At 74.8% G+C, this 57671-nt stretch carries 8 protein-coding genes (2 of these 8 only partly in view); 1 reads left to right on the forward strand and 7 read right to left on the reverse strand.

The annotated features are described in order from the left end of the window. The 5 genes from GA0070610_RS16035 to GA0070610_RS16055 all read right to left on the reverse strand — a co-directional run. A protein-coding gene (locus GA0070610_RS16035) for a type I polyketide synthase (protein WP_089003540.1) crosses the window boundary here: on the reverse strand, positions 1 to 5141 show its beginning. Its footprint begins 24694 nt before the window's first position; only the first 5141 of its 29835 coding nucleotides appear in the window; the start codon lies at positions 5139 to 5141; the stop codon falls past the left edge of the window. Between the two features lie 26 nt (positions 5142 to 5167). Further along, positions 5168 to 27772, reverse strand: coding sequence for a type I polyketide synthase (locus tag GA0070610_RS16040; protein WP_089000788.1), 22605 nt, complete (start codon positions 27770 to 27772; stop codon positions 5168 to 5170). A 324-nt stretch (positions 27773 to 28096) separates the two neighbouring features. After that, the gene (locus GA0070610_RS16045; RefSeq protein ID WP_089000789.1) at positions 28097 to 28957 is read right to left on the reverse strand and encodes a metallophosphoesterase family protein; all 861 of its coding nucleotides are present in this window, start codon (positions 28955 to 28957) and stop codon (positions 28097 to 28099) included. A 237-nt stretch (positions 28958 to 29194) separates the two neighbouring features. After that, on the reverse strand, positions 29195 to 48679 hold the full coding sequence (locus tag GA0070610_RS16050; RefSeq protein ID WP_089003541.1) for a type I polyketide synthase: 19485 nt from the start codon (positions 48677 to 48679) through the stop codon (positions 29195 to 29197). A gap of 44 nt (positions 48680 to 48723) precedes the next feature. Then, the gene (locus GA0070610_RS16055) at positions 48724 to 54339 is read right to left on the reverse strand and encodes a type I polyketide synthase (RefSeq protein WP_089000790.1); all 5616 of its coding nucleotides are present in this window, start codon (positions 54337 to 54339) and stop codon (positions 48724 to 48726) included. A gap of 284 nt (positions 54340 to 54623) precedes the next feature. Here GA0070610_RS16055 and GA0070610_RS16060 point away from each other — a divergent pair, with 284 nt between their 5' ends. Continuing rightward, the gene (locus GA0070610_RS16060; protein WP_089000791.1) at positions 54624 to 55385 is read left to right on the forward strand and encodes a thioesterase II family protein; all 762 of its coding nucleotides are present in this window, start codon (positions 54624 to 54626) and stop codon (positions 55383 to 55385) included. A gap of 71 nt (positions 55386 to 55456) precedes the next feature. Here GA0070610_RS16060 and GA0070610_RS16065 read toward each other — a convergent pair whose 3' ends face one another. After that, positions 55457 to 56344: a class I SAM-dependent methyltransferase gene (locus GA0070610_RS16065; protein ID WP_089000792.1), complete on the reverse strand. Its 888-nt coding sequence runs from the start codon at positions 56342 to 56344 to the stop codon at positions 55457 to 55459. 29 nt (positions 56345 to 56373) lie between these two features. After that, positions 56374 to 57671: the 3' portion of a bifunctional 3-(3-hydroxy-phenyl)propionate/3-hydroxycinnamic acid hydroxylase MhpA gene (gene mhpA / locus GA0070610_RS16070; protein WP_089000793.1), read on the reverse strand. The gene runs 274 nt beyond the window's last position; only the last 1298 of its 1572 coding nucleotides appear in the window; the start codon falls outside the window, past its right edge; its stop codon occupies positions 56374 to 56376.

The following is a 57671-nucleotide window of genomic DNA, read 5'->3' on the forward strand; positions in this document are numbered from 1 at the left end:
GAGGCGCCCACGAAGACGCCGGTACGGCTGCCGCGCAGCTCGTCCGGGTCGATGCCGGCCTGCTCCATGGCCTCCCAGGACGCCTCCAGCAGCAGGCGCTGCTGCGGGTCCATGGCGACCGCCTCGCGCGGCGAGATGCCGAAGAAGCCCGGGTCGAACGTGGTGGCGCCGTCGACGAAGCCGCCCTCGCGGGTGTGCGAGACGGGTTGCCCGTCGGCGTCGACGGCCAGCAGCCGGCCCATGTCCCAGTGCCGGTCCTCGGGGAAGCCGCTGATCCCGTCACGCCCGGTGGCGACCAGGTCCCACAGGTCGTCCGGGTTGGCCACGCCACCCGGGTAGCGGCAACTCATGCCGACGATGACGATCGGGTCGTCGTCCACCGGCCCGGCGGGACCCCAGGCGGTGACGGTCTCGACCTCGTGCAGGCGCAGCGTCGCCGCCAGGTGGTCGGCGAGGGCGGCCGGGTTCGGGTAGTCGAAGACCAGGGTGGTGGGCAGGGTGAGGCCGGTGGCGGCGCCGAGCCGGTTGCGCAGCTCGACGGCGGTCAGCGAGTCGAAGCCCAGCTCCTTGAACGCCCGGTTGGCCTTGACCAGTTCGGTGCCGGAGTGGCCGAGCACGGCGGCGGTGTGCGTGCGGACGAGGTCGGTCAGGTGGCGGTCCTGCTCGGCGCGGGGCAGCGTCAGCAGGTGCTGGCGCAGCCCGCCGCCGGCGGTGTCCTCCGATTCGGCGTCGACCACCCGCAGGGCGTCGCGGGCCTCGGCGATGTCGTCGAGCAGGGGGCGGGCGCGGGCGGCGGCGAACGCCGGGGTGAACAGGGACCAGTCGACGTCCGCCACGGTCACCGACGGCACGGCCCGGCCGACGGCGCTGCGCAGCGCGTACACGGCCTGGGCCGGCGACATCGGGCTGAGGCCTCGGCGGGCCAGCAGCTCCTGGCCCTCACCGCTGGCCATGCCGCCGTCGGCCCAGGGTCCCCACGCCACGGCGGTGGCGGCCAGGCCGCGGGCGCGGCGCCGCTCGGCGAGGGCGTCGAGGAAGGCGTTGCCGGCGGCGTACGCGGCCTGTCCACCGCTGCCCCAGATGCCGGCGATGGAGGAGAAGAGCACGAACGCGTCGAGCGGCCGGTCGCCCAGCAACTCGTCCAGGTGCACGGCACCGGCGATCTTGCCGTCCAGCACCTCGGCCAGCCCGGCGAGGTCGGTGTCGGCCAGCATGGTCAGCTGGCCCACCCCGGCGGCGTGCACCACCGCGGTCAGCGGCGCCGGGTCGGCGTCGACGTCGCGCAGCAGCGCCTCGACGCGGGCGCGGTCGGCCATGTCGGCGGCGACCAGGGTCACCCGGGCGCCGAGCCCGGTCAGTTCGTCGCGCAGTTCCGCCGCCCCGGGGGCCTGCTCGCCCCGGCGGCTGGTCAGCACGACGTGCTCCGCGCCGTTGCCGGCCGCCCAGCGGGCCACGTGGGCGCCGAGCGCCCCGGTGCCGCCGGTGATGAGGACGGTGCCCGACGGCTGCCAGCGCTCGACGGTGCCCACGGCCGCCGGCGTGGCGCGCACCAGGCGGCGCACGAACACGCCCGAGGGCCGTACGGCGACCTGGTCCTCGTGGCCGCCGCCGGTCAGGACGCCCACCAGGTGGTCCCAGTCGCCGCGCCCGGGGCCGTCCGGCAGGTCGACCAGGCCGCCCCAGAGCTGCGGGTGTTCCAGCCCGGCGACCCGGGCCAGGCCCCACAGGCCGCCCTGGGCGACGCTGCGCACCGGGTCGGCGTCCCCGGTGCCGACCGCGCCCCGGGTGACCGTCCACAGGGGCGCCGCGACGTCGGCGGCGTGCAGGGCCTGCACCAGCGTCATCGTGGCGGCCGTGCCGAGCGGCACCGCCGGCTGGCCGGGGTGCGGCTGGTCCAGCAGGCCCAGCAGGGAGACGATCCCGGTGCACGGGGTGTCCCCCACGGCCCCGGCCACCCGCGACGTCACCTCGTCGCGCTCGGCGAGCGGGTCCACCGCCAGCCGGGACACCTCGCCGCCGGCGGCGGTCAGTGCCCCCGCGAGCGCCTCGGCCCAGTCGGCCGTGGCGGCGTCGTCGGCCGGTTCCACGAGCAGCCAGCGGCCCGACGGGGTGACCGGTGCGGGGGCGGCGGTCCGCTTCCACACCACCCGGTACGACCAGCCGTCGACGACCGCGTCCCGCAGCCGCGCCTTGCGCCAGGACGACAGGACCGGCAGGGCCGGAGCCAGGACGTCCAGGGCCGCACCGTCGGCGCCGAGCTGCGCGGCGAGGGCCGCCACGTCGGAGCGCTCCACGGCGGACCAGAACTCGACGTCCACCACGTCCGGGCTGACCGGGCCGGTGACCGAGACCGGCATCTGCTCGGGCCAATAGCGCTGCCGCTGGAACGCGTACGTGGGCAGGGCGACCGGGGTCACTCCCGCGCCGGAGTAGAGGGCCGGCCAGTCGACGGGCACCCCGTCGACGTGCAGCTCGGAGAGGGCGGCGAGCAGGGCCCGCGCCTCAGGACGGTCGGCGCGCAGCACGGGCACGGCGATCACCGGGGTGTCGTCGTCGGCCGCCTCCTGCCGGCTCAGCGCGTCCCGGGTCATGGCGGTCAGTACGCTGCGCGGACCGATCTCCAGGAACGCGTCGACGCCCGCCGCCCGCAGCGCGGTGATGCCGTCGGCGTACCGGACGGCCTCGCGGACGTGACGCACCCAGTAGTCGGCCGTACGGATCTCGTCGGCGTCGGCCAGCGCCCCGGTCACGTTCGACACGAGCGGCAGCGACGGCGCGGAGAACGCCAACCCGTCCAGCACGGTGCGGAACTCGGCGAGCATCGGCTCCATCAGCGGGCTGTGGAACGCGTGACTCACCGTCAACCGACGCGTGCGTACGCCCCGCTCCCGCCAGACCCGCTCCACCTCGTCGAGCGCGTCGACGGCACCGGAGACCACGACCGAGGTCGGCCCGTTGACCGCGGCGATCCCCACGTCGGCCAGCCCGTCCAGGGTGGCCAGCACGTCGGCCTCGGCAGCCGCGACGGCCAGCATCCCGCCATCCGAGGGCAGCGCCTGCATCAGCCGCCCCCGCGCCGCCACCAGCGCACACGCGTCGGCCAGCGACAGCACCCCGGCCACGTACGCGGCCGTCACCTCACCGATCGAGTGACCACCCACGAACTCCGGCGCGACCCCGAACGACTCCACCAGGCGGAACAGCGCCACCTCGACCGCGAACAACCCGGCCTGCGTGAACACCGTCCGGTCCAGCAGCGCCGCCTCGGCGGAGCCCTCCGGCGCGAACAGCACCTCCCGCAGCGCACGCGGCAGCAGCGGGTCGAGCCGCGCGCACACCTCGTCGAGCGCGGCGGCGAAGACCGGGAATTCCGCGTACAGCTCACGGCCCATGCCGGCGCGCTGCGCGCCCTGACCGGAGAAGAGCACGGCGAGCGGGCCCCGGTCGGCCGACTGACCGGCGACGACCGCGCCGGACGGCTGGCCGGCGGCGAGGGCGCGCAGCCCGGCCAGCAGGTCCTCGCGGTCGGTGGCGGTGAGCACCGCGCGGTGTTCCAGCGCGGAACGCGACACCACCGACGACCAGCCGACGTCCACCGTGCGGAGCGTCTCGTCGGCGTCCAGCCACCGGGCCCAGCGGCCCGCCTGCGCGCTGAGGGCGGCCTCGGAGCGGGCCGACAGCAGCACGGGCACCGCCGGCAGGGCGGGGGCCGGGCCGGAGTCGACGTCGGCGGGCTCGTCGGCGTCGGGGGCGGGCGGCTCCTCCAGGATGGTGTGCGCGTTCGTGCCGGAGATGCCGAACGACGACACCGCCGCCCGGCGGGGACGGTCGGTGACCGGCCACGGCCGGGCCTCGGTCACCAGCGACACCTCGCCGGCCGACCAGTCCACCTTCGGCGTCGGCTCGTCGACGTGCAGGGTGGACGGCACGATCCCGTGCCGCATCGCCATCACCATCTTGATCACGCCGGCCACGCCCGCGGCGGACTGGCTGTGACCGATGTTCGACTTGATCGAGCCGAGCAGCAGCGGCCGGTCGGCGGGGCGGTCCCGCCCGTACGTGGCCAGCAGGGCCTGCGCCTCGATCGGGTCGCCGAGGACGGTGCCGGTGCCGTGCGCCTCGACGGCGTCCACGTCGGCCGTGGTCAGCCGGGCGTTCGCCAGGGCCTGGCGGATCACCCGCTGCTGGGCCGGCCCGTTGGGGGCGGTGAGGCCGTTGGACGCGCCGTCCTGGTTGACGGCGCTGCCGGCGATCACGGCGAGGACGGGGTGGCCCTTGCGCTGGGCGTCCGACAGCCGCTCCACCAGCAGGATGCCGACGCCCTCGGACCAGCCGGTGCCGTCGGCGGCGGCGGCGAACGACTTGCACCGGCCGTCGGGGGCGAGCCCCCGCTGCCGGGAGAAGCCCACGAACGGGGCGGGGGTGGCCATCACGCAGACGCCGCCGGCCAGGGCCAGGTCGAAGTCGCCCTGCCGCAGCGCCTGGCAGGCCAGGTGCAGGGCGACCAGCGACGACGAGCAGGCGGTGTCGACCGTGACGGCGGGGCCCTCCAGGCCGAGGGCGTACGCGATCCGCCCCGAGACGATGCTGGTGGCCGTGCCGGTCAGCAGGTAGCCCTCGTCGGTGCCCTCGACCTCGCTCTGCGGGCCCACGCCGTAGCCGTTGGCGGCGGTCCCGACGAAGACGCCGACCTTCTGCCCGCGCATGGACGCGGGTGCGATGCGGGCCTGCTCGAACGCCTCCCACGACGTCTCCAGTAGCAGCCGCTGCTGGGGGTCCATCGCCACGGCCTCGCGCGGCGAGATGCCGAAGAACTCGGCGTCGAAGTCGGCCGCGTCGTAGAGGAAGCCGCCCTCGCGGGTGGTGGAGTGCCCGGCCCGGTCGGCGTCCGGGTCGTACAGGTTGTCCAGGTCCCAGCCCCGGTCGGTCGGGAAGCCGCCGATGGCGTCGCCGCCGGAGGCCACCAGGTCCCAGAGCTGCTCGGGGCTGGCGACGCCGCCCGGGTAGCGGCAGGACATCGCGACGATCGCGATGGGCTCCCGGGCGGCAGCGGTCAGCTGCTGGTTGAGCTGACGGAGGCGGCCCGTCTCCTTGAGCGAGGCGCGAAGCGCCTCGACGACCTTGTCTGCGGACGTAGACATCATGAGCTCCGTACTGGGGACAACGGTCAGGAATCGGTTCCGTCAAGCGCCAGCCTGACGAGGGCGTCGGTGTCGAGATCGTCGAGGTCCAGGGCCTCGTCGGTGGACTCGTCACCATCGCCGCCGTCGGCGTCGGCGAGGTTGAGCAGCAGGTCCAGCAGCCCGGCCTCCCGCAGGCGGGTCAGCGGGATCGCCGCGAGCGCCTGCCGGACGGCCACCTCCGCCGGGTCGCCGTCGTCCGCCTGTGCCCCCTCGGGCAGCAGGCCGTCGAGCAGGTTCTCGGCGAGCACGGCCGGGTTCGGGTAGTCGAAGACGAGGGTCGCGGGCAGCGACAGGCCGGTGGCCCCGGTCAGTCGGTTGCGCAGCTCGACCGCCGTCAGCGAGTCGAACCCGAGTTCCTTGAAGGCGCGCTGCGGCTTGACCCGGTCCGTGCCCGAGTGGCCGAGCACGGCGGAGGCGTGGGTACGGACGAGGTCGACCAGGTGCCGGACCCGCTCGGGCCGGGGCAGGGTGAGCAGGTGCTCCCGCAGGGCGTCGACGGCCCCACCGGGCTGCTGCTCCCCGGCCTGGGCGTGCAGCGCCTCGCGGGCCTCGGCGATGTCGTCGAGCAGCGGCCGGGGGCGGGTCGAGGCGTACGCCGGGGCGAAGACCGCCCAGTCCACGTCCACCACGGTCAGCGCCGCCCGGGGCAGGCCGACGGCGTACCGCATGGCGTGCACGGCGTCGGCCGGTGCCATGGCGGTCAGGCCGCGCCGGGCCAGCAACTGCTGGGCCTCGCCGGTGGCCATGCCGCCGTCGGCCCACGGCCCCCAGGCCACGGACGTCGCCGGCAGGCCCCGTCCGCGACGCTGCTCCGCCAGCGCGTCCAGGAATGCGTTGCCGGCGGCGTACGCGGACTGCCCGCCGCTGCCCCACACCCCGGCGATGGAGGCGAACAGCACGAAGGCGTCCAGCGGCCGGTCGCCGAGCAGCGCGTCCAGGTGCACCGCGCCGGCCACCTTGCCGTCGAGCACACCGGCGAACGCGGCCAGGTCGGTGTCGGCGATCAGGCCGGGCTCACCGGCACCCGCCGCGTGGACCACGGCCGTCAACGGCGCGGGGTCCTCGTCCAGCCGGGCCAGCAGTGCCGCCACCTGGTCGCGGTCGGCCACGTCGCAGGCCACGACCGACGCCCGTACGCCCTGCGCGGTCAGCTCCTCGCGCAGCTCCGCCGCCCCGGGGGCGCGCTCGCCCCGACGGCTGGTCAGCACGACGTGCGCGGCCCCGTTGGCCGCCGCCCACCGGGCGACGTGGGCGCCCAGGGCGCCGGTACCGCCGGTGACCAGCACCGTGCCGGACGGCCGCCACCGCTCCGCCGTGTCGGGGGCGGCGGGTGCCGCACGGACCAGGCGGCGGACGAACACCCCGGAGGGACGTACGGCCAGCTGGTCCTCGTCGTCGGCGCCGGTCACCACCCGCGCCACCCGGTCCCAGGCCGTCGCGTCCACCTGCTCGGGCAGGTCCACCAGGCCGCCCCACAGCTGGGGGTGTTCCAGGCCCGCCACGAGCCCCAGGCCCCACAGCCCGCTCTGGGCGACGCCGTGCACCGCGTCCCCGTCGCCGGTGCTGACCGCGCCCTGGGTCAGGCACCACAGCCGGGTCGTCGTCCCGGTGTCGTGCAGGGCCTGGAGCAGCAGCAGCGTGGCGGCCGTCCCGACCGGTACGGCCGGGTGGGCGGGGTGCGGCTGGTCGCGGAGGCCGAGCAGGGACAGCACGCCGGTGACGGGTCCGTCGGCCAGCGCGTCGGCCAGCCGGCGGGCGAGTTCCGCCCGGTCGGTGCCGACCGGGTCGACGGTCAGCCGGACCACGTCGGCGCCGACCTCGGCGAGGGCCTTGGTGACCGCCTCCGCGCGGGTGCCGTCCGTCAGGTCGTCCTCCGCCGTCACGAGCAGCCACGCGCCCGGGCGCGCCGGATCGGCGGTGATGTCGGTCCGCTTCCACCCGACCCGGTACGACCACGCGTCCACGACCGCCCGCCGCGTACGCGCCCGGTGCCAGGTCGACAGGACCGGCAGGGCCGGGGTGAGGGCGTCCAGGGCGGCGCCGTCGTCGCCGAACTGCGTGGCGAGGGCGCTCAGGTCGCCCTGCTCGACGGCGGCCCAGAAGTCGGCGTCGCCGCTGTCGGCCACCCTCGTACGCGGCCTGCTCGCCGGCTCCGGCCAGTAGCGCTGGTGCTGGAAGGTGTACGTCGGCAGGTCCACCCGCCGCGACCCGCTGTCGGTGAACCACTCCTGCCAGGTCACCGGCACGCCGTGCACGTGCAGTTCCGCCAGCGCGCCGAGCAGCGCCTGGGCCTGCGACCGGTCCCGACGCTGGACGGCGACGGCCAGCACGGCGGCGTCGTCGGGCAGGATGTCCGCCGCCATCGCGGTCAGGACGCTCTGCGGCCCGATCTCCAGGAACGTGTCCACCCCGGCGGCCTTCAGGGCGGTCACCCCGTCGGCGTAGCGGACGGCCTCCCGGACGTGGCGCACCCAGTAGTCGGCCGTGCGGATCTCGTCGGGGTCGGCGAGCGCCCCGGTCACGTTCGACACCACCGGCAGCGCCGGTGCGGCGAACGTCAACCCGTCCAGGACCGTCCGGAACTCGTCGAGCATCGGCTCCATCAGCGGGCTGTGGAACGCGTGGCTGACGGCGAGCCGACGGGTACGTGCGCCCCGGTCCCGCCAAGTGCGCTCGATCTCGTCGAGGGCCTCCACCGCGCCGGACACGACGATCGACGTCGGCCCGTTCACCGCCGCGACACCGACCCGGTCGGCCAGGCCGGCGATCGACTCCGTCACCGCCTCCTCGGAGGCGGCCACGGCCAGCATCCCGCCGCCGGCCGGCAGCGCCTGCATCAACTGGCCCCGCGCGGCGACGAGGGCGCACGCGTCGGCCAGGGACAGCACCCCGGCCACGTACGCCGCCGTCACCTCGCCGATCGAGTGGCCGGCGACCATGTCGGGCACGATGCCGAACGACTCCACCAGCCGGAACAGCGCCACCTCGACGGCGAAGAGCCCGGCCTGGGTGAACACCGTGTGGTCCAGCAGTTCCGCCTCGGCCGTACCCGCCTCGGCGAACAGCACCTCCCGCAGCGCGCGCGGCAGCAACGGGTCGAGATGTCCACACACCTCGTCCAGGGCAGCCGCGAACACCGGGAACGCCTCGGACAGCTCCCGGCCCATGCCGGCGCGCTGCGCGCCCTGGCCCGAGAACACCAGCGCCAGTTGGTCCCGCTGCCCGCCCGGGCCCACGAAGACCCCGCCGGACGGCTCACCGGCCGCCAACGCCGCCAGGCCCGCCAGCAGCTCGTCGCGACCGGTTCCGGCCACGACCGCACGATGTTCGAGCATCGACCGCGACACCACGCTCGACCACGCCACGTCCAGCGGACGTACGCTGCCGTCGGCGGCCAGCCAGCTCGCCCAGCGGCCCGCCTGCGCGGCCAGCGAGGCACCGTCGCGGGCCGACAGCAGCACCGGCACCACCGGCGGTACGTTCCCGGCGACGATCTCACCCTCGACCAGCTCGACCGGCGGCTGCTCGATGATCACGTGCGCGTTCGTCCCGGAGATGCCGAACGACGACACCGCCGCCCGACGCGGCCGATCCACCGCCGGCCACGGCGTCGCCTCCGTCGCCAGGGCCACCGCCCCCGCCGACCAGTCCACGTGCGGCGACGGCTCGTCCACGTGCAACGTCGACGGGACGAGGCCGTGCCGCATCGCCAGCACCATCTTGATCACACCAGCCACACCGGCAGCCGCCTGCGTGTGCCCGATGTTCGACTTGATCGACCCCAACAACAACGGCCGGTCCTGCGGACGCTCCTGCCCGTACGTGGCCAGCAGAGCCTGCGCCTCGATCGGGTCACCCAGCGTCGTGCCCGTGCCGTGCGCCTCGACCGCGTCCACGTCAGCGGCGGTGAGACGCGCGTTCGCCAGGGCCTGGCGGATCACCCGCTGCTGCGACGGCCCGTTCGGCGCCGTCAAACCGTTCGACGCGCCGTCCTGGTTCACCGCCGTGCCCCGCACCACCGCGTAGATCCGCCGACCCTCGCGCTGCGCGTCCGACAACCGCTGCACCAACAGCACACCGACGCCCTCGGACCAGCCCGTGCCGTCCGCCGACGCCGCGAACGACTTGCACCGACCGTCCTGCGACAGACCACGCTGCCGCGAGAACTCGATGAACGTCCCCGGCGTCGCCATCACCGTCACACCACCGGCCAGGGCGAGATCGCACTCACCCGACCGCAGCGCCTGCACCGCCAGGTGCAGCGCCACGAGGCTGGACGAGCACGCCGTGTCGACGCTGACCGCCGGGCCCTCCAGCCCGAACGTGTACGCCACCCGACCCGACAGGACGCTGCCCGAGTTGCCGGTGCCGACGTAACCCTCGACCTCGCCGGCCAGCTCCATCAGCTGCGTCGCGTAGTCGTGGTACATGACGCCGGCGAAGACACCCGTCCGGCTGCCCCGCAGTCGCGACGGGTCCATCCCGGCCGACTCGAACGTCTCCCACGACGCCTCCAGCAGCAACCGCTGCTGCGGGTCCATCGCGAGGGCCTCGCGGGGCGAGATCCCGAAGAACGCGGGGTCGAACGCGCCGGCGTCGTACAGGAAACCGCCGTGCCGGGTGTACGACGTCCCGGCGTGGTCCGGATCGGGGTGGAAGAGCTCGTCGAGGTTCCAGCCCCGGTCGGCGGGGAACTCGCCGACGCCCTCCCCGCCGGTGCTGACCAGCTTCCACAGCTGGTCGGGAGACTGGACGCCGCCGGGGTAGCGGCAGGCCATGCCCACGATCGCGATCGGCTCGTCGGCGTCGCCGGCGGCCGGCTCGTCGGAGACGACGGCGGCGAGCCGTTCGCCGACCAGTTCCGCGTACACGTGGGCGGTCAGGGCCTGCGGGGTCGGATAGTCGAAGACCAGGGTCGAGGCCAGCCGCAGGCCGGTCGCGCCGTTGACCCGGTTGCGCAGCTCGACGGCGGTCAGCGAGTCGAAGCCCAGCTCGCGGAACGCCCGGTCCGCCGGCACCGCCTCGGCGCTGCCGTGCCCCAGCACCTGCGCGACGAGACCCCGCACCAGCTGGTCCACCTGGGTGAGGCCGTTCTCCTCGCTGAGCCTGGCGAGCCGGTCGGCCCAGCCGTCACCGCCCTTGCCCGCCTGGCGGCGGGTGCTCGCCGTGCCGATGAGGACCCGCAGCATTGGCGGCACGACCCCGCCGGAGGCTGCCGAGCGCAGCGCGGGCACGTCGATCACGGCCGGCACCAGGGCCGGCCGGCCGGCGCCCAGGGCCGCGTCGAACAGCTCCAGACCGGTCCGGGCGTTCATGCCCCGGAGGCCGGCGCGCGCCGAGCGGGCCCGCTCGACTCCACCGATCGACGCCGCCATGCCGGCGGTGTCCCACATGCCCCACGCCAGGCTGACCGCAGGCAGGCCCGACCGCCGCCGCCACACCGCCAGCCCGTCCAGGAAAGCGTTGGCCGCCGCGTACGCCGACTGACCCGGCGAACCCAGCACACCCGCCACCGACGAGAACACCACGAACAGGTCCAGATCCGGCGCGAGGGACGCCGTCGCCTCGTGCAGGAACCAACCCGCCGACACCTTCGGCGCCAACACCCCCGCCAGACGCTCGGCCGTCAGCCCCTCCACGACACCGTCGTCCAGGACACCGGCCGTGTGCACCACACCCGCCAGGCGGCCCTCGGCACCGATCTCAGCCACCAGACCGAACACCTGGTCCCGGTCCGTCACGTCACAGGCCACCACCCGTACGTCCGCGCCCAGCGCGGTCAACCGTCCGGTCAGCTCGCCGGCACCATCAGCCTCCGGGCCACGCCGCGACACCAGCACCAGCGACCGCACGCCGTGCACCGACACCAGGTGCTCCGCGACCAGCGCCCCGAGCGCGCCCGTACCGCCGGTCACCAGCACCACGCCGTCACCCACGACCGGCGTCTGCGCCGACGACGGAACCACCGCACGCACCAGACGCGGCACGAAGACCTCGCCGCCACGGACGGCCACCTGGCCGCCGGTCGGGTCTGCGGCGTAGCGGGTCAGGGTGCCCAGCACGCTCGGGTTCACGCCACGGTCCACGTCGGCCAGGACGATGCGGCCCGGATGCTCGGACTGCGCCGAGCGCAGCAGACCCCACACCGCCGCGGCGGCCGGATCCGTCACCTGGTCCTCGTCGCCGACGGACACGGCACGTCGGGTGACCACCACCAGTTTCGAGTCCGCCAGGACGTCGGCGGCCAGCCACGCCTGCACGAGGCCCAGCACGTCCGACGTCATGGCCCGGGCCCGCTGCGCCGTATCGACGCCGTCGGCGTCCGGCCCGGTCGGCGTGAACAGCAGTCGGCGCGGCGGCGCCGTGCCGGTGTCGATCGCGGCCAGCAACTGCCTGATCGTCTCGGCGGAGGGACCGCCGGGAACGCCTGGCAGGGCCGGACCGCCCAGCACCGCCCAGCCCGACACGTCGTCGACCGGCTCGGTCTCCTCCGCCTGCCAGACCACCTCGAACATCGACCGGGACGCCACACCCGCCGTGGCCGTGCCAGCCAGTTCGCGCAGAACGAGGGAGTCCACCGACACCACCGGCGCACCCACCTCGTCGCACGCCACCAGGCGCACCCCGGCACCGCTGCGGGACAACCGGACCCGCAGCACCCTGGCACCCGAGGCGTGCACCTGCACGCCCTCGAACGCGAACGGAACCCGTGGCCCGCCCGGCTCCTCGCCCAGCAGCAGAGCGACCGGGTGCAGGGCCGCGTCCAGCAGCGCCGGGTGCACCCCGAACCGGTCGATGCCCGCCACCGCGTCGTCCGGCAGGACCACCTCGGCGAACACCTCGCCGTCGCCCACCCACGCACGCCGCAGACCCTGGAACACCGGCCCGTACGCCAGGCCACGCGCGACGAGCGCCGGGTACCAGCCCGCCAGGTCGACCTCGGTCGCGCCGGCCGGGGGCCAGGTGCCCGTCCTCGGCTCGTCCGCCGTCGCCGGCTCCAGCACACCCTCGGCGTGCTGGAGCCAGCCCGCCTCGGGGTCGTCGTCGGGGCGCGAGTAGACGGCGACGGGACGCTGCGACGAGTCGGCCGCCGACACCCGGACCTGGATCCGCACGGCGCCCGCGTCGGGGAGCACCAGCGGCGTCAGCACCGCCAGGTCACGCAGCCGGGACGCGCCCGCCTCGTCGCCCGCGCGCACGGCCAGTTCCACCAGCGCCGTGCCGGGGACCAGCGGCACGCCGGAGATCACGTGGTCGGCCAGCCAGGGGTGGGTGGCCAGCGACAGCCGGCCGGTCAGCACCACCTCGTCGTCGCCGGCGAGGTCCACCGCCGCGCCGAGCAGGCCGTGCCCCGCCACACCGAGGCCCGCGCCGCTGACGTCACCGGCCCGCAGCCGCCCCACCGCCGGCCAGAACCGCTGCCGCTGGAACGGGTACGTCGGCAGGTCCACCGGGCGGGTCGCGGTGCCCGGCAGGAGGTCGGTCCAGGTGACCGGCACGCCGTGCACGTGCAGCTCCGCCAGCGCGTTCATCAGCGACACAGGTTCCGGGCGGCCCGGGCGCAGGCTCGCCACGACGGCCGCCGGGAGCGTGTCGCCGTCGTCGGGCAGGCATCCACGCACCATGCCGGCGAGCACCGCGTCGGGGCCCAGCTCGAGGAAGACCCGGACGTTGCGCGTACGCAGGCTGGCGACCCCGTCGGCGAACCGGACGGTCTCGCGGACGTGCCGGACCCAGTAGTCGGGGGTGCCGATCTCGTCGGGGTCGGCGATCTCCCCCGTCAGGTTCGACACGATCGGCAGGGTCGGCCAGCGGAACGTCAGTCTGTCGAGCACCTGCCGGAACTCGCGCAGCATCGGTTCCATCAGCGGGCTGTGGAAGGCGTGGCTGACGTTCAGCCGGCGGGTGCGTACGCCCCGGTCCTGCCAGGTCCGCTCCACCTCGTCGAGGGCCCCGACCTCGCCGGAGACCACCACGGCGGTCGGGGTGTTCACCGCCGCGACGCCGAGCCGGTCGGTGAGCCCGGCCAACGACTCCACGACGGCCTGCTCGTCGGTGCCGACCGCGAGCATCCCGCCGCCCTGCGGCAGGGCCTGCATGAGCCGGCCACGGGCCCCGACCAGCGCGCAGGCGTCGGCGAGGCTGAACAGCCCGGCGACGTGGGCGGCGGCCACCTCGCCGATCGAGTGCCCAGCCACCAGGTCCGCCCGGACGCCGAACGACTCGACCAGCCGGAACAGGGCCACCTCGACGGCGAACAGCCCGGCCTGGGTGAAGACGGTCTGGTCCAGCAGCTCCGCCTCCGGCGTGCCCGCCTCGGCGAACAGCACCTCGCGCAGCGGACGGGGCAGGTGCTGGTCCAAGTGCCCGCACACCTCGTCGAGGGCGGCGGCGAAGACCGGGTGGGCGTCGTACAGCTCGCGCCCCATGCCAGGTCGCTGGGCGCCCTGGCCGGAGAAGAGGATCGCGGTGCGTCCGCCGCGGGCCACCCCGTGGACGACGGCGGCCGAGGGCTGACCCTCAGCCACCGCGTCGAGGGCGGTGAGCAGGTCGTCGCGCTCCCGGGCCAGCAGCACCACGCGGTGCTCGAAGGCGGTGCGGCGGGTGGCGAGCGCGTGGGCGACGTCGGCGACCGTCAGGTCCGGTTCGTCGTCCAGCAGGCCCCGCAGCCGGCGTGCCTGCTCGCGCAGGGCGGCGTCGTCGCGGGCCGAGAGGACGCAGGCGACGAGGTCGACCGGGGACGTCGCGGGCGGCCCGGCGGGCGGCGGGACGAACTCCGGCGCCTGTTCGATGATGGTGTGCGCGTTGGTGCCGCTGATGCCGAACGACGACACCGCGGCCCGGCGCGGCCGGTCGACGGCCGGCCACGACCGGGCGCCGGTGAGCAGGGCCACCGATCCGGTGGTCCAGTCGATGTGCGGCGACGGCTCGTCCGCGTGCAGGGTCGGCGGCAGCACACCGTGCCGCATCGCCAACACCATCTTGATCACCCCGGCGACGCCCGCCGCCGCCTGGGCGTGACCGATGTTCGACTTGATCGAACCGAGCCACAGCGGCCGGTCCTGCGGCCGGTCCTGCCCGTACGTGGCCAGGAGGGCCTGCGCCTCGATCGGGTCTCCCAGCGCGGTGCCCGTGCCGTGCGCCTCGACGGCGTCGACGTCGCCCGGGGTCAGCCGGGCGTTCGCCAGCGCCTGCCGGATGACCCGCTGCTGCGCGGGACCGTTCGGCGCGGTCAGGCCGCTGCTGGCCCCGTCCTGGTTCACCGCGCTGCCCCGCACGACGGCGAGGACGCGGTGGCCGTTGCGCTGCGCGTCGGAGAGGCGCTCCAGCAGGAGCATGCCGACGCCCTCGGCGAAGCCGGTGCCGTCGGCGCCCGCGCCGAAGGCCTTGCACCGACCGTCGGGCGACAGGCCGCGCTGCCGGGAGAACTCGGTCAGCATGCCGGGGGTGGACATGACGCTCACCCCGCCGGCGAGCGCGAGCCGGCACTCGTCCTGTCGCAGCGCCTGGGTGGCCAGGTGCAGCGCGACCAGCGACGACGAGCAGGCGGTGTCGACGGTGACCGCCGGACCTTCGAGGCCGAACAGGTACGAGATGCGTCCCGAGGCGACGCTTCCCGCGCTGCCGTTGCCGACGTAGCCGTCCACCTCGTCGGTGGTTCCGGCGGCCTGGGAGGCGTAGTCGTGGTAGATGAGCCCGACGTAGACGCCGGTGCTGCTGCCCCGCGCCGAGTGCGGGTCGATCCCCGCCCGTTCGAAGGCCTCCCAGGACGTCTCCAGCAGCAACCGCTGCTGCGGGTCCATGGCCAGCGCCTCCCGGGGCGAGATGCCGAAGAAGGCGGCATCGAACTGGGCGGCGTCGTGCAGGAAGCCGCCCTGGCGGGGGACGGACGTGTCGTCCCCGCCGCTGGCCCTCAGGTCGTCCAGGTCCCAACCCCGGTCGGTGGGGAACGGCGAGATGACGTCGGCGCCGGCGGTGACCACCTGCCAGAGCTGCTCGGGGGTCTGCACGTCTCCGGGGAAGCGGCAGGCCATGCCGATGATGGCGATCGGCTCGTCGAGCGCGGCGGTCGTGCCGACCGCGGCCGGCCGGGCGGCGTCCGAGCCACCGCCCAGTTCCCGGTCGAGGAAGTCGGCGAGCACCGCCGGGGCCGGGTGGTCGAACGCCACGGTCGCGGGCAGCCGCAGCCCGGTCGCGGCGGAGAGCCGGTTGCGCAGTTCGACCGAGGTGAGCGAGTCGAAGCCCAGCTCCTTGAAGGCGCGGTGGGGGTCGACGTTCTCCGCGGAGCGGTGCCCGAGCACGGTGGCGACGTTCGTGGCCACCAGATCGAGCAGGTGGTTGCGCCGCTCCGCCGGGCTGAGCATGGCCAGGCGGTCCCGCACGGACGCGGTGTCGGCCGGGCCCCGGCCCACCGCACGGCGGGCCGGAGCGGAGGCGCGGACCAGGTCACGCAGCAGGCTGGGCACGGTGCCGCCGGCCGGCCGCGCCGTCGCCGGCGGCAGGTTCATGAGTACGAGGTGGGCGCTGCCGCGCTGCCGGGCCGCCTCGAAGAGCGCGACGCCCTGCTGGTCGGTCAGCGGGGCACTGGTGGCGCGGATCGCCTTGCGGTGGTCGTTGCCGTGCAGGTGTGCGGTCATCGCGCTGCTGGTGGCCCACAGTCCCCAGGCGAGGCTGGTGGCGGGCAGCCCCTGCTGCCGGCGGTGCTGCGCGAGGGCGTCGAGGAACGCGTTCGCGGCCGCGTAGTTGCCCTGCCCCGGCGAGCCGAGGGTGGCCGCCACCGAGGAGAACAGCACGAACGCCGACAGGTCCAGGTGCGCGGTCGCCTCGTGCAACGCCCACCCGGCGTCCACCTTCGGCGCCAACACCGTACGCAGGGCGGACTCGTCCAACGAACCGATGGTCGCGTCGGCGATCACCCCGGCGGTGTGCACCACCGCCGTCAGCGGGTGCGCCGGGTCCACCAGTTCCAGCAGCCGGTTCACCTGCCGGGGGTCGGTGACGTCGGCGGTGCCGACGGTGATCCGGGCACCGGCCTCGGTGAGCTCCTCGACCAGGTCCTGGTACTGCTCGGGGCCACGGCGCGAGGCCAGCAGCAGGTGCCGCGCCTGACCGGTGGCGACCAGGTGCCGGGCGAACACCCGGGCGAGGGCGCCTCCCGCGCCGGTGAGCAGCACGGTGCCGTCGGGGTCGGCGGGTGCGGGCACCCGCAGGACGACCTTGCCGATGTGACGGGCCTGGCTGATGTGCCGCAGTGCCTGCCGGGCCTGGCGCACGTCCCACGCCCGTACGGGCAGCGGCCGCAGCGCGCCCTGCTGGAACAGGGCGAGGATCTCGGTCAGCATCTCGCCGATCCGCGGGTGTCCGGCCTCGTTCAGGTCGAACGCGCGGTAGGCCACGCCCGGGTGCTCGGCGGCGACCACGTCCGCATCGCGCACGTCGGCCTTGCCCATCTCCACGAACCGGCCACCGCGCGGCAGCAACCGCAACGACGCGTCGACGAACTCACCGGCCAACGCGTCGAGCACCACGTCCACCCCGGCGCCGCCCGTGGCCACGCCGAAGGTCTGCTCGAACTCCGTGGTCCGCGACGACGCGATCCGCTCCTCGGCCACCCCGAGACCGCGCAGCACACCCCACTTGCCGGGGCTGGCGGTGGCGTACACCGTCGCGCCCCAGTGCCGGGCGAGCTGGATGGCGGCCATGCCCACGCCGCCCGCGCCGTTGTGGATGAGCACCGACTCGCCGGCCCGCAGCCCGGCCAGGTCACGCAGCGCGTAGTACGCGGTCAGGAACACCACCGGCACCGACGCGGCCTGCGTGAAGGACCAGCCGTCGGGGATCTTCGCGACGAGGTCCCGGGCGGCGACCACCTCGGGGGCGAAGGCCGGCTCGAACATGCCCAGCACCCGGTCGCCGGGCGCCAGGTCGGTCACGCCGGGGCCGACCTCGACCACGACGCCCGCACCCTCGCTGCCCATCACGGCCGCCGGGTCCGGGTACATGCCCAGGCCGATCAGCACGTCACGGAAGTTCACGCCGGCCGCGCGCACCGCGATGCGCACCTGGCCGGCGTCCAGGGCGACGGGCGTGGCGGGCACCATGCCGATCCCGTCGAGGGTGCCGGGGCTCACCGCCCCGACCTGCCACAGCCCGGCCGGCGCGACGAGTTCCTCGGCGGCCGGGCCGGCGGGCCGGCCCAGGCGCGGGGTGCGCACCTCGTCGCCGCGTACGGCCACCTGGCCGCCGGTGGTCGACGGGTCCTCGGCCACCGCGGCCAGCACCGCGAGGAGCGCCGGGGTGAGCGCGCCCTCGACGTCGGCGAGGACGACCCGTCCCGGGTGCTCCGACTGCGCCGAGCGCAGCAGGCCCCAGACCGTCGCGCCGGTCAGGTCCCGCAGCGCGTCGGCAGGTGCGGCGAGCACCGCGCCGCGGGTCACCACCACCAGCTTCGTGTCGGCCAGGGCCTCGGCGTCCAGCCAGGAACGCAGCACGTCCAGCACCTGGGCGGTGACCGTGCCCACCAGGTCGGGCAGCCCGGCATCCGGCGTGTCCGCTCGGACCGGAAGCACCAGCGCGCGGGGCGCCTCGACCACGCCGCCGGAGATCGCCGTGAGGAGGTCGTCGACGGTCGGGAACACCGGCGTGGACAGGTCCGCCGACACGTCGGTGTCGCCGAGCAGCATCCAGCCGGAGAGGTCGCGCGCCGGCGTGACCCGCTCGGGCTGCCACGTCACCTCGAACAGCGCCCGCTCGGTGGGGTCCTGGCCGGCCGATGCGGTCATCTCCCGCAACGCGAGCGCGTCCACCGACACCACGGGCGCGCCCGACTCGTCGCCGGCCACCAGCCGCACCCGGGAACCCGTCCGGGTCAACCGCACCCGCAGCACCCGGGCCCCGGAGGCGTGCACCTGCACGCCCTCGAACGCGAAGGGCACCCGCGGCCCGCCGGAGCGGTCCGCCAGCAGCAGCCCCACGGGGTGCAGCGCGGCGTCCAGCAACGCCGGGTGCACGGCGAACCGGTCGGTGTCGGCGATCGCCTCGTCCGGCAACACCACCTCGGCGTACGCGTGGTCGCCGGCGGCCCACAGCCGGCGTAGCCCCTGGAACGACGGGCCGTAGGTGAGGCCCCGCTCCGCCAGCGCCGGGTACCAGCCGGCGAGATCCACCTCGGGCACCCCGACGGGCGGCCAGGCGCCCACCTCCGGCTCGTCGGCGGCCTGCTCCAGCACACCGTCGGCGTGCCGCGTCCACTCGGCCTCCGGGTCGCCGTCGGGCTGCGAGTGGACCGCCACCGACCGGACGCCGGAGCTGTCGGCCGCGCCGACGCGTACCTGCACGCGGACGGCACCGGACGCGGGCAGCACCAGCGGCGCCGCCACCGTCAACTCGCGTACCCGCGACGCACCCACCTCGTCGCCGGCGCGCACCACCAACTCCACCAGCGCGGTGCCCGGCGCCAGCACCGCACCGCCGACCACGTGGTCGGCCAGCCACGGGTGCGTCGACACCGACAGCCGGCCGGTCAGCACCACCTCGTCGTCACCGGCGAGACGCACCGCCGCGCCGAGCAGCGGATGTCCCGCCGCGCCCAGGCCCGCGCCCGACACGTCGCCGCCAACGGAGCGGTCCACCGCCGGCCAGAACCGCTCCCGCTGGAAGGCGTACGTCGGCAGGTCGACGCCGGTGGCGCCGGAGCCGGCGAACACCGCCGCCCAGTCGACGGGCACCCCGGCGACGTGCAGGTCGCCGAGGCCGGTCAGCAGCTGGTGCGGCCCGTTCTCGTCGCGGCGCAGCGAACCGACCACGACGCCCGCGTCGACGGCGCCGGTGGCCTTCTCCAGCGCGTCCTGGACCACCACCTTCAGCACGGGGTGCGGGCTGACCTCGACGAAGACCCGGAAGCCCTGGTCGATCAGCCGGTCCAGCACGGGCGCGAGCCGGACGGGTTCCCGCAGGTTGCGGTACCAGTAGCCCGCGTCGAGCTCAGCGGTGTCGATGGGCTCGCCGGTGACCGTCGAGTGGAAGGCCACCCCGGTCGAGCGGGAGTCGACCGTGCCGAGAGCGGCCACCAGGTCGTCGCGGACGGCGTCGACGTGGCCGCAGTGTGAGGCGTAGTCGACGGCGATCGCGCGGGCCCGGATGTCCCGCTCGGCGCAGTGCGCGAGCAGTTCGGCGACCGACGCCGCGTCACCGGAGACCACGGTCGCGGCGGCGCCGTTGAGGGCGGCCACGGAGAGGGTGCCCCGCCACTGCGCGATGAGTTGCTCGGTGTCGGCGGCCGGCAGCGGGACGGAGACCATGCCGCCCCGGCCCGAGATGGCCAGCAGGCCACGGCTGCGCGCCACGACGAGCCGCACCGCGTCGGCGAGGGTCAGCGCGCCGGCCGCGCAGGCCGCGGCGATCTCACCCTGCGAGTGCCCGACGACGGCGGCCGGCACGACGCCGCACGAGCGCCAGAGCTGGGCGAGGGACACCATGACGGAGAAGAGCACCGGCTGGACCACGTCGACCCGGTCCAGGGGCGGCGCGCCGGGCGCCTGCCGGAGCACGTCGGTGAGGGACCAGTCCACCAGCCGGGACAGCTCCTCGGCGCACTCCCCCATGCGCTGCCGGAAGACCGGCGAGGTCTCCAGCAGGTCCAGCGCCATCCCCGTCCACTGGGAGCCCTGGCCGGGGAAGACGAAGACGACCTTCGACGCGGCGTCCGCGCCGGCCGGCGGGCCGTCGCCGGCGGCGAGGGCGGCCAGCCGGGCGGCCGCGTCGTCCCGGTCGGCGGCCACGACGACCGCGCGGTACGGGTGGTGCGCCCGCTGGGCGGCCAGGGAGAACCCGAGGTCGCGCAGGTCCAGGTCGGCGTCGCCGGCCAGCCGCTCGCCGATCCGGGCGGCCTGCGCCCCGAGCGCGCGGGGGCTGCGGCCGGAGATCAGCAGGGGTACGGCGGCGGGGCCGACCAGGCCGGGGAGATCCCCCGCCGGCGGGGCCGTCGCCGGGGCCGGCTCGTCGGGCGCCTGCTCGATGATGGTGTGCGCGTTGGTGCCGCTGATGCCGAACGACGACACGGCGGCGCGGCGCGGGCGCTGCACCGCCGGCCACGGACGGGCCTCGGTGAGCAGGGCGACCGCCCCGGCGCTCCAGTCGACGTGGGGCGACGGCTCGTCCACGTGCAGGGTCGGCGGCAGCACGCCGTGCCGCATCGCCAGCACCATCTTGATCACGCCGGCCACCCCGGCCGCCGCCTGGGAGTGGCCGATGTTCGACTTGATCGAGCCGAGCCAGAGCGGCTCGGCGTCGGCGCGGTCCTGCCCGTAGGTGGCCAGCACCGCCTGCGCCTCGATCGGGTCGCCGAGGACGGTGCCCGTGCCGTGCGCCTCGACGGCGTCCACGTCGGCCGGGTTCAGCCGCGCGTTCTCCAGGGCCTGCCGGATCACCCGCTGCTGCGACGGGCCGTTCGGGGCCGTCAGCCCGTTGGACGCGCCGTCCTGGTTCACCGCGGAGCCGCGCAGCACGGCGAGCACCCGGTGCCCGTTGCGCCGGGCGTCGGACAGGCGCTCCACGAGCAGCATGCCCACGCCCTCGGACCAGCCGGTGCCGTCGGCGCCGGCGGCGAACGCCTTGCACCGCCCGTCCGGGGCGAGGCCGCCCTGCCGGGAGAACTCGGAGAACATGCCGGGCTGCGCCATCAGCGCCACCCCACCGGCCAGGGCCATGTCGCACTCGCCGCCGCGCAGCGCCTGGGCGGCGAGGTGCAACGCCACCAGCGACGAGGAGCAGGCGGTGTCGATGGTGACCGCCGGGCCTTCGAGGCCGAACATGTAGGCGACCCGCCCGGAGGCGACGCTGCCCGCCGTCCCGGTGAGCAGGTGCCCCTCGAGGCCGTCCAGGTCGTCGCGTCCGCTGGTGGCGTAGCCGGAGGAGGCGGCGCCGATGAAGACACCGGTGGCGGTGCCGCCGAGCGCGGTGGGGTCGATGCGGGCGTACTCGAAGCTCTCCCAGGCGGTCTCCAGCAGCAGCCGCTGCTGCGGGTCCATGGCGAGGGCCTCGCGGGGGCTGATGTTGAAGAAGCCGGCGTCGAAGTCGGCCGCGTCGTAGAGGAAGCCGCCCTGGTCGGTGACGGTGCCGCCCGACTGGTCGCCGTCGGTGCCGTACAGCCGGTCGAGGTCCCAGCCGCGGTCGGCGGGGAAGCCGCCGATCGCGTCGGACCCGGAGGTGACGAGCTGCCACAGCTGCTCGGGGGTGGCGACGCCGCCGGGGTAGCGGCAGGCCATGCCGATGATGGCGATCGGTTCGTCGGCGTCGGCGGTGACGACGGTACGGACGGCGGTGCCGGCGCCGGTGGCCCGGCCGAGCTGCGCGAACAGGTGCTCGGCGAGCCGGGCCGGGGTGGGGTGGTCGAAGGCCAGCGTGGCGGTCAGCCGCAGCCCGGTGGCGGCGCCCAGCCGGTTGCGCAGCTCCACCGAGGTCAGCGAGTCGAAGCCCAGGTCCTTGAAGGCGCGGGCGGCGGGGACCGCCTGCGCCGAGGCGTGCCCCAGCACCGTGGCGGCCTGGCCGCAGACGAGGTCGACCAGCGCCTGGCGGGCGTCCGCCTCGGACAGGCCGTCGAGCCGCTCCCGCCACGACGCCCCAGTGCCCGGCCGGTCGGTGGCGGTGCGGCGTCGGCCGCCGCCGCGCAGCAGGTGCCGCATCAGCGGCGGTACGTGGCTCGCCTCGCCGGTGACGTGGAGTCGGGCCGCGACGACGACCGGTTGGACCGCCGGCAGGGCGGCGTCGAAGAGTTCGGCGCCCTCGGCCGGGGAGAGGCGGCTCATCCCGACCCGCCGCAGCCGCTGCTGGTCGTCGCCGTCGAGGTGCGCGGTCATCGTGCTGTCGGTGGCCCACATGCCCCAGGCGAGGCTGGTGGCGGGCAGCCCCTGCTGCCGGCGGTGCTGCGCCAGGGCGTCGAGGAACGCGTTCGCGGCCGCGTAGTTGCCCTGCCCCGGCGAGCCGAGGGTGGCCGCCACCGAGGAGAACAGCACGAACGCCGACAGGTCCAGGTGCGCGGTCGCCTCGTGCAACGCCCACCCGGCGTCCACCTTCGGCGCCAACACCGTACGCAGGGCGGACTCGTCCAACGAACCGATGGTCGCGTCGGCGATCACCCCGGCGGTGTGCACCACCGCCGTCAGCGGGTGCGCCGGGTCGATCCCGGCGATCAGCTCGCCGACCTGCGCGGGGTCGCTGACGTCGACGGCGACGGCGGTGACGTCGGCGCCCGCGTCGGTCAGCTCCCGGACCAGGGTGGCGTAGTCGTCATCGCGGCCGGGCGCGCGGCGGGAGGCCAGCAGCAGGCGGCGGGCCTGGCCGGTGGCGACGAGGTGCCGCGCGAGTACGCCGGCCAGGGTCCCGGCCGCGCCGGTGACCAGCACGGTGCCGTCGGGGTCCACGGGCGCGGGGACACGCAGCACGACCTTGCCGACGTGGCGGGCCTGGCTGACGTGCCGCAGTGCCTGCCGGGCCTGACGCACGTCCCACGCCCGTACGGGCAGCGGCCGCAGCGCGCCCCGCGCGAACAGGGCGAGGATCTCGCTGAGCATCTCGCCGATGCGGGTGCTGCCCGCCTCGTTCAGGTCGAACGCGCGGTAGGCCACGCCCGGGTGCTCGGCGGCGACCGCCTCCGCATCGCGCACGTCGGCCTTGCCCATCTCCACGAACCGGCCACCGCGCGGCAGCAACCGCAACGACGCGTCGACGAACTCACCGGCCAACGCGTCGAGCACCACGTCCACCCCGGCACCACCCGTGGCCACGCCGAACGCCTGCTCGAACTCCGTGGTCCGCGACGACGCGATCCGCTCCTCGGCCACCCCGAGACCGCGCAGCACACCCCACTTGCCGGGGCTCGCCGTCGCGTGGACGGTGGCGCCGAGGTGGTGGGCGAGCTGGATGGCGGCCATGCCCACGCCGCCCGCGCCGTTGTGGATGAGCACCGACTCGCCGGCCCGCAACCCGGCCAGGTCCCGCAGCGCGTAGTACGCGGTCAGGAAGACCAGGGGAACGGAGGCCGCCTGGGTGAAGGTCCAGCCGGCGGGCATCCTGGCGATGCGCTCCCGGTGGGCGACCGCCTGCGGGCTGAACCCGAGTTCGAACATGCCCATCACCCGGTCGCCGGGCGCCAGGTCGGTCACGCCGGGGCCCACCTCGACCACGACGCCCGCACCCTCGCTGCCCATCACGGCCGCCGGATCCGGGTACATGCCCAGGCCGATCAGCACGTCACGGAAGTTCACGCCGGCCGCGCGCACCGCGATGCGCACCTGGCCCGCGCCCAGCTCCACGGGCGTGGCCCGAACCGGCCCGATCCCGTCCAGGGTGCCGGGAGTGACGGGGGCGAGGTGCCACGGCCCGGGCGGCGGCGTCAGCTCGTCGCCCACGGGCCGCGCCAGCCTCGGCACGAGGGTCCGCTCGCCCCGCACCGCGAGCTGTCCGCCGGAGGCCGACGGGTCGACCGCCGCCCCGGCCAGCCCGGCGAGGATCGCGGGGGTCAGCTCGCCGTCGACGTCGGCGAGGACGATCCGCCCCGGGTGCTCCGACTGCGCCGAGCGCAGTAGGCCCCAGACCGCGGCGGCCGCCAGGTCGGTGACCTGGTCGTCGTCCGCGGCGGCCACCGCGCCGCGGGTCACCACCACGAGCTTCGTGTCCGCCAGCGCCTCGGCGGCGAGCCAGGAGCGCAGCACGTCCAGGACGGAGCCGGTGACCGCCCGTACGGCCTGCGGCACGGCGACGCCCGGATCACCGGCGGGCACCGTCAGCAGCACCCGCCGGGCCGTGGCCCCGCCCTCCGCCAGCGCCGCCACGTCGGCGAAGACCGGCAGCTGCGGCAGCGCGTCCGTGGCCGGTCGGCCCAGCACCGCCCACCCCGCGAGGTCGTCGACGCCGTCGATCTGCTCCGCCTGCCAGGTCACCTCGTACAGCGACCGGGCGGCGGCGCCGCGGCTCGACGTCGGGGTCATCTCCCGCAGCACCAGGGAGTCCACCGACACCACCGGCACGCCCGAGCCGTCGCAGGCCACCAGCCGCACCCCGGATCCGTCCCGGGTCAGCCGTACCCGCAGCGTCCTGGCGCCCGAGGCGTGCACCTGCACGCCCTCGAACGCGAACGGCACGCGGGGCCCGCCCGCCGGCTCCGACGCCAGCAGCAGGGCCACCGGGTGCAGCGCGGCGTCCAGCAGCGCCGGGTGCACCCCGAACGCGCTCGCGTCCCCGGCGGCGCCGTCCGGCAGCGCCACCTCGGCGTACGCCTCGTCGCCGGCCGTCCAGGCGCGCCGCACGCCCTGGAACACCGGCCCGTACGACAGGCCGTGCTCCGCCAGCGCCGGGTACCACCCGCTCAGGTCCACCTCGGCGGCGCCCGGCGGCGGCCACGCGCCGACGCCCGGCTCGTCGAGCGACACCGGTTCGAGCAGGCCCTCGGCGTGCCGCGTCCACTCGGTGTCGTCGTCGTCCTCCTGCTGGGAGTAGACCGACACCGAGCGGACCGCGGCGTCGTCGGCCGCGCCGACGCGCACCTGGACGCGGACCGCGCCGGACTCGGGCAGCACCAGCGGCGCCGCCACGGTCAACTCCCGCACCCGCGACGCGCCCACCTCGTCGCCGGCGCGCACCGCCAGCTCCACCAGCGCGGTGCCCGGCACCACCACGGCGTCGCCGACGACGTGGTCCGCCAGCCACGGGTGCGTCGACACCGACAGCCGGCCGGTCAGCACCACCTCGTCGTCACCGGCGAGACGCACCGCCGCGCCGAGCAGCGGGTGCCCCGCCACGCCGAGGCCGGCGCCCGACACGTCGCCGACCCGCCACGGCAGCACCTCGGGCCAGAACCGCTCCCGCTGGAAGGCGTACGTGGGCAGGTCCACCCGGGCGGCGCCGGTGTCGGCGAACCACTCCTGCCAGGCGACCGGCACGCCGTGCACGTGCAGCTCGGCCAGCGCCGCCAGCAGCGCCTGCGCCTCCGGCCGGTCCCGGCGCTGGGCGGCGACGGCCAGCACGTCGTCGTCGGGCAGGACGTCCGCCACCATCGCGGTCAGTACGCTCTGCGGGCCGATCTCCAGGAACGTGTCGACCCCGGCGTCGCGCAGGGCGGCGACCCCGTCGGCGTGGCGTACGGCCTCGCGGACGTGCCGCACCCAGTACTCCGGGGTGCGGATCTCGTCGGCGTCGGCGAGCGCCCCGGTCAGGTTCGACACGATCGGCAGCGCGGGGGCGGCGAAGTCCAGCCGCTCGACGATGCCGCGGAAGCGCTCCAGCACCGGCTCCATCAGCGGGCTGTGGAACGCGTGGCTCACCGTCAGCCGGCGGGTACGCACACCCCGCTCGCGCCAGACCCGCTCGACCTCGTCGAGGGCGTCGACGGCGCCGGAGACCACGACCGACGTCGGGCCGTTCACCGCCGCGACGCCGACCCGGTCGGTCAGCCCGGCGATCGACTCCGCCACCGCCGCCTCGTCGGCGGCCACGGCGAGCATCCCGCCGCCGTCGGGCAGCGACTGCATCAGCCGGCCCCGCGCGGCCACGAGCAGGCAGGCGTCCTGGAGGGACAGCACCCCGGCCACGTGCGCGGCGGCGATCTCGCCGATCGAGTGCCCGCCCACGAAGTCCGGCGCGACGCCGAGCGACTCGACCAGCCGGAACAGCGCCACCTCGACGGCGAAGAGCCCGGCCTGGGTGAACACGGTCTGGTCCAGCAGCGCCGCCTCGGCGGAGCCCTCGGGCGCGAACAGCACCTCCTTGAGCGGGCGCGGCAGCACCCGGTCCAGGTGCCCGCACGCCTCGTCGAGGGCGGCGGCGAAGACGGGGAACTCGCCGTACAGCTCCCGGCCCATGCCGGCGCGCTGCGCGCCCTGACCGGAGAAGAGCACCGCCAGCGGACCCCGGTCCCCGGCCTGGCCCGTGACGACCGTGCCCGACGACTCCCCCGCCGCCAGGGCCGCCAGGCCCGCCAGCAGGCCCGCCCGGTCGTCGGCGAGCACCACCGCGCGCCGGTCGAGCGCCGAGCGGGACACCACCGACGACCACGCCACGTCGAGCGGGCGCGGCTCCTCGTCGTCGGCGAGCCAGCGGGCCCACCGGTCGGCCTGGGCGGAGAGCGCGGCCGGCTGCGCGGCGGAGAGCAGCACCGGCGCGACGGCGCGACGGCGCGACGGGGCGGCCTCGTCGTCGGCCGGGTCGGGGGCCGGCGCCTGCTCCAGGATCAGGTGGGCGTTCGTGCCGCTCATGCCGAAGGACGACACGCCGGCCCTGCGGACGTGGTCGCCGCCCGCCCAGGGGCGCGCCTCGTCGAGCAGGGACACGGCCCCCGTCGACCAGTCGACGTGCGGGGACGGCCGGTCCACGTGCAGGGTGGGCGGCAGCACGCCGTGCCGCATCGCCATCACCATCTTGATGACGCCGCCGGCGCCGGCCGCAGCCTGCGGGTGACCGATGTTCGACTTCAGCGATCCCAGCCACAGCGGCCGGTCGGCGGGCCGTCCCTGGCCGTACGTGGCGAGCAGCGCCTGCGCCTCGATCGGGTCGCCGAGCCGGGTGCCCGTGCCGTGGGCCTCGACGGCGTCCACGTCGGCCGGGCTGAGCCGGGCGTTCTCCAGCGCCTGGCGGATGACCCGCTGCTGGGAGGGGCCGTTGGGGGCGGTCAGGCCGCTGCTCGCGCCGTCCTGGTTGACGGCGCTGCCCCGGATGACGGCCAGGACGGGGTGGCCGTTGCGGCGGGCGTCGGAGAGCTTCTCGACGAGCAGCATCGCGACGCCCTCGGACCAGCCGGTCCCGTCGGCGTCGGCGGAGAACGCCTTGCACCGCCCGTCGGAGGCGAGCCCCCGCTGGCGGGAGAACTCGACGAAGGCGCCGGGGGTGGCCAGCACGGTGACGCCGCCGGCGACGGCGAGGGAGCACTCGCCGTCGCGCAGGGCCTGACCGGCCAGGTGCAGGGCGACCAGCGAGGAGGAGCAGGCGGTGTCGATCGTGACGGCCGGCCCCTCCAGCCCGAAGGAGTACGCCAGCCGGCCGGACATGACGCTCGCGGCCGTGCCGGTGAGGACGTAGCCCTCCGTGCCCTCGGGCAGCTGCCGCAGCACGGACGTGTAGTCCTGCCCGGCGGTGCCGACGAACACCCCGGTACGGCTGCCCCGCACCGACGTGGCGTCGATGCCGGCCCGCTCGAAGACCTCCCAGGTCACCTCGAGCAGGAGCCGCTGCTGCGGGTCCATGGCCAGCGCCTCGCGCGGCGAGATGCCGAACAGGGTCGGGTCGAACAGGCCGGCGTCGCGCAGGAAGCCGCCCCGGTTGCTGTAGGTGGTGCCGGAGTGGTCCGGGTCGGGGTCGTAGAGTCCGTCGAGGTCCCAGCCCCGGTCGTCGGGAAACGTGCCGGTGGCGTCCACGCCGCCCGCGACGAGGTCCCAGAGGTCCTCCGGCGAGGCGACCCCGCCGGGGAACCGGCAGGCCATGCCGACGATCGCGATCGGCTCGGCGTCCTCGTTCTCCAGCTCGGTCAGGCGCCGACGCGCCAGGCGGAGCTCGGAGGTCACCCACTTCAGGTGTTCGAGGAGCTTGTCTTCGTCCGCCATGACCCACCCGCCCAGAGCTTGCTATCGATCGGAATCTGCCGATTCGTTGACCACACCACCACCGACGGACCGGTCTCGTGCACAGGTGGGTGGAGACACGGCCGCTCGGCCACGAACCCGACACCTGTTCCTGATTCCGGTTGTCGTGCCTGCTCAGGCGCCCGCCACGCCGGGCCGTCCCGCCGACACATGCCCGCCACCGTGACTGGACGGTACTGAGCGCCCATCACGCGCCCAACCCCTAGAGAACCCCTGATCGACTGGCCCGTGAGGGCCGTCGCGGCGGGTCCCGGACGAAGCGGTGACCAGCATCGCGACGGCCGTTCAGGCGGGCTGTCCGGTGACCGCCGGCAGGATGCGGCGCAGCCGTCCCGGCGGGGTCGAGCGGCGGCGCCACTCCCGCGGGTAGCCGACCGAGACCTCTTCGAACCGGACCCCGTCGTACCAGGTGGTGCGCGGGATGTGCAGGTGGCCGTAGACGGCGACGCGGGCGTCGAAACGGACGTGCCAGTCCGCCGTGGCCTCGGTGCCGCACCACTGGGCGAACTCCGGGTACCGCAGGATCCGGGTGGGTTCGCGCACGAGCGGGAAGTGGTTGACCAGGACGGTGGGCAGCCCGTCGCGTTCCGCGGTCAGCCGGCGCTCGGTCAGGGCCAGCCGCGCCCGGCACCAGGCGTCCCGCGTCGGGTACGGGTCGGGATGCAGCAGGATCTCGTCGGTGCACACCACGCCGACCTCGTGGGCCCGCGCGAGGGCCTGCTCCTTCGTGTACGTCCCGGCCGGCCGGAAGCTGTAGTCGTAGAGCAGGAACAGCGGCGCGATGAGGACCGGGTCGTCGCCCTGCGGATCCCAGACGGGGTACGGGTCCTCCGGCGTGACCACCCCGAGACCCCGGCAGAGCTGCACCAGGTGCTGGTAGCGCGCGTCCCCGCGCAGCTGCACCGGGTCCTCGCGGGGCGTCCACAGCTCGTGGTTGCCGGGGGCCCAGATCACCTTGGCGAACCGGCGGCTGAGCAGTCCCAGCGCCCACTCGACGTCGGCGACGAACTCGCCGACGTCCCCGGCGACGATGAGCCAGTCGCCGTCCCGCTCCGGCCGCAGCCGCTCGACGATGGCCTTGTTCTCCGCGTGGACCACGTGCAGGTCACTGATGGCGAGCAACTGAGGCAGGCCGGATCCGGCCATGCGGACCTCCCGTCCATCCGGGGCACCGCACGCACCCACATCCGCACCGCTCGCTGCCGGTGGGCATGGCGAGACGGCCTGACGGGCTCCGACCCTACGGAGCCGGGTCCACGCAGGCACACCCCTAGACGGGCCGCGCGGACCCCTAGGCGGCCGTGACCTGGCCGACGCCGGTCAGGTCACGGCTTTCCGTGCCGTCGGAGGCTCCTCGCGTCCGGTCAGGACCTGCCAGGTCGGTCAGGACTTGCCGAACTCGCGCTGGATGATGTCGAACAACTCCTCCCGGCTCGCCGATTCCAACTCCTGCCCCGCGGCCGGCGCCGGCGCGACGGCGGCGGGTCGTCCCCGCCACCTGGCCACCAGGTCCTCCAGCCGGCCGATGACCGCGTCGTCGACCTGGTCGCCGGGCAGGCCGCCGAGGAGTTGGTCGAGGCGCTCGATCTCCGCCACGATCGGCATCGCCGGCTGCTCGGGCGCCAGCTCGGCCCGCAGGTGCCCGGCGAGCGCGTTCGGGGTGGGATGGTCGAAGACGAGGGTGGCGGGCAGCCCGATGCCCGTCTCGGCGGTCAGCCGGTTGCGCAGCTCGACCGCCGTGAGCGAGTCGAAGCCCAGTTCGAGGAAGCCACGGCTGGGCCTGATCCCGCTCGGCGTGGCGTGACCGAGCACCGCCGCGGCGGTGCCGCGGACCAGGTCGAGCAGGATGCGGTCGCGCTCCGGCCCGGAAGCGGCGGCCAGCCGCTCGCGCAGCGCCGTCGCCGCGCCCCGGTCCTCGCGGGTCGGGGCGTCCTCGCCCTGCCCAGGCTGGGCTTCGGGGATTTCGGTGAACAGGCGGGACGGCCGCAACGCCGTGAACGACGGCACAAACCGATCCCACCGCACATCCGCCACCACCACATCAGACTCACCACCCTCCAACACCCCCTGCAACGCCACCACCGCCAACTCCGGCACCATCCCCGGCAACCCACGCCGACTCAACTGCTCACCCGCCACCCCCACCGCCATACCCGCCTCAGCCCACGGCCCCCACGCCACCGACGTCCCCACCAACCCACGCCCACGCCGCGACACCACCAACCCATCCAAAAACGCATTCGCCGCCGCATACCCCACCTGACCCGCCGAACCCCACACCCCCGCAATCGACGAAAACACCACAAACGCATCCAAATCCAAACCAGCCGTCAACTCATCCAACACCACCGCACCACCAACCTTCGCCCGCAACACCTCCTCCACCTCACCCACACCCACCTCACCCAACGACGTCAACTGCGCCGCACCCGCCGCATGCACCACCGCCCGCAACCGCTCACCCGCACCCACCAAATCCCCCAACAACCCCGCCACCGCACCACGATCCGCCACATCACACGCCACCACCGAGACCCGCACACCCAAACCCTCCAACCGCCCCACCAACTCCCCCACACCCGGCGCACCACCACCACGCCGACTCACCAACACCACATGCTCCGCACCCACACCCGCCGCCCACACCGCCACCCGCGCACCCAACGCCCCCGTACCACCCGTCACCAACACCGTCCCCGACAACCGGAAACCAACCCCACCAACACCCGCCGAAGAACCCGCACGCACCAACCGCCGCACAAACACACCCGACGACCGCAACGCCACCTGATCCTCACCACCAGACGACGACAACACCCCACACAAACGACCCCACACACCCCCACCCAACAACACCGGCAAATCCACCAAACCACCCCACCGCAACGGCACCTCCAAACCCACCACCCGACCCAAACCCCACACCGCAGCACCCGCGACATCGGTCAGCTCGTCGGATCCGCCGACCGACACCGCCCCACGCGTCAGCCACCACAGCCGGCCCGCGCCGCCGACGTCGGTCAGCGCCTGCGCCACGACCAGCGCCGTCGTCACCTCGACGGCGGCCGGCACCGCGGCCGGCTCCCGGGAGCTGGCCGGCTCCCGGGGATCGGCCAGCGACAGCAGGGACACCACGTCGGCGTCCCGGTCGTCGGAGCCCATCGCCTCCCGCAGCAGCCGCGCCACCCGGTCACGGTCAGCGCCGGCCGGGACCAGCACCGGTACCGCGCGGTCGGCACGGGCCGCCAGCTCCACGGCCGCCGGGTGGTCCTGTTGCCCGGGTGCCATCAGCAGCAGCCAGGTACCCGGCAGCGTCGCCGAAGCGGGCACGTCGGCCGTACGCCACGTCGCCCGGTACCGCCAGGAGTCGACGGCGGCCCGCTGCTGCGTCGCCCGCCGCCACCGGGCGAGCTTCGGCAGCAGCGCCGTGGACGGCTCGTCCGCGCCCAGTTCGTCGTCCAGCACGCCGAGGTCACCGGACTCGACCGCCGCCCAGAACTGCTCGTCGGACGGGGCGGCGGCACCCGCGGCGGGCGAGGCGGGCCGGGGATCCTCCAGCCAGTAGCGCTGCCGGTCGAAGGCGTACGTGGGCAGCTCCACCACGCGCGGCCGGGCACCGGTCTGGCCGTGGTACGCCGTCCAGTCGACCGGTACGCCGGCTGCCCAGAGCTGCCCGACGGCGCTGGTGAGGGTGGTGACGTCGGACTGGTTGCGGCGCAGCGTGGCCACGTACCGGACGTCGTCGGCCGCTTCCGCCTCGGCGGCCATGGCGGTGAGGACCGCATCGGGGCCGACCTCCAGGAACGTGTCGACGCCCTGCTCCCGCAGAGCCGCCACCCCGTCGGCGAACCGCACCGCCTGCCGCACGTGCCGCACCCAGTAGGCGGGGTCGGTGATCTCCCCCGAATCCGCCACCGCACCCGTCACGTTCGACACCACCGGCACCCGCGGCGACTGCCACGACAACCCCGCCACCACCGACGCGAACTCATCCAACATCGGCTCCATCAACCGCGAATGGAACGCGTGACTGACCGACAACTCCTTCGTCCGCCAACCCCGCTCACGGCACGACGCCACCACCACCGCAACCTCGACGGCGGCACCCGACACCACCACCGACGCCGGCCCGTTCACCGCCGCGACGTCCACCGCCGCGCCCGCAGCATCGATGACCCCGCACACGTCGGCCTCAGGCGCGCCGACCGCCGCCATCACGCCACCAGCCGGCAACGCCTGCATCAGACGACCCCGCGCCGCCACCAAAACACACGCATCAGCGAGGGAAAGCATCCCCGCCACATACGCGGCCGTCACCTCACCGATCGAATGACCCGCCAGGAAATCCGCCCGCACACCCCACGAGGCGAGCAGCTCCCACAACGCCACTTCGACGGCGAACAACCCCGCCTGCGCGAAGACGGTCTGATCGACCAGAGCGGCGTCGGCACTGCCCGCCTCGGCGAACACCACCTCCCGCAACGGGCGCGGCAACAGGCCATCGAACTGGGCGCACACCGCGTCGAAGGACGACGCGAACACCGGGAACGCCTCGTACAACTCCCGACCCATACCCGCGCGCTGCGAACCCTGACCCGTGAACAACACCGCCCGACGACCCGCCGACACCACACCCGACACCGCCGGCCGACCCTCGACCACCGCCGACAGACCAGCCACCAACTCGTCCACCGACGAACCCCACACCACCGCACGATGCTCCAACGCCGCCCGCGACGTCACCAACGACCACGACACATCCACCGGCGCGAGACCGGACCGCTCCCGCACGAACGACACCAACCGCACCGCCTGACCCGCCAGACCCCGCTCCGAGCGCCCCGACACCACCCACGGCACCGGCAAAGCCACGGAAGCGCCCCTGGCAGACGCCGGGACCGACACCCCGTCCGCCGACCCGATCCGATCGGTTCCACCGCGCAGCGCTGCATCCGGCGCGGCCACGGACTCCACCGGCACCGCATCCGGCGCGATGCCGGGCTCCACAGCCGCAGCCACCGGCTCCGCACCCGGCGCGGCCGCGAGCCCCAGGGCCGGCTCCACCGCCGCCCCGGCCGCAAGCTGCCCCAGCTCCGACTGCGGCGCGGGCTCCGCCACCGACTCCGGCTGTTCGATGATCACGTGCGCGTTCGTCCCCGAGATGCCGAACGACGACACACCCGCCCGCCGCGCACGACCCACGCCCGGCCACTGCCGGGACTCGGTCACCAGCTCCACCGCACCCGACGACCAGTCCACGTGCGACGACGGCGCGTCCACGTGCAGGGTCGCCGGCACCACCCCGTGCCGCATCGCCAAGATCATCTTGATGATCCCAGCCACCCCGGCAGCCGCCTGCGTGTGACCGATGTTCGACTTCACCGACCCCAACAATAACGGCACATCCCGACCCTGCCCATACGTCGCCAACAGGGCCTGCGCCTCGATCGGATCACCCAACGTCGTACCCGTACCGTGCGCCTCCACCACGTCCACGTCGGACGTCGACAGACCCGCGAACGCCAGCGCCTGCCGGATCACCCGCTGCTGCGACGGACCGTTCGGCGCCGTCAACCCGTTCGACGCACCATCCTGGTTCACCGCCGTGCCCCGCACCACCGCCAGGACCCGACGGCCGTCGCGCCGCGCGTCCGACAGCCGCTGCACCAGCAGCATGCCGACGCCCTCGGACCAGCCGGTGCCGTCGGCCGCGTCCGAGAAGGACTTGCACCGGCCGTCGGCGGACAGGCCGCCCTGGATGGAGAACTCGGCGAACGTGGCCGGTGAGGCCATCACCGTCACGCCGCCGGCCAGGGCGAGGTCGCACTCGCCGGACCGCAGCGCCTGCGCCGCGAGGTGCAGCGCCACGAGCGACGACGAACACGCCGTGTCCACCGTCACCGCCGGCCCCTCGAACCCGAACGAGTACGCCACCCGACCCGACAACACGCTGGTGGCGTTGCCGGTGAGCAGGTGTCCGCCGACCTCCTGGGCGCGACCCACCGAACCGCTGGCGTACCCCTGGAAGCTCGCGCCGGCGAAGACGCCGACGGCGCCGCCCCTCAGGCTGGTGGGGTCGATGCCCGCCGACTCGACGGCCTCCCACGAGGTCTCCAGCAGCAGCCGCTGCTGCGGGTCCATGGCGAGGGCCTCGCGCGGTGAGATGCCGAAGAACTCGGCGTCGAACTCACCGGCGTCGTAGACGAAGCCACCCCTGCGGACGAAGGACGTGTCGGAGAGGCCGTCGTTGAGGAAGCCGTCCCAGCCCCGGTCGAGGGGGAACTCGGAGATGCCGTCGCCCTCGGCGCAGAGCAGTTGCCACAGTTCGTCCGGCGATGCGACGCCGCCCGGAAGGCGGCAGCCCATCCCGACGATCACTATCGGGTCGTCGTCCACGGCGGTGATCCGGCGCTCGGCCGGCGCGTCACCCGGTGCGCCGAGCACCGCCTCCCGGATGAAGGCGACGAGGGCGGCCGGCGTCGGGTGGTCGAAGACGAGGGTGGAGGGCAGGGCGAGGCCCGTCTCGGCGGTCAGCCGGTTGCGCAGCTCGACGGCGGTGAGCGAGTCGAAGCCGAGGCGCTGGAACGCCCGGTCGGGGGCCACCGCCTCGACGGTGGCGTGCCCGAGCACCGAGGCGACCTGGGAGCGTACGAGGTCCAGGAGGGACGCCTCGACCTCCGTCGGCGTCAGGGCCGCAAGCCGCTGGCGGAGCGCGGAGGCCTGATCGGTGGGAGCGGTTTCCGCGCGGGCCGCCGCCTCGATCGCCGACTGGGCTTCGGGGATTTCGGTGAACAGGCGGGACGGCCGCAACGCCGTGAACGACGGCACAAACCGATCCCACCGCACATCCGCCACCACCACATCAGACTCACCACCCTCCAACACCCCCTGCAACGCCACCACCGCCAACTCCGGCACCATCCCCGGCAACCCACGCCGACTCAACTGCTCACCCGCCACCCCCACCGCCATACCCGCCTCAGCCCACGGCCCCCACGCCACCGACGTCCCCACCAACCCACGCCCACGCCGCGACACCACCAACCCATCCAAAAACGCATTCGCCGCCGCATACCCCACCTGACCCGCCGAACCCCACACCCCCGCAATCGACGAAAACACCACAAACGCATCCAAATCCAAACCAGCCGTCAACTCATCCAACACCACCGCACCACCAACCTTCGCCCGCAACACCTCCTCCACCTCACCCACACCCACCTCACCCAACGACGTCAACTGCGCCGCACCCGCCGCATGCACCACCGCCCGCAACCGCTCACCCGCACCCACCAAATCCCCCAACAACCCCGCCACCGCACCACGATCCGCCACATCACACGCCACCACCGAGACCCGCACACCCAAACCCTCCAACCGCCCCACCAACTCCCCCACACCCGGCGCACCACCACCACGCCGACTCACCAACACCACATGCTCCGCACCCACACCCGCCGCCCACACCGCCACCCGCGCACCCAACGCCCCCGTACCACCCGTCACCAACACCGTCCCCGACAACCGGAAACCAACCCCACCAACACCCGCCGAAGAACCCGCACGCACCAACCGCCGCACAAACACACCCGACGACCGCAACGCCACCTGATCCTCACCACCAGACGACGACAACACCCCACACAAACGACCCCACACACCCCCACCCAACAACACCGGCAAATCCACCAAACCACCCCACCGCAACGGCACCTCCAAACCCACCACCCGACCCAAACCCCACACCGCAGCACCCGCGGTCAGGTCGGTCAGGGGCTCGGAGCCGTCCACGGAGACCGCTCCCCGGGTCAGCCACCACATCCGCCCCTGGACCTCGGTGACCGCCAGCGCCTGCGCCACGGCCAGCGCCTCCACGACGCCCGCACCGGCCAACGACATCAGCGAGATCAGTCCGGCGACCGGCTCCCGGTTCTCCGCCGCGCCGGCCAGCCGGCGCGCGATCTCGTCGCGCTCCAGCACGTCCAGCACCACCGGGACCACCTCGGCGCCCCGCTCCGCCAGCCCTGCCAGCAACGGGTGGTCCTCCTGGCCGGGGAGCATCAGCACCAACCAGGTGCCGGTCAGGTTCTCGTCCCCGGTCGTGTCCTGGCGTCGCCACACCACCCGGTACCGCCAGGAATCCACGACCGACCGCTGCTGGGCGGCCCGCCGCCACTGCGCGAGCTTCGGCAGGACCGCGCTGAACGGCTCGTCCGCGCCGACGCCCAGTTCGCCGCCGACCAGGTCGGGGTCGCCGGACTCCACGGCCGCCCAGAACCGCCCGTCGAGGGCGTCGTCGTGCGCGTCCCGGCGGGCCGCGGGCGCGGCCTCCGGCCAATACCAGGTGTGCTCGAAGGCGTACGTGGGCAGGTCGACCACGCGCGGCCGGGCACCGGTCTGACCGTGGTACGCCGCCCAGTCCACCGGCACACCCGCCACCCACAACTGCCCCAGCGCAGACGTCAGCGCCCCGACCTCCGGCTGATCCCGCCGCGAGGCCGCAACCCGCCGCACACCCGCGTCCCCGACGATCTCCGCCACCATCGCCGTCAACGTCGCGTCCGGACCCACCTCCAGGAACGTGTCGACACCCTGCTCCCGCAGAGCCGCCACCCCGTCGGCGAACCGCACCGCCTGCCGCACATGCCGCACCCAGTAGGCGGGGTCAACCAACTCCAGCGGCTCCGCGACCGCGCCGGTCACGTTCGACACGATCGGCACCCGCGGCACCCGCCAGTCCAGCCCCGCCACCACCGACGCGAACTCGTCCAGCATCGGCTCCATGAGCCGGGAGTGGAACGCGTGACTGACCGAGAGTTCCTTGACCCGCCAACCCCGCTCGCGAGAAGTCCCCACCACCACCGCAACCTCGTCGGCGGCACCCGACACCACCACCGACGCCGGGCCGTTCACGGCCGCGACGTCCACCGCCGCACCGGTCACACCGATCAGCTCAGCGACAGCCTCCTCCGACGCGCCGACCGCCGCCATCACACCACCAGCCGGCAACGCCTGCATCAGACGACCCCGCGCCGCCACCAGAGTGCACGCATCAGCGAGAGACAACATCCCCGCCACATACGCGGCCGTCACCTCACCGATCGAATGACCCGCCAGGAAATCCGCCCGCACACCCCACGAGGCGAGCAGCTCCCACAACGCCACTTCGACGGCGAACAACCCTGCCTGCGCGAAGACGGTCTGATCGACCAGAGCGGCGTCGGCACTGCCCGCCTCGGCGAACACCACCTCCCGCAGTGGACGCGGCAACAGGCCATCGAACTGGGCGCACACCGCGTCGAAGGACGACGCGAACACCGGGAACGCGTCATACAACTCCCGACCCATACCCGCGCGCTGCGAACCCTGACCCGTGAACAACACCGCCCGACGACCCGCCGACACCACACCCGACACCGCCGGCCGACCCTCGACCACCGCCGACAGACCAGCCACCAACTCGTCCACCGACGAACCCCACACCACCGCACGATGCTCCAACGCCGCCCGCGACGTCACCAACGACCACGACACATCCACCGGCGCGAGACCGGACCGCTCCCGCACGAACGACACCAACCGCACCGCCTGACCCGCCAGAGCACGCTCCGACCGCCCCGACACCACCCACGGCACCGGCAACCCGACCGCGCCCCCGGACGACGCCGGGGCAGGCTCGCCAGCCGGCAGCGCCACAAGAGCCGGCTCCGGCTGCTCGATGATCACGTGCGCGTTCGTCCCCGAGATGCCGAACGACGACACACCCGCCCGCCGGGGACGGCCAGCACCCGGCCACTGCCGGGACTCGGTCACCAGCTCCACCGCACCCGACGACCAGTCCACGTGCGACGACGGCGCGTCCACGTGCAGGGTCGCCGGCACCACCCCGTGCCGCATCGCCAAGATCATCTTGATGATCCCAGCCACCCCGGCAGCCGCCTGCGTGTGACCGATGTTCGACTTCACCGACCCCAACAACAACGGCACATCCCGACCCTGCCCATACGTCGCCAACAGGGCCTGCGCCTCGATCGGATCACCCAACGTCGTACCCGTACCGTGCGCCTCCACCACGTCCACGTCGGACGTCGACAGACCCGCGAACGCCAGCGCCTGCCGGATCACCCGCTGCTGCGACGGACCGTTCGGCGCCGTCAACCCGTTCGACGCACCATCCTGGTTCACCGCCGTGCCCCGCACCACCGCCAGGACCCGACGGCCTTCACGTTGCGCGTCCGACAGCCGCTGTACGACGAGGACGCCGACGCCCTCGCCCCACGCGGTGCCGTCCGCCGACTCGGCGAATGCCTTGCAGCGGCCGTCCGCCGACAGCCCGCCCTGGCGGGAGAACTCGATGAAGGCGCCCGGGGTGGCCATCACCGTCACGCCGCCGGCCAGTGCGAGGTCGCACTCGCCGGACCGCAGCGCCTGCGCCGCGAGATGCAGCGCGACGAGCGACGACGAACACGCGGTGTCCACCGTCACCGCCGGCCCCTCGAACCCGAACGAGTACGCCACCCGACCCGACAACACGCTCGCGGAGGCGCCGGTCGCGCCGTAGCCGGCGAGCGACTCCCCGGCTTCGCGTACGACGCTCTCGTAGTCCTGGCCGTTCGTGCCGGCGAACACCCCGACCCGGCTGCCGCGCAGCGCGAGGGGCTCGATCCGGGCGTCCTCGAACGCCTCCCAGGAGACCTCCAGCAGCAGCCGCTGCTGCGGGTCCATGGCGAGGGCCTCGCGCGGCGAGATGCCGAAGAACTCGGCGTCGAAGCCACCCGCGTCGGCCAGGAACGCGCCCCGCGAGACGTAGGAGTCGGTTCCGGCCAGCGAATCAAGGTCCCAGTGCCGGTTGGTCGGGAAGTCCGACATCGCGTCGACGCCGGCCGTCAACAGCTCCCAGAGCCGCTCCGGGGACTCGGCCCCGGCGGGGAAACGGCAGCCCATGCCGACGACGACGATCGGGTCGTCGCCCACGACGGGGCCGGCGACGGTGGTGGGGACGGGAAGGGCCTGCCCGCCGAGCAGTTCGGCGTGGATGTGCCCGGCCAGGGCCGCCGAGTTCGGATAGTCGAAGGCGAGCGTGGCGGGCAACGCGAGCCCTGTCGCGGCGTCGAGTCGGTTGCGCAGCTCGACGGCCGCCAGCGAGGTGAAGCCGAGGTCCTGGAACGCGCGCTCCGGCGCCACCCGCTCGGCGGACTCGTGGCCCAGCACGGCGGCGACCTCGGCGCGTACGAGCTCGCCGAGGACGCGCAGCTGCTCCGCACCGGACATTCCCGACAGGCGCAGACGCAGGTCGGCCGCCGGCACGGGGGCGTCGACGGTCACCGCCGCGCCGGCCTCGGTCAGAAGGTCGTGGACCAGCGGGTGGGTGCGCCGGCCGCCGGTCGCAGCCACCCGGGCCCAGTCGATGTCGGCCACCACGAGGTACGTCTCGTCGCGGTCCAGCGCCCGGGTGAGCGCGCGTACGGCCGTCTCCGGCGTCATCGCACCGAACCCGGTGCGGCTCAGCCGCTGCTCGAAGTCGCCGGCGCTCACCCCGCCGTCGGCCCACAGGCCCCAGGCGAGCGAGGTTCCCGGCAGCCCCTCGGCGCGACGGCGCTGCGCCAGGGCGTCGAGGAAGGCGTTGCCCGGCGCGTACGTGGCCTGGCCGGCGGCACCCATGAGGCCGGCGAGCGAGGAGAAGAGGACGAACGCGGAGAGGTCCGCTCCCCGGGTCAGCTCGTCGAGGTTGCGCGCGGCGTCGACCTTCGCCCGCAGGGCGGTGGCCAGCTGGTCGACGCTCACGGCGTCGACGACGTTGTCGTCGAGGGCGGCGGCGGTGTGCACGACCGCGCTCAGCGGCAGCTCGTCGGGGATCGAGTCGAGCAGCGCCGCGAGCGCGGCCCGGTCGGCCACGTCGCAGGACGCGAGGGTGACGCGGCTGCCGAGCGCGGCGAGTTCGGCGGCGAGGGCGGTGGCCCCCGGCGCCTCGCCACCCCGCCGGCTGACCAGCAGGAGGTGTTCGGCGCCTTCGGCGGCCAACGCGCGGGCGACGTGCCCGCCGAGGGCTCCGGTGCCGCCGGTGATCAGCACCGTGCCGCGCGGCGTCCAGGAACCGCGGGGACCGGTGTCCCCGTACGCCGCCCGGACGAGCCGGCGCGCGTGGGCGCCGTTGCCGCGCAGGGCGACCTCGTCCTCGCGGCCGGTGCCGGAGATCAGCGTCCGCAGCATGCGTACGGCGCCCTGGTCGGGCCGCTCGGGGACGTCGACGAGCCCGCCCCAGCGGTGCGGGTGCTCGGCGCGCAGCACGGTGCCGAAGCCCCACGCCATGGCCTGCACGGGGTCGACGTGCCGGTCCCGGGGACCGACGGCGACCGCGCCACGGGTGGCGATCCAGAGCCGGGCGGTGATCCCGGCGTCGCCGAGCGCCTGCGCGAGCGCGACCGTGCCGGCGAGCCCGGCCGGCACGGAGCCGGACCCGGCGTACGGCCGGTTGTCGAGGGCCAGGAGGGAGAGCACGGGCAGCGGGTTCCCGTCGTGGCCGGTCGACGCCTCGACGAGGTCGTGGGCGAGCCGCTTCCGGTCGCACGCGGCGTCGACCTCGACGATCCGCCCGCCGGCCGCGCCCAGGGCGGCCGCCCAGTCCGTCACGACCGCGTCGGCGTCGGCCGGCACCACGAGCAGGAAGTCGGACGCCTCGGCGCGGGCGGGGTCGTCCGTGAGCGGCTGCCAGGCCACCCGGTAGCGCCAGGAGTCGAGGGCGGCCTCGGCGTCCCGGCGGCGTCGCCAGGTGGACAGCGCCGGCAGGACGTCGGCGAGCGGGGCGTCGGCGTCGACGGCCAGGCTCTCGGCGAGGGTCGTCAGGTCCTCCGCCTCGATCGCCCGCCAGAAGTCCTCGTCGGCGGCGGTACGCCGGGCGACGGGGGCGTGGTAGGAGCGCGTCCCGGCGTTGATCCAGTAGCGCCGGTGGTCGAAGGCGTACGTGGGCAGGTCGACCACGCGCGGCCGGGCACCGGTCTGACCGTGGTACGCCGCCCAGTCCACCGGCACACCCGCCACCCACAACTGCCCCAGCGCAGACGTCAGCGCCCCGACCTCCGGCTGATCCCGCCGCGACACCGCAACCCGCCGCACACCCGCGTCCCCGACGATCTCCGCCACCATCGCCGTCAACGTCGCATCCGGACCCACCTCCAGGAACGTGTCGACACCCTGCTCCCGCAGAGCCGCCACCCCGTCGGCGAACCGCACCGCCTGCCGCACATGCCGCACCCAGTAACCGGGCTCGGTGATCTCCCCGGCGTCCGCCACCGCGCCGGTCACGTTCGACACGATCGGGACCCTCGGCGGCTGCCACGACAGCCCCGCCACCACCGACGCGAACTCATCCAACATCGGCTCCATCAACCGCGAATGGAACGCGTGACTGACCGACAACTCCTTCGTCCGCCAACCCCGCTCACGGCAGGCCGCCACCACCGAGGCCACCTCGCCGGCGGCACCCGAGGCGACCACCGACGCCGGGCCATTGACCGCCGCGACGTCGACCGCCGCACCCGACGCGCCGATGATCTCCCGCACATCGGCCTCGGGCGCGCCGACCGCCGCCATGACGCCGCCGGCCGGCAACGCCTGCATCAACCTGCCCCGCGCCGCCACCAGCGTGCACGCGTCCGACAGGGACAACATCCCCGACACGTACGCCGCCGTCACCTCACCGATCGAATGACCCGCCAGATAGTCAGCCCGCACACCCCACGAGGACAACAGCTCCCACAACGCCACCTCGACCGCGAACAGGCCCGCCTGCGCGAAGACGGTCTGATCCAACAGAGCCGCAGCTTCCGAACCCGGCTCCGCGAACGCCACCTCGCGCAGCGCACGCGGCAGGTGCGGATCGATCTCCGCGCACACCGCGTCGAAGGACGCCGCGAACACGGGGAACGCGTCGTACAGCTCCCGGCCCATGCCCACGCGCTGCGAGCCCTGGCCCGTGAAGAGGACCGCCCGGCGACCCGCCGACACCACACCAGAGACCCGGCCCTCGGCGACCGCCGACAGGCCGGCGACCAGCTCGTCGACGTCCGAGCCCCACACCACCGCCCGATGCTCCAACGCCGCCCGGGTCGTCGCCAACGACCACGACACGTCCACCGGCGACAGGCCACGATCGCGCGCGAACGACGCCAACCGCCCCGCCTGGCCCGCCAGACCCCGCTCGGAGCGCCCCGACAGCATCCACGGCACCGGCAACCCGACGGGCGCGGCAGACGCCGCGGCGGGCTCCGGCTCCGCCTGTTCGATGATCACGTGCGCGTTCGTGCCGGAGATGCCGAACGACGACACGGCCGCCCGGCGCGCGCGGCCCACACCCGGCCACTCGCGCGCCTGGGTCACCAGTTCCACGGCGCCCGACGACCAGTCCACGTGCGACGAGGGCTCGTCCACGTGCAGGGTCGCCGGGACGGTTCCGTACCGCATCGCCATGATCATCTTGATGATCCCGGCCACCCCCGCAGCCGCCTGCGTGTGACCGATGTTCGACTTCACCGACCCCAACAGGAACGGCTCGTCGCGGTCCTGCCCGTACGTGGCCAGCAGGGCCTGCGCCTCGATCGGGTCGCCGAGCGTCGTACCCGTGCCGTGCGCCTCCACCACGTCGACGTCGGCGACGCCCAGCCGGGCGTTCGCGAGGGCCTGCCGGATCACCCGCTGCTGCGACGGGCCGTTCGGCGCCGTCAACCCGTTCGACGCACCATCCTGGTTCACCGCCGAACCCCGCACCACCGCGAGGACCCGGCGGCCGTCGCGCCGCGCGTCCGACAGCCGCTGCACCAGCAGCACGCCGACGCCCTCGGACCAGCCGGTGCCGTCCGCCGCGTCGGAGAACGACTTGCACCGGCCGTCGGGGGCCATGCCCCGCTGGCGGGAGAAGTCGATGAACGTCTCGGGCGTCGCCATCACGGTGACGCCGCCGGCCAGCGCGAGATCGCACTCCCCGGACCGCAGCGCCTGCACCGCCAGGTGCAACGCCACCAGCGACGACGAACACGCCGTGTCCACCGTCACCGCCGGCCCCTCGAACCCGAACGAGTACGCCACCCGACCCGACAGCACGCTGCTGGCCGTGCCGACGCCGAGGTAGCCGTCGAGGGTCTCCGGCACGTCGGCCAGCCCGGCGGCGTGGTTGTGGTACATCATGCCGGCGAACACGCCGACGGGGCGGCCCCGCAGCGCGAGCGGGTCGATCCGGGCGTCCTCGAGCGCCTCCCACGAGGTCTCCAGCAGCAGCCGCTGCTGCGGGTCCATGGCGAGGGCCTCGTGCGGCGAGATCTTGAACAGGTCGGCGTCGAAGTCTCCGGCGTCGGCCAGGAAGCCGCCCTCGCGGGCGTAGCTGCTGCCCCGGCGCGTGCCGGACGGGTCGTACAGGTCCTCGACGTCCCAGCCACGGTCGGCCGGGAAGCCGGTGATGCCGTCGCCACCGGCGACGAGGAGGTCCCACAGCTGCTCGGGGCTGCGTACGCCGCCGGGGTAGCGGCAGCTCATGCCGACGATCGCGATCGGCTCATCGAGCGCCGCGACGGCGGCGACCGGGGTCGGCAGCGCGCCGGCGTCGGTCCCGGTCTCGGCGTCCAGGTGGTCGGCCAGGGCGAGCGGGGTCGGGTGGTCGAAGACCAGGGTCGCGGGCAGGCGCAGGCCGGTGACCGCGCCCAGCCGGTTGCGCAGTTCGACGGCGGTCAGCGAGTCGAAGCCCAGCTCGGTGAACGGGCGGGTGGCCTCGACGGCGGCGGCGTCGGCGTACCCCAGGACCGCCGCGACCTGGTCGAGGACGAGCCGCAGCAGGGCCGCGGCGCGCTCCTCGCGGTCGAGCCCGGCGAGCCGTTCGGTCAGGGCGGCGGTCTCCGCCGGGCCGGACCGCGCGGCGCGGCGCCGGGGCGCCCGGACCAGGCCGCGCAGGACCGACGGCAGGGTGCCCGCCTCGGCCTGGGCGCGCAGCCCCGGCCCGTCCAGCGCCATCGGCACCGTCGCGGGCAGGCCGGTGAGCAGCGCGGCGTCGAAGAGGGCGAGGCCGTCCGCCTCGGGGAGCGGGCGGACGCCCGCGCGGGCCAGCCGGTCGGTGTCGGCCCGGTCGAGGCCGGCGGTCATGCCGCCGCCCGACTCCGCCCACGGACCCCAGGCCAGGGAGTGCGCGGGGAGGCCCGCGGCCCGCCGCCGGTGGGCGAGCGCGTCCAGGAAGGCGTTGGCCGCCGCGTAGTTGGCCTGGCCGGGGCTGCCCGTGACGCCCGCCGCCGACGAGTAGGTGACGAACAGGGCCAGCCCGCTGCCAGCGGTCAGCTCGTGCAGGTTCGCGGCGGCGTCCACCTTCGGCCGCAGCACGCCGGCGAGGGACTCGGCGGTCAGCGAGGTCAGGGTGCGGTCGGCCAGCACGCCGGCGGTGTGCACCACGCCGGTGAGCGGGTGCGCCGGGTCGATCCGCTCCAGCAGCGCGGCGAGGGCGGCCCGGTCGGCGGCGTCGCACGCCTCGACCGTCGCGGTGGCGCCCAGGTCGGCGAGGTCGGCGAGCAGGTCGGCCGCGCCTTCGGCGTCGGCCCCGCGCCGGCTGGTCAGCACCAGGTGGCGGACCCCGTGCCGGGTGACCAGGTGGCGGGCGGTCAGCGCGCCGAGGGCTCCGGTGCCGCCGGTGACCAGCACCGTGCCCTCCGGGTCGAGCGACGGCGCCGGCGCGTCGGGTTCCGGGGCGGCGACGAGGCGCGGTACGCGGACCACGCCGTCGCGCACCGCCGCCTGCGGCTCGTCGGTGCGGAGCAGGCCGGCGAGTGCGGCCGGCGAGTGCTCCCGGTCGTCGACGTCGACGACCAGGAAGCGGCCGGGGTGCTCGGCCTGCGCGGAGCGCAGCAGGCCCCACACGGCGGCGCCGGCCAGGTCGGTGACGTCCGCGTCGTCCACGGCGACGGCGCCGCTGGTGAGGACGACCAGCCGGGACCCGCCGGTGTGCCGCTCGGCGGCGAGCCAGCCCTGGAGCACGGCGAGGACCTCGGCGAGCAGGTCGTGGACCGGGCCGGGCCCGGTCGCGGCGGCGCCGGCCACCGGGAGCAGCACGACGTCGGGGACCCCGGCGGCGAACAGCGCGTCGAGGTCGGCGTGCCGGGCGACGGGCAGGCCGGCGGGCAGCGGCGCGGGACGGTCGCCGAGCACCGCCCAGGTCGTGCCGTCGGTGATGCCGGCACCGCCGGCGTGCCGGGGCCAGTCGAGGCGGAACAGCGAGCGACGCCACGGGGACCCGCCGGAGGTGAGGTCCCCTGTCGGCAGGGGCCGCAGCACCAGGGCCCCGACCCGGGCGACCGGCTCCCCGGCGGTGTCGGCGACCAGCATGGCCACCGTGTCCGCTCCGGTGGGCGTCAGCCGTACCCGCAGCGTGGCGGCGCCGTGGGCGGACAGCGTCACGTCCGACCAGGCGAACGGCAGCCGGGCCTCGCCGGGGTCGACGATGCCCAGCCCGACCGCCTGCACGGCGGCGTCGAGCAGCGCCGGGTGCAGCCCGTACGCGCCGGCCTCGTCGGCCGCCGGCTCGGGCAGCGCCACCTCGGCGTACACGTCGGCGCCGACCCGCCAGGCGGCGCGCAGCCCCTGGAAGGCCGGGCCGTACGCGAACCCGGCCTGCGCCGCCCGCCCGGTCAGCTCCGACACGTCGAGGGCGGTGGCGCCGCTCGGCGGCCACTGCGCCAGCGTGCCGGTGTCCTCGCCCGGCTCCGGGGCGAGCAGACCGGTGGCGTGCCGCACCCACAGGTCGTCGGTGCCGGAGCGGCGGGCGTGGACGGTGAGCTGCCACGACCCGCCGCCGGTGCGCTCGGCGGCGACCTGCACGTCGACGCCGCCCGTCTCGGGCAGCACCAGCGGCGCCTGGAGGGTCAGTTCGGCGAGCCGGTCGGCACCGACCTCCGCGCCGGCGCGCAACGCCAGCTCCACGAACCCGGTTCCGGGGAAGAGCACCACGTCGCGGACGGCGTGCTCGGCCAGCCAGGGCTGGGTCTGCACGGACAGCCGGCCGGTGAGCGTCACCTCGTCGCCGTCGGCCGAGCGGAACACCGCGCCGAGCAGCGGGTGGCCGGTCGGGGTCAGTCCGGCGGCGGTCACGTCGGCGGGCTGCGGCAGGGGCAGCAGCCAGTAGCGTTCGCGCTGGAACGCGTACGTCGGCAGGTCGACCGGCACGGGCGGGCCGTCGAACAGGGCCGCCCAGTCCACCGGCACGCCCCGCGCCCAGACGGTGGCCGCGGCGGCCAGGGCGGTCGCCGCCTCGTCGTGCTCGGCGCGCAGCATCGGGGCGCAGACCGCCTGGTCCGCGCCGACGATCTCCTGGGTGAGCGCGCACAGCACCCCACCCGGGCCCACCTCGACGTACGCGCCGACGCCCAGCTCGCGCATGGTGGTCACGACGGCGTCGAAGCGGACCGTGTCGCGGACGTTGCGCAGCCAGTACGCCGGGGAGCGCACCTCGTCGGGGTCGAGCACCGCGCCGGTCACGGTGGAGACCACGGGGATCCGGGGCGCGGCGAAGGTCAGCTGCCCGAGCACGTCGGCGAACGCGTCGAGCATCGGGTCCATGCGGGCGGAGTGGAACGCGTGGCTGACCCGCAGCCGCTTGGTGCTGCGGCCGAGGGCCGCGAAGTGTGCGGCGACCGCCAGCACGGCGTCTTCGTCGCCGGAGACGACGACGGACTCCGGGCCGTTGACGGCGGCCAGCCCGGCGCCAGCCGTCCCGCCGACGGTGGCCAGGTGCGCGCGTACCTCCGCCTCGGTGGCGCGGATCGACACCATCGCGCCGCCGGTGGGCAGCGCCTGCATCAGCGTGCCCCGGGCGGCGACCAGGCGGGCGGCGTCGGGCAGCGACAGCACGCCGGCGACGTGCGCGGCGGCCACCTCGCCGACCGAGTGCCCGGCCACGAAGTCCGGCACGACACCCCAGGACTCGACGAGCCGGTAGGCCGCCACCTCGACGGCGAACAGCGCCGCCTGGGCGTACCCGGTGCGGTCGAGCACGTCGGCGGGGCCGTCGAGCACGGCGCGTACGGGCCGGTCGAGGTGCTTGTCCAGTTCGGCGCAGGCGGCGTCGAAGGCTTCGGCGAAGGCCGGGAACGCGGCGTACAACCGCTGGCCCATGCCGACCCGCTGGGCGCCCTGGCCGGTGCAGAGCACGGCGACCCGGGTGGGGCTGGCGACCCCGCGCCGCACGGACGCCGCCGGGACGCCGTCGGCCAGCGCGCCGAGCCCGGCGAGCAGTTCGTCCCGGTCGGCGCCGAGTACCACCGCCCGGTGTTCCAGGACGGACCGCCCGGTGGCCAGCGCCCGGCCCACGGCGGCCGGCGCGGCGTCGGGGTGCTCGGCGAGCCAGGAGCGCAGCCGGTCGGCCTGGGCGCCGAGCGCGGCGGCGCTGCGCGCGGAGACGACACACGGCAGCGGGTCGGGCCCGGCGACCGCGTCGGTGCCGGCGGTCGCCTGCGGCGCGGTCGGGGCGGCCTCGACGATGACGTGGGCGTTGGTGCCGCTGACGCCGAACGAGGAGACGCCGGCCCGCATGGGCCGGGTGGCGCGCGGCCACGGGCGCGGCTCGCGGAGCAGGCTCACCGCGCCGGCCGACCAGTCGACGTGCGGGGACGGCTCGTCGACGTGCAGGGTCCGCGGCAGGACGCCGTGGCGCATCGCCATGACCATCTTGATCACACCGGCGACGCCGGCGGCGGCCTGGGTGTGCCCGAGGTTGGACTTGATGGAGCCGAGCCACAGGGGCTGGTCGTCGGCCCGGTCGCGGCCGTACGTGGCGAGCAGCGCCTGCGCCTCGATGGGGTCGCCGAGGCGGGTGCCGGTGCCGTGGGCCTCCACCGCGTCCACGTCGGCCGGGGCGAGCCGGGCGTTGGCGAGGGCCTGGCGGATCACCCGCTGCTGCGACGGGCCGTGCGGCGCGGTGAGGCCGTTCGAGGCGCCGTCCTGGTTGACGGCGCTGCCGCGCACCACGGCGAGCACCCGGTGGCCGTTGCGCTGGGCGTCGGAGAGCCGTTCCAGCAGCAGCAGGCCGGCGCCCTCGCTCCAGCCGGTGCCGTCGGCGGTGGCGGCGAAGGACTTGCAGCGCCCGTCCGGGGACAGGCCGCGCTGGCGGCTGAAGCCGACGAACGTGTCGGGGCTGGACATGACGGTGACGCCGCCGGCCAGCGCGAGCGTGCACTCGCCGGAGCGCAGGGCCTGCACGGCGAGGTGCATCGCCACCAGCGAGGACGAGCAGGCGGTGTCGACGGTGACCGCCGGGCCCTCGAAGCCGAAGGTGTACGCGATCCGGCCGGAGACGACGCTGCCGTGGTTGCCGGTGCCGACGAACGCCTCGACCTCCTCGGGCACGCCGTTGAGGCGGGAGACATAGTCGTGGTACATGACGCCGGTGAAGACGCCCGTGCGGCTGCCCTTGAGCGAGTCGGCGGCGATGCCGGCCCGCTCGACGGTCTCCCAGGCGACCTCCAGCAGCAGGCGCTGCTGCGGGTCCATGGCCAGCGCCTCGCGGGGCGAGATGCCGAAGAACCCGCCGTCGAACTCGCCGGCGTCGTGCAGGAAGCCACCCTCGCGGGTGTACGACTTGCCGTGCGCATCCGGGTCGGGGTCGTAGAGGTTCTCCACGTCCCAGCCCCGGTCCGCGGGGAACGGCGTGACGGCGTCGACGCCGGACTCGACCAGTCGCCACAGCGCCTCGGGAGTCCGCACCCCGCCCGGGTAGCGGCAGCCCATCCCCACGATCGCGATCGGCTCGTGGTTCTGCTCGTCGACAGCCCTCAGGCGTTCGCTGGTCTCGTGCAGGTCAGCGGTGACGCGCTTGAGGTACTCGCGGAGCTTGGCTTCGTTCGCCATCGGGTTGATCACCTGTCGCTAAGGGGCAAGCGGCGGACTCGTGGTCAGGATCGGCCGAACTTCTGGTCGATGAAGTCGAACAGCTCGTCGTCCGAGGCCTCGTCGAGGGCCTGGCTGACGTCGGCCGGCCGGTCGGTGGCGTCGCTCCACCTGGTGACCAGCGCCCGGAGGCGGACCGCCACGGCCGTCCGCGTCTCGTCGTCGCCGGCCAGTCGTTCCAGTTCCTCCGGCCCGGTCGCGGCGAACGCGGCCTCCAGCCGGTCCAGCTCGGCCAGCAGGCCCGCTTCGGGTGCCGGCGGGGCGGCGTCGACCAGCAGGAAGTCGGCGAGGGCGGCGGGCGTGGGGCAGTCGAAGATGAGGCTCGCCGGCAGCCGGATCCCGGTGAGGGTGGTCAGCCGGTTGCGCAGCTCCACGGCGGTCAGCGAGTCGAAGCCGAGTCCGGTGAACGTCTGCCCGGACGGCACGACGGTGGCCGGCGGGTAGCCAAGCACCTCGATGACCTGCGCCTTGACCAGGTCCTCCACCAGCCGGCCGCGCTCGGCCTCGGGCGTGGCCGCAAGGCGTTGCGCGAAGGACGGCCCGCCGTCGCCGCCGGCGAGGACGCGTCGCCGGGCCCGGACGAGGCCGCGCAGTGGCGCCGGGAGCTGGCCGGCGTCGGCCTGCCGGCGCAGCGCGGCGGGGTCGAGCAGTGCCGGCACCAGGTGGGGGTGTCCGCCGCGCAGGCTGGCGTCGAAGAGGCGCAGGGCCTGGTCGGTGTCGAGGGGGCTGAGGCCGTTGCGGCTCATCCGTTGCCGCTGGGCGGCGTCGAGGGCGCCGGTCATCCCGCTGTCGGCGGCCCAGAGGCCCCAGGACAGGGAGGTCGCGGCGAGGCCCGCGGCGTGCCGGTGGTGGGCGAGGCCGTCCAGGAACGCGTTCGCGGCGGCGTAGTTGCCCTGCCCGGGGCCGCCGAGCACGCCGGCGACCGACGAGAAGAGGACGAACGCCGACAGGTTCCGTCCGTGGGTCAGCTCGTGCAGGTGCCAGGCCGCGTCGGCCTTGGCGGACAGCACGGCGGACATCCGCTCCGGGGTCAGCGCCGAGACCACCGCGTCGTCGAGGACGCCGGCGGCGTGGACCACGCCGGTGAGCGGGTGTTCGGCCGGGATCGCGGCCAGCAGCGCGGCCAGGAGGTCCCGGTCCGCCACGTCGCCGGCCACCAGCCGGGCGTTCGCGCCCAGCCTGGCCAGCTCGGTCAGCAGTTCCGCCCCGCCCGGGGCGTCCGCCCCGCGCCGGCTGACCAGCAGCAGGTGGCGCACCTTGTGCGCGGTGACCAGGTGCCGGGCCAGCAGGCCGCCCAGGGCGCCCGTGGCCCCGGTGACGAGGACCGTCCCGTCGGGGTCGAGGTCGGCGCCCAGCGCCGCGTCGAGGGCGGCGGGCGTGAGCCGGGGCGCCAGCACCGCGTCGGCACGGACCGCGAGCTGGGGTTCGCCGGTGGCGACCGCCCGGGCCACCAGGTCCACCGTGTCGGCCTGTGGTCGCCCCGCCTCGTCGAGGTCCACGAGGACGAGACGGTCGGGGTGCTCGGCCTGGGCCGAGCGCAGCAGACCCCAGACCGCCGCGCCGGGCAGGTCTACCGCGCGGCCGGTGTCGCCGGCGGGCACGGCCCCGCGGGTCAGCACGACCAGCCGCCGCTGCGCCAGCCGGTCGTCGGCGAGCCAGCCCTGCACGGCGGTCAGCACGGCGGCGAGCCGGGCGCGGGTCGCGGCGGGGACCGGGGCGCGCTCCTCGTCGGCGTACGCGGCGAGCAGCACCAACTCCTCGTCGAGCAGGCCGACGTCGACCGCCTCGGCCAGCGCGGTGAGCCCGTAGCTGGGGAGCCCGGACAGGTCGGACGGGGCGTCGCCGAGGAGCACCGCGCGGCCGGTCGCCGGGGCGCCCGGCGGCACGCTCTGCCAGACGACGTCGTACAGCGCGTCGACGGCCGCGCCGGCGCCGCGTACCTGGTCGGCGGTCACGGGGCGGGAGACCAGGGAGGCGATGCGGGCGACGGGGGTGCCGGCCGGGTCGGTCAGGGTCAGGGTGACCCCGCCACCGCTGCGCCGGGCGCGGACCCGCAGTGCCGTCGCGCCGACCGCCGCGAGGGTGACGCCGGTCCAGGCGAAGGGCAGGCGTACGCCGGAGGCTTCCCCGCCCTCGTCGAGCAGGCCGACGACGTGCAGGGCCGCGTCCAGCAGCGCGGGGTGGATGCCGAAGCCGGTGACCTCGGCGCCGTCGGGCACCGCCACCTCGGCGCACACCTCGTCGTCGGTACGCCAGACGGCGCGCAGGCCACGGAAGAGCGGGCCGTACTCGACGCCCAGGCGGGACAGCTCGGTGTAGATCCCGTCGACCGCGACGGCGGCGGCGGCGGTGGGCGGCCACGGCGACGGGTCGGACCCGTCGGGCTGCGGTACGGCGGGTGAGAGGACGCCCACCGCGTGGCGGTCCCACTCGGCGTCCGGGTCGGCGGCGGCCCGGGAGTGGATGGTGACGGGCCGGCGACCCTCCTCGTCCGCCGTGCCCAGCTTCACCTGCACCGCTCGGGCGCCCTGCTCGGCGAGCGCCAGCGGCGCCTGGAGGGTCAGCTCGTCGAGGGTGTCGCAGCCGACCTGCGCACCCGCGTGCAGGACCATCTCGACCAGGGCGGCGCCGGGTACCACGACCGAGTCCCAGACGACGTGCTCGGCGAGCCACGGGTGCGTACGCACGGAGAGTTCGGTGCCGAAGACCCGTACGTCGTCGTCGGCCACGCGTACGGCGGCGCCGAGCAGCGCGTGGTCGACGGGGCGGACGCCCAGCCCGGGCGCGCCCGCGTCGCCGGTGGTGGCGTTGAGCCAGTAGCGCTGGTGGTCGAAGGCGTACGTGGGCAGGGCGACGGTGCGGGGGCGCGCGCCGGCAGCGGTGAGGTATCCGGCCCAGTCGACGTGGCCGCCGGTGACGTACCGCTCGGCGAGGGCGGTGCGCAGGGTGTCGGCCTCGGGGTGGCCGGCGCGCAGCGTGGCGGTGAACCGGACGTCGCCGGTCTCCTCGACGCAGTCCTGCGCCATCGCGGTGAGCACGGCGTCGGGGCCGACCTCCAGGAAGTGCGTCACGTCCTGCTGGTGCAGGGTGCGTACGGCGTCGGCGAAGCGCACGGGCTGCCGCACGTGCCGCACCCAGTAGGCGGGGTCGGTGATCTCCCCCGAATCCGCCACCGCGCCGGTCACGTTCGACACGATCGGCACCCGCGGCACCCGCCAGTCCAGCCCCGCCACCACCGACGCGAACTCATCCAACATCGGCTCCATGAGCCGGGAGTGGAACGCGTGACTGACCGAGAGTTCCTTGACCCGCCAACCCCGCTCGCGAGAAGTCCCCACCACCACCGCAACCTCGTCGGCGGCACCCGACACCACCACCGACGCCGGGCCGTTCACCGCCGCCACGTCCACCGCCGCACCGGTCACACCGATCAGCTCAGCGACAGCCTCCTCCGACGCACCCACCGCCGCCATCACACCACCAGCCGGCAACGCCTGCATCAGACGACCCCGCGCCGCCACCAAAACACACGCATCAGCGAGAGACAACATCCCCGCCACATACGCGGCCGTCACCTCACCGATCGAATGACCCGCCAGGAAATCCGCCCGCACACCCCAGGAGGCGAGCAGCTCCCACAACGCCACCTCCACCGCAAACAAACCCGCCTGCGCGAAGACCGTCTGATCCACCAGAGCGGCGTCGGCACTGCCCGCCTCGGCGAACACCACCTCCCGCAGTGGACGCGGCAACAGGCCATCGAACTGGGCGCACACCGCGTCGAAGGACGACGCGAACACCGGGAACGCGTCATACAACTCCCGACCCATACCCGCGCGCTGCGAACCCTGACCCGTGAACAACACCGCCCGACGACCCGCCGACACCACACCCGACAACCGACCCTCGGACACCGCCGACAGACCAGCCACCAGCTCGTCCACCGACGAACCCCACACCACCGCACGATGCTCCAACGCCGCCCGCGACGTCACCAACGACCACGACACATCCACCGGCGACAGACCACGACCACGCACGAACGACGCCAACCGCCCGGCCTGACCCACCAGAGCACGCTCCGAACGGCCCGACACCACCCACGGGACCGGCGTACCCGCCGCGTCTGCCGACTCGGTCCGGCAGGGCTCGCCCCGCGACTCCGCGCCCGTGGTGGCCACGGACTCCGCCACCGCAGCCACCTGCTCCGGCGTCGCCCCGCCCTCGAGCTCCGGCGCTGCCTCCGGCTGCTCCAGGATCACGTGCGCGTTGGTCCCCGAGATGCCGAACGACGACACGCCCGCCCGCCGGGGACGCTCCACCGCCGGCCACTCGCGCGTCTGCGTCACCAACTCCACGGCACCCGACGACCAGTCCACATGCGACGACGGCGCGTCCACGTGCAGGGTCGCCGGCACCACCCCGTGCCGCATCGCCAGGACCATCTTGATGATCCCGGCCACCCCGGCAGCCGCCTGCGGGTGACCGATGTTCGACTTCACCGACCCGAGCAGCAACGGCACGTCGCGGTCCTGCCCGTACGTCGCCAACAGGGCCTGCGCCTCGATCGGGTCACCCAGCGTCGTGCCCGTGCCGTGCGCCTCCACCACGTCCACGTCGGCGACACCCAACCCGGCATTCGCGAGGGCCTGCCGGATCACCCGCTGCTGCGACGGACCGTTCGGCGCCGTCAACCCGTTCGACGCACCATCCTGGTTCACCGCCGTGCCCCGCACCACCGCCAGGACCCGACGGCCGTCACGCTGCGCGTCCGACAGCCGTTGCACCAGCAGCATCCCGACGCCCTCGGCGAGCGCCGTGCCGTCCGCCGCGTCGGCGAACGCCCGGCAGCGGGCCACCGGGGACAGGTTGCCCTGCCGGGTGAAGTCGACGAACACCGCCGGGGTGGGCATCACCGTCACGCCGCCGGCCAGCGCGAGATCGCACTCGCCGGACCGCAGCGCCTGCACCGCCAGGTGCAGCGCCACCAGCGACGACGAACACGCCGTGTCCACCGTCACCGCCGGCCCCTCGAACCCGAACGAGTACGCCACGCGGCCCGAGGCGATGCTGCCCGCGTTGCCGAGACCCAGGTAGTCCTCCACGCCCGCCGGCGGGGTCTCCGGCGGATGGGCGTACCCGCTGTGGGTCATGCCGGCGAAGACCCCGACCCGGGCGCCCTTCAGGCTGGTGGGGTCGATGCCCGCCGACTCGACGGCCTCCCACGAGGTTTCCAGCAGCAGCCGCTGCTGCGGGTCCATGGCGAGGGCCTCACGCGGCGAGACCCCGAACAGTCGGGGGTCGAACTCGGCGGCGTCGGGCACGAAGCCGCCCTCGCGGACGGAGGAGGTGCCCGGTCGGGAGCGCTCCGGGTCGTAGAGCGCGTCCAGGTCCCAGCCACGGTCGGTGGGGAAGGAGGCGATGGCGTCGCCGCCGGCCGCGACGAGGTCCCACAGCTCCTCGGCCGTGCGTACCCCGCCCGGGAACCGGCAGCCCGTACCGACGATCGCGATCGGCTGCTGAGCCTCGGCCTCGACGTCCCGGAGCCGTTGCCGGGTCCGCCGCAGGTCGGCGGTGACTCTCTTCAGGTACTCCCGGAGCTTCTCTTCGGTGTCCATCAACCCAGCCCATCGCGATTCACGGCGGAGACTCGACGTAAGCGACGGTACGAATGCGCAGAAGTCTCAGGCGACACCTGTATCTGTCGTTCGGCTCGCTCGGCCGAGAGCCACGCAGATCCCCATCTGCGGGGAGAAGTTATTGGGTCTGCGCGAGCGCGGACAACCCCTAACCAGGCAACCGACCAGCTAGGGGTGTCCGGTCCCGACCCGTCGCACTAGCGTCGCCTCGACCGGGTCCGCGCCGATCCGGTCGGAACCGCAGCCGCCGGAAGGACCGCCAGAGGATGACCACGCCAGATACCGACAACGGATTGTGGGTGCGACGTTTCCACCCGGCTCCGGGCGGCGCCCGGCGGTTGGTGTGCCTGCCGCACGCCGGCGGCTCGGCCAGCTTCTACTTTCCCGTCTCCCGCAGCCTCTCCCCCGGCGTCGAGGTGCTGTCGATCCAGTACCCGGGCCGGCAGGACCGCCGCCACGAGAAGTGCATCGGTGACATCCACCAGCTCGCGCGTGAGGTGTTCACCGTGCTGCGGCCGTGGATGGACGAGCCGGTGGCCATCTTCGGGCACAGCATGGGGGCCAGCGTCGGCTTCGAGCTCGCCCGGCTGATCGAGCAGGACGGCGGTTCGGCCGCGCACCTGTTCGCGTCCGGGCGTCGCGCGCCGTCCCAGTCGCGGCACGAGACGGTGCACCAGCTCGACGACGAGGGCCTGCTGGCCGACGTACGGAAGCTGAGCGGCACCAACTCCGCCATCCTCGGGGACCCGGAGATGCTGCGGGCCGCGTTGCCGGCGATCCGCAGCGACTACCGGGCCGCGGAGACCTACACCTACCAGCCGGGTCCGCCGCTGAGCTGCCCGATCACCGTCTTCACCGGCGACGACGACCCGAAGACGACGGTCGAGGAGGCCCGGGCCTGGTCGACCCACACCACGGGACCGTTCGACCTGAAGGTCTACCCGGGCGGGCACTTCTTCCTGGCCGAGCACCAGCCGGCGGTCCTGCGGGCCATCTCGACGGCCCTGAGCACCGCGCCGGCGGTCTGAATCCGAACGGCCGAGGGGCCCGTCCACCGGTGTCACGACCGGTCGGCGGGCCCCTCGGCTGTTCGGGGGCGTCACCGCTTGTGGCCGACCGCGATCACGTAGTCGAGCTGCGCCAGCTCGCGCTTCATGAGGTCCTGGTTCTTCCAGTGCGCGGCCATGCTCTTGCGGACGGCGGGCTTGACGACGGCGCGGAACTCCGGGTCCTCGGTCCGTCCGGCCATGTACGCCCGCCAGCCCTCCCAGGTGCGGTCCTTGATCGAGTGCACCTCCGGGTTGGCGAAGCCGGCCTCGACGAGTTCCTGCCGGTACGTGTCCCGGTCGTGCCAGTTCTCCTTGGGGATGCTGAACTTGACGAAGCTCAGCGGGCCGGACTGGATGGCCGCGCGGACGACGTCGCCGCTGACCGGGATGATGTCGGCCGTGGCCAGTACGCCGCCCGGGCGCAGCACCCGCAGCGCCTCGGCGAAGAACGCGCTACGCGGGTAGAAGTGGAAGGCCGACTCGAGGGCGACGACCCGGTCGAAGGTGTTGTCCTCGAAGGGCAGCTCGGTGGCGCTGCCCAGCCGGAAGTCGGTCCGGTCGGCGAGGCCCTCCTCCTGCGCCCGGCGCTGCGCCGCCTCGACGTGGTGCGGGGTGATGTTCAGGCCGTACACCTTGGCGACCTGGCGTTCGCGCAGCCACTTGAAGTCCTGGTCGGCGTAGCCGAAGCCGACGTCGAGGACGGTGTCGTCGGGCTTGAACCCGGCGGCGTCGGCCAGCTTGTCGGCCAGCGCCTCGGCGGCCGTGTCGAGGTCGGTGACCCCCTCGGACCAGTAGCCCACGTTCATGTAGTGGGTGCGGCGGGCGGCGAACTCGACGTCGGGCGACTGGATCTCGTAGAAGCGCCGGACCCGGGTGATGGGGTCGGCGGTGAAGACCGTGCGGATCGCCCGGCCGGCGATCTTCAGGTTCTCGAACATGTGGGTTCCTTCCGGTGGATGGATGCCGATCAGCCGCGCCGGACCTGCTGGCGCAGGTCCTCGACGAGCGCGGGCACACCGGCCGGGTCGGCGGCCGTGCCGAAGACGTAGAAGTCGGGCCGGACGAGCACCGCCACGGCGTCGTACCGCTTGAGGTGGGGCAGGTACACGTCGTCGAGGTCGAAGGCGGTCGGCGCGGCGCCGGGCCCGGTGGCGGGCGCACCGGCGGGAACGACCCGGACGACCCGGGCGCCGAGCGAGTCCAGTACGGCCCGGGCGTCCGCGTCGAGCAGGCCGTCGGGGTCCTCGGCGCAGAGCAGGACGAAGCCGGTGCCGACGACCTCGTCGAAGAGCCCGGTGCGGCCGTCGACCTCGACGCGTCCCTGCGGCATCGGCACTCCGGCGCCGGCGGCCTCGTCGGTGCGGCCGTGCAGCACCCCGCCGGCAAGGGGCTCCAGCAGGGAACGGGTGCGCGGGCGGGCGGTACGCCGGCGCAGCTCGGCGAGCATGGCGGCGTCCCGGCCGGCCGCGGCGGCGCGGTCCGTCTCGCAGATGACCGTGCCCGAGTCCATGGACATCCGGATGGCGTGCTGCACGTGCGCGCAGCGCTCCTCCTGGTAGGTGTCCAGCAGGGCCTCGTCGGCCAGGCCGCGGTGCACCAGGTCGAGCTTCCAGGCGAGGTTGAGGGCGTCGCGGAAGCCGGAACTCATCCCCTGCCCCATGAACGGCGGCATCACGTGCGCCGCGTCGCCGGCGATGAGGATCCGCCCGGAGCGCCAGCGCCCGGCCGAGCACGCCTGGGTGGTGTAGACGCCGTACCGCTCCAGGGTCGCGTTGTCGGGCGTGATGTCGAAGAGGCCGAGCAGCCGCCACACGCTCTCGACGCTCTCGAACTCCTCCCGGCTCTCCCCCGGCACCCGCATGAACTCCCACCGCCGGTGCCCGGGACCGGCCGACACGGCCGTGCGGGGGCGCGCCGGGTCGCAGACCTGGAGGTTGTTCGGCTTGAACTCGCGGGCCTCGTGCGGCACGACGTCGCAGACCAGCCAGTCGTACGTGAAGCCGAGGTCGGTGACGCCGCCGCCCAGGTGCTCCCGGACGAAGCTGTTGGCCCCGTCGCAGCCGACGACCCAGCGGGCCGCGCGGACCTCCTCGCCGTCCGGTCCGGCGATGGTGACCTCGACCCGGTCGTCGTGCTCGACCAGGCCGGTCACCTGGTACGGGCGCAGCACCGTGACGCCCGGCAGTTCCGCTCCCCGCTCGGCGAGCAACGCCTCCAGTCCCGGCTGGTAGAAGGAGACCGAGTCGGGCCAGCCCATCGGGCCGT

The sequence above is a fragment of the Micromonospora echinofusca genome (assembly GCF_900091445.1).
GTDB classification, from domain to species: Bacteria; Actinomycetota; Actinomycetes; order Mycobacteriales; family Micromonosporaceae; genus Micromonospora; species Micromonospora echinofusca.

Coding starts and splice junctions, on each gene's coding strand:
- GA0070610_RS16040 (WP_089000788.1), bottom strand. CDS start 27,772: ATGGCGGACGAAGACAAGCTCCTCGAACACCTGAAGTGGGTGACCTCC.
- GA0070610_RS16045 (WP_089000789.1), bottom strand. CDS start 28,957: ATGGCCGGATCCGGCCTGCCTCAGTTGCTCGCCATCAGTGACCTGCAC.
- GA0070610_RS16050 (WP_089003541.1), bottom strand. CDS start 48,679: ATGGCGAACGAAGCCAAGCTCCGCGAGTACCTCAAGCGCGTCACCGCT.
- GA0070610_RS16060 (WP_089000791.1), top strand. CDS start 54,624: ATGACCACGCCAGATACCGACAACGGATTGTGGGTGCGACGTTTCCAC.
- GA0070610_RS16065 (WP_089000792.1), bottom strand. CDS start 56,344: ATGTTCGAGAACCTGAAGATCGCCGGCCGGGCGATCCGCACGGTCTTC.